This window comes from Delftia sp. CH05, assembly GCF_009827015.1.
In the GTDB taxonomy this organism is placed as follows: domain Bacteria; phylum Pseudomonadota; class Gammaproteobacteria; order Burkholderiales; family Burkholderiaceae_C; genus Comamonas; species Comamonas tsuruhatensis.
In genome coordinates this window covers 1-55270 of the sequence record NZ_WUMG01000026.1, presented here as the reverse complement: position 1 = coordinate 55270, position 55270 = coordinate 1, and the positions used below count along the sequence as shown (strand labels likewise).

The following is a 55270-nucleotide window of genomic DNA, read 5'->3' as shown; positions in this document are numbered from 1 at the left end:
CCGGGCGGCGAAGTGCGCGGCCACGCGCTCTTCGGTGATCTGCTCCACCAGCACGGGCCAGCAGGCGGCATTCCAGGCGATGAGGCTGATGTTGGAGCGGTTGCCCTTGTCCCCCGTGCGCCCGTGCGCCAGGCGGTACAGCGGCACGGTGACGGGCATCGTGGTTGGCAGTGTGTTCATGCGGCGTGCTCCCCGGCTTCTTTCTCGACCCCTTTGTCGACCCCTTTATCGATCTCTCCCTCGGCCCACTTCCACCCGGTGGCGATGCTCTGCTGCGCCAGCAGGCAGGACACCGTGCCCAGCCGCGCGCGCAGCGCCGTGCGCACGCCGCCGCCGCCGGCCGGCCCGCAGGTGTACAGCGCATTGACCTCGCGCGGCAGGCGCCGCGCCTGGGCCTGCGTGGGGCGCAGCCAGGCGGCGCGCAGGCGCACGTCCTGGGGGGCGGCTGCGCCGGCCGGCTGCGCGTCGCGCCAGCGGCCGGCGTCGTCGCCCAGCACGCTGGCCACGCCGATCCAGTCCAGTCGCAGGTCGCCGGCGGCCTCGCCGCCCAGGCGCTCGCGCAGCACCTCGCCAGCCAGCCGGGCGCGCTCCAGGGCGCGCGGGCCGGCATAGGAGATCTCGCCCTCGGCCAGCCAGCCCGAGGCATGGCAGACATTGACCTTGTAGTGGCCGTTGTGCGCATGGCCGCGCACGCCGCTCAGGCGCACGGCGTCAGGCCCCACCTGGTGCACCTCGGCCTCGGACAGGTCGGCCACCACGTCGGGCGTCAGGTAGGCGGCCGGGTCGTGCACCTCGTACAGCAGCTGTTCCTTGACCGTGCGTTCGCTGACCAGGCCGCCCGTGCCTTCGGGCTTGGTGATGGTGCAGTCGCCCGAGGGCTCGATGATGGCGATGGGATAGCCCAGCCGCGCCAGGCCCTGCACGTCCTTGAAGCCCGGGTCGGCAAAGTAGCCGCCCGTGACCTGGGCGCCGCATTCCAGCAGGTGGCCGGCCATGGTGGCGCGCGCCAGGCGGTCCCAGTCGTCCCAGGCCCAGCCGAAATGCGCCATGGCCGGCCCCAGGGTCAGCGAGGGGTCGGACACGCGGCCGGCCACCACGATCTCGGCGCCGGCCTGCAGGGCCTCGGCAATCGCGCGGGCACCGATGTAGGCGTTGGCACTGACCAGCGAATCCTCGGGGAACTCTGCGCCCAGCGCGGCCCGCAGCGCCCCGCGGTACGCCGGGCCGCTCACATCGTCGCCATGCACGACGGCGATGCGCGGCACGCGCAGGCCCAGGCGCTGCGCCAGCCGCTGGATGCAGCGCGCCGCGCCTTCGGGGTTGGCGGCACCGAAGTTGCTGACGATGCGTATGCCATGCGCCAGGCAGTCGGCCAGCACGGGCTCCAGCAGGTCCTCCAGCAGGGGTTCATAGCCCGCGTCGGGCTGCTCGCGCCGCGCGAGCTGGGCCAGCGCCAGCGTGCGCTCGGCCAGGGTCTCGAAGATCAGGCAGGCGCTCTGGCCGCTGGCCGCCAGGGCGCGCACCACGGGCGCGGCGGCATCGGTGCGGTCGCCCGAGAAGCCGGCTGCGCAGCCCACCCACAGCGGGGGCCTGTCCGGGGCAAGAGAGGGTTCCAGGTTGTCCATGAGAGCCAATGTAGGCAGCCGCTGCTAATCTGTGAAATCGATTGTTCGGATCGACTTATCCAAAAACCCGATGAATATCTCCTCCCGCCAGCTCGATGCCTTCATCGCCCTGGCCCAGCTCAGCAGCTTCACCCTGGCCGCGCAGCGCTGCCATCTGTCGCAGCCGGCCTTCAGTGCCCTGATCAAGGGGCTTGAAGACGGCGTGGGCGTGCGCCTGTTCGACCGCAGCACGCGCCACGTGGCGCTGACGCAGGAGGGGGCGCAGTTCCTCGATGCCGCGCAGCGCATACGCGCCGACCTGGGCGATGCCGTGCAGGGCCTGCGCGAGGCGGCGGCGCTGCAGCGCGGGCGCGTGTCCATCGCCCTGCTGCCTTCGCTGGCGGCGGCCTGGCTGCCGCCCGTGCTGGCGCTGTTCCATGCGCGCCATCCGGGCATACAGCTGCAGGTGTCGGACCTGCTGTCCGAATCGTGCATCGCCCAGGTGGCCTCGGGCCAGGCCGACCTGGCGCTGGCCGCCATCCGCGCCGACACCGAGGAGCTGCAGGCCGAATGGTTCTGCGCCGACAGGCTGCACCTGGTCTGCCGCGCCGACCATGCGCTGGCGGCCCTGCCCGCGCCGGCCATGGCCGACCTGCGTGACCAGCCCTTCATCCAGCTCGCCCGCCACAGCAGCGTGCGCCAGTACCTGGAATCGCAGGAGCAGGCCCCGCCCCTCAACACCTTGCTGGAAGTGGAGCACCTGGCCACCGTGATGGGCATGGTGCGCGCGGGCCTGGGCATCAGCGTGGTGCCGGCCCTGGCGCTGTTCCACTTCGTGCAGCCTGGCCTGGTGACGCGCCCGCTGGCCGATGCCGACCGCCGGCGCGACCTGTACCTGGTGCGCAGGCGCCAGCGCAGCCTGTCGCCGGCCGCCCAGGCCTTCCACGCGCTGGCGCTGGAGCATCGGCCCGGTGCGGGCGAGACCACCTGATACGGGGCAGCACGAACCTCGCAGCACAATAGCCCGATCGCCAACCGCCTCCGAAAGCCGCCACCGTGGGTGAATTCGACCTGATCCGCCGCTTCTTCCAGCGCCCCGTGCGCCGCGCCGCCCTGGGCGTGGGCGATGACTGCGCCCTGCTCGCCCCGGCGCCGGGCATGCAGCTGGCCGTCTCCAGCGACATGCTGGTCGAGGGCCGGCATTTCTTCGCCGACGTGGACCCGCGCCTGCTGGGCCACAAATCCCTGGCCGTGAACCTGTCCGACCTGGCGGCCTGCGGCGCGCGTCCGCTGGCCTTCACCCTGGCCCTGTCCCTGCCGCGCGCCGATGCGGCCTGGACCGAGGCGTTTGCGGCCGGCCTGCTGGCCCTGGCCGACGCCCACGGCTGCGAGCTGGTCGGCGGCGACACCACCCAGGGGCCCTTGAACATCTGCATCACCGTCTTCGGCGAAGTGCCGCCCGGCCAGGCCCTGCTGCGCAGCGGCGCGCGCGCAGGCGACGACATCTGGGTCAGCGGCAGCCTGGGCGATGCCCGCCTGGCGCTGGAAGCCCTGCTGGACCACACCACCCTGCCACCCGGCACGCTGGCCGCCGCGCGCCAGCGCCTGGAAGCGCCCACGCCGCGCGTGGCCCTGGGCCAGGCGCTGCGCGGCATTGCCAGCAGCGCGCTGGATGTGAGCGACGGCCTGCTGGGCGACCTGGGCCACATCCTCGAGCAATCCCGCGTGGGTGCCAGCCTGGACACGCGCCTGATCACGCCGCTGCTCGATGCCGGCCGGCACACGCCCCTGGCCATCGACCTGCTGCACCAGTGCACCCTGTCCGGCGGCGACGATTACGAGCTGTGCTTCACGGCCCCGGCCGACCGGCGCGATGCCGTGCAGGCCGCAGGCCGCGACAGCGCCACGCGCGTCACGCGCATCGGCTGCATCGAGGAGCAGCCCGGCCTGCGGCTGATCGGCCCGGACGGTGCGGCCATGGCGCCCCGATGGGCCTCATTCGACCACTTCGCTGCGGCCTGACGCCGCGCCAAACCACTTTCATCCGAGAAGGACTGCCCATGGTTCAACGCTCCGCCCTGCCCGTCCTCTCTGCCCTGGCAGCCGCCTGCTTCCTGCTGGCAGGCACCCCGGTCCAGGCCCAGGCACAAGCCCAGGAGGCCACCATCGCGCGCGTCACCCTGTATGCGGGCGTGGCCTCGGTGGAGCGCACGGCGCGCATCACGGCCGCCACGCGCCAGCTGGTGTTCGAGTGCCTGCCGGGCTCCATCGACCCGCAGAGCCTGCAGGTCAGCGCCGATGCCGGCGTGCGCCTGGGCGACTACAAGCTGCAGACGCAGCCGCGCGAACTGGCCTCCAAGGCCTGCGCCAGCCCGCTGGAGCAGCAGATCCGCACGCTGGAAGACCAGCTGGCCGCGCTGGAGGCCGACGAGTCCGCCGCCAAGCTCGTGGGTGACTACCTGCAGGGCCTGGCCAAGCCCGGCGATGACGCCAAATCCCCCGCCCTGCCCGCCGCCAGCCAGCTGGGCGCCGCCACCGAGGCGCTGCGCAGCACCAGCCGTGGCAACACGCTGCGCGCCCACCAGATCCTGCGGCAAAAGCAGGCGCTGCAGGAGCAGCTCAGGCCGCTGCAGCTCGAACGCGACCGTACGGGCGCAGGCAACGCCCAGGTGATGAAGGTCACCGTGCAACTGGCCAGCCCGGCCGATGCCAATGTGCAGCTGACCTACCAGGTGCGCGGCCCGAGCTGGCAGCCCACCTACCGCGCCCAGCTGGACCCGGCCAAGGGCACGGTGGCCATCGAACGCCTGGCCCTGGTGGCCCAGAACAGCGGCGAGGACTGGAGCCAGGTGCAGCTGCTGCTGTCCACCGGCCAGCCTTCGCGCAGCACGCAGGCGCGCCTGCCCAATCCCTGGACGCTGGATGTGGAACGGCCCCGCCCCGTGGCCGCCATGGCCCCTCCGCCAGCGCCGGCCCCGGCGGCCCCTGCGATGATGCTGGAGCGCGCCCGCAAGCCCGGGGCGGCCGGCGAGGCCGCCGAACTGCCGGTGCTCGATGTCGCCAGCCTCAACACCGCCTACGCCACGCAGTTCTCCGTGCCCTACCGCATCAGCGTGCCCTCCAGCAGCGAGCGCGTGACCCTGGCCCTGGGCTCGCAGAACCTGCCGGCCACCTTGCTCACGCGCACGGCGCCCGCCGTGGAAGAGGCCGCCTACCTGGTGGCCCAGCTGGCCGTGCCGGCCGGTGTCTGGCCCGCAGGCCCCGTGGCCCTGTTCCGCGACGGCGCCTTCGCCGGCCAGGGCCGGCTGGACTTCGGCAACGCCGCCGCGCTGGCCCAGGGCCTGTCCTTCGGCCGCGATGACAAGGTGGTGGTGCGCAACCTGCCCGTGGACTCGGCCACGGGCAGCGGCGGCCTGCTCAGCAGCAGCACCGAACGCCAGGTCACGCGGCGCTTCCAGGTGGACAACCGCCATGACCGCGCCATCGAGCTGCAGGTGGTGGACGCCGCACCCGTCTCGCGCAACGAGCAGATCCGCGTGCAGTCCCAATACAACCCGCAGCCGTCCACCACGCGCTGGAACGACCGCAACGGCATGATCGCCTGGCAGCAGCCGCTGGCCGCTGGCGCCAGCGCCAGCTTCGAGGCCCGCCACCAGATCCGCCATCCGCAGGATCTGGCGGTCGAAGAGCGTCAGTGAAGCACCAGGGCCGCGCTTATGATCTCGCCCCATGAGTGACGCGCCGCTGCGGCCGGAGGTTTCCGGCGATCCTGCTACCCCCACCTTTGCCTCTGCGGCGCGCCCACCGGAAGGCCCGCCGCAGGGCGGCATGGCACGCCCCACGCTGGAATTCATGATGTCCCACCCGGCCCACTTCATAGCCATGGGGCTGGGCTCGGGGCTGGGGCGCATCGCGCCCGGCACCGTGGGCACGCTGTGGGCCTGGCTGTCCTTCCTGCTGCTGCAGCACTGGTTCACGCCCCAGCAGATCGGCCTGCTGATCGCGGGCAGCATTCCCCTGGGCTGGTGGGCCTGCACGGTCACGGCGCGCCACATGCGTGTGGCCGATCCCGGCAACCTGGTCTGGGACGAGATCGTGGCCTTCTGGCTGGTGCTGTGGCTGGTCATGCCCACGGGCTTCTGGGGCCAGCTCATCGCCTTTGGGCTGTTTCGCTTCTTCGACGCCGCCAAGCCCCAGCCCGTCAAATGGGCGGACCGGTGCTTCAAGGGCTTCGGCTGGCGCGGCGGCTGGGGGATCATGTTCGATGACCTGGTGGCCGCCTTCTGCACGCTGCTGGTCATCGCCCTGTGGCGCCATTTCATCGGCTGAAGGAGCTGGCATGAGCGCATCCAACGAACTCGTCGAAACCCTGGCAGGCCTGCTGCTGCAGCGCGGCTGGATGCTGGCCACGGCCGAGAGCTGCACGGGCGGCATGATCGCTGCGGCCTGCACGGACCGCGCCGGCTCCAGCGAATGGTTCGAGCGCGGCCTTGTCAGCTACTCCAACGCGGCCAAGCACGACCTGCTGGGCGTGCCCGAGGCGCTGATCGCCGAACACGGCGCAGTGAGCGAGCCCGTGGCGCGCGCCATGGCCGAAGGCGCCATCGCCCACTCACGCGCGCAGTGCAGCGTGGCCGTGACAGGCGTGGCCGGGCCGGGCGGCGGCAGCGCCGCCAAGCCCGTGGGCACGGTCTGGTTCGGCTGGAACGTGTACGGCACCACGCACAGCGAATGCGTGCGCTTTGACGGCGACCGCGCCGCCGTGCGCCAGGCCACCGTGGCACACGCCTTGCAGCGCCTCAATGCGCTGATCAGCGCAAGGCTTTTATGAGCCTGTGCGCGATCTCCTGCAGCGGTGCAGGCAGGGCGCGGTAGCTTTCCAGCAGGCGCTGCTCGTCCACGGGCAGCGGCGCGTTGTCGTCTTCAAGCCCCGCCGTCAGCTCCAGCGCCGTGGTCTGCAGCGCCAGGGCCACGCGGGCCAGGGTGTCGTTCTTGAGGGTGCGGATGGCCCCCGATTCGATCTGCGACACGGCCGAGGCCGTGATGCCTGCGGCCTCGGCCAGCCGGCCCTGGGTCATGCCCAGTTCGGCGCGGCGGGCGCGTATGCGTTCACCGATATGTCTCATGGCCCGTGCATCCAAAGCCTGTGGCGCGGGCGCTCAGGCGCCGTGGCACTTCTTGAACTTCTTGCCGCTGCCGCAGGGGCAGGGGTCGTTGCGGCCCGGCTGCTCGCCCTTGACGATGGTTTCCTGGCGCGGACCCATGCTCTTCCAGATCTGGCGCAGGTCGTACAGCGCCCAGATGGCCTCGCCGAACTGCTCCACGCGCTCCTGGCTGGTGCTGGCGGGGCCGTCCTCGTCGTACATGCAGACTTCGGGCTTGCCGGTGTCGTCCTCGGTCAGGGCCACGACGGCGTTGAGCGCCTCGTTGAGCCAGCCGGCGGCTTCCTTGTCGCGCGGGGCGGCCCATTCCTCGGCCCAGTTCTCGACCACGAACATGAAGCCCAGCGCCCAGATCTGGCCGAACGAAGGAATCTCGCCGTCATCGGGACGCTCTTCCTCGGGCAGCGACAGGATGGCGCCGCGCATGTCCATGGCCTCGGGCTGGAAGGTGCGGTCGTCTTCCAGCGTCTTCACGTCGGCGTCCAGCTGGGTGCGGATCTCGTCCATGCGCAGGCCCACCAGCTCCAGAAAGCGCGCCTGCTGCGCCGCGTCCTTGAACACTTCCATCAGCGGCAGCGGCTGGCCCTCGGCCGCCTCCAGCGTGCCGCCGTCGCCCAGCAGCATGGGCAGCCACTCGGCGGCCGGCACCTCGCGGCGCGTGCAGATCAGCGCCGTCAGGAAACCGTCGCAGAACTCCCACTGCGGAATCTCCTCGCCGCGCGTGCGCAGCTCGTCGAGCAGATCGTCAAGCTCCTCCAGCGCCTCGGGCGTCAGGGCAGGCTCGTCGGGCAGGGCGGTGGCTTCGTGGGCGTCGTTGGACATGGCGGGAATCTCTAGGGAAAACAGGGAGAAGGAACCGGCCACGGCCAGCCCCTCGAATGAATGGCCCGCAGTGTAGCCGCGCCGCCATGTCCGTGGCGCCCGGTCGGAACTGGCGCCCACGGGGCCCTATCGCCCCACATGGCCCACATGGCCCACCCGCTACCCGGCTCCCTGCCAGGCCGGGAGCATGGAAAGCCCCACCCATTCCCCGACCCGGCTCATCGTCAAATTCTGCAAAGCGCCGCTGGCGCCGCCAAAGACTGCCACCAGTGCCCATGTCTGCTCGTCGAAACCGCGGGTCGTGCAGCAGGCCATCTGGGGCAGGCACAGCGCCTCGGACTGGGCCTGGGCCAGCAGGCTGACGAATTCCTGCGCGGTCACGGTCTCCGGATCCAGGCCCATGGGCCAGGACCCCTTCCAGCGCTGCGCATCCAGGGTCACGCTGTGCACGCCCCATGTCGGAGCGCCTAGCATGTCGCCCCAGGCCAGGCGTTGAAGGACCAGGCCCAGCCCCGTCTCCGCCCATGTCACCGGGTAAGGCGGGGCGTGATCAATCTTCAGCAGCTGCGCATCGCTCAATCCCGCCTGGTGCAGAGCCAGGCGCAGGTAATCCTGCCGGCTGTGCCGTCCCAGCGTGCGCAACACGGCATCCATCAACGGGGCGATGGGCTGTGGCTTCATGGTGCTTTCCATTCAGAACTCATCAAAACGACGCATATAGGCGTCGCATGCCAATTGCCACGCGTCTTCGTCGTTGGATCCGGAAGGCGGCGGTCCGATGAAGTTGTTGAGCCGGGATTTGGCACGAATCGGCTTGAGCAGGCGCGCCGCCTCGCCAAAGGCTGGCAGTGTCAGTCCCTTATCCATGTCCCCCAACCCCGGAAAATCTCCTGCCCGAATCCCCAGGCAGTTGCCCACATCCCCGGCGGAAAGGTATTGGCTGGCCTGCACCTGCTTGCGCACCGCTTCCCGCCCGCCCAGTTTCTCCAGCAAGGCATCGCTGACAAAACTGAGCCAGTTGATGCTGTACATGGCGTTGTTGAAGTCATGATCGAACAATGCAAGACTGCCCAGGGCATTCAATCCGGGGAACCGCTGCAGATAGGGATACAGCACCTGCTGACCCTTGCCATCGGGTCCAATATTGCGTTCTTCTACTGCGGGCAGGACGCCCCAGCCTGCAATAGCCCAGAAGGGCTGCATCAACTCCACCATCTGGGTGGTAAGCCGGCCCACATTGTGCTCAGGTGGCTGGTCTAGAATCCACCACGCAGGAAATGCCATGCGAATAAATGACATGGCAGGACCTATGCCAGGTGATATATGGCGATCATGCAGCCAAATAACCTCATCGTTCTCAATACAGCAATAAAGACGAAAATCTTGAGCGTTGTTCTCCCACGCTTCAGGAGGATTTGGCTTACCCGATGCCATATGAAAAATCAGTGCATAACCTTTAGGATTGTCTAGGCTCTTCTGCTTCTTCGCGGTCAACTTCTTTTGTGCCATTGCGCTGGTTAGCATGGCAGGCATTCCGTCATACCAATAAACCAATTTCTCCCTCCCTACGGCCTCACAAAAAAGATCAACCACTTTCCATGCACGTTCACGCACAGCCAAGGAATCCCCCTCATGAAACACCATTTCAATGGTCCAGCCGGCTCTTGCACAGACATCACCGAACTGATTGCACAGTACCAGCGCCTTGAGAATATCCATCGTCGCCACGGTTGAAGCATCCGCCTTCTCATTGCCCCAAGGCCAATCGAAATCATGTTCCGCAGCCATTGTGATCTTCCCCATTCCTTCGAAACACCAGAAATCAGAACAAATCAAACCGACTCATATAGGCATCGCATGCCAGCAGCCACGCATGTTCATCATTGGAGCCCGAAGGCGGTGGGCCGATGAAGTTGTTGAGCCGGGATCTGGCGCGAACAGGCTTGAGCAGGCGCGCCGCCTCGCCAAAGGCGGGCAGCGTCAGTCCTTGATCCATATCCCCCAGACCAGGAAAGTCTCCCGCACGGATTCCCAGGCAGTTGCCCACATCCCCGGCCGAAAGATACTGACTGGCCTCCACCTGCTTTCGCACGGCCTCTCGCCCGCCCAGTTTTTCCAGCAAGGCATCGCTGACAAAACTCAGCCAGTTGATGCTGTACATGGCTTTGTTGAAGTCATGATCGAACAATGCAAGACTTCCTATGGCATTCAATCCTGGGAACCGCTTCAGATAGGGATACAGCACCTGCTGGCCCTTGCCATCGGGTCCAATATTGCGTTCTTCCACTGCAGGAATGACACCCCACCCGGCAATAGCCCAGAAGGGTTGCATTAATTCCACCACCTGGGAGGTGATCCGGCCCACATTGCGCTCGGGCGGCTGACCCAGAATCCACCATGCGGGAAACGCCATGCGAATGAAAGACATGGCAGGACCTATGCCAGGCGAGATATGGCGGTCATGTAGCCAAATACCTTCATCGTTGTTTATACGGCAGTGAAGTCGAAAGTCTTGAGCATTTTCAACCCAGTCATCTGGTGGCTTTGGATTTCCCGAAGCTAGATCAAAAATCATCGCAAACCCTTCGGGATTGTTAAGCGTACTCGGCTTGTGTTTGGCAATTCTCGCTTGTGCTTGCTTGCTGGTCAGTGACATAGGCGCCAGACCCCACCATATTGCAAGCTTGTCTGCGCCAACAACCTCACAAAACAGATCAATCACTTTCCATGCACGCTCACGTACGGCCAGTGAATCCCCTTCATGGAACACCATTTCGATGGTCCACCCAGCTCTTGCGCAAATACGTCCAAATCTATTCTGTAATACCATCGCTTTCAGAATATCCATAGTCGCCACGGTAGCTTTTTGCAGTTCTTTGGTGCTTAAAGGTTTATTAAAGTCTTTAGCCATATCCATCTCCATATCTGACCGTACCGAAGCCATTGCTTCAAAATGTCACGCCGAGGACTCTTGCCAGTGCGGTTCCCACCGCACCTACACCTCGGAGTACACGCCCCAATGCGGACGCACCGGCCGCAGCCCCAATTGCTGCTGCCGTATCCGCATTTACCCGTTCTGCCAAATAAATTTCCTTTTCTCTGTTGGCCTGCCATCGCATTGCTTGGTTCAATACGCCTTCGTTCGTCGTTTCTCCATCGCCTTCGCAAGCACAACTTCCTGCGTCTAAGGCATCCTTGAAAAACTTTTCTTTAAAAATGTCGCTATATGCCTGAAACTGTATCTTGCCGTCTGGCCCAAATTCTGAAGAAAATTTATCCCCCGGGCATTTCATCTCATACACCCGCTGCACGTTGTCCAGCACAGGCGGCAGGCGCGGGTTCTTCACCACGACCACATCCGGAATGCGCGAGCCCGCAGGCCGGCTGCGCGTGGGGCGCACGGGCTCGTTGCGCGACATGACAGGTGCTCTGTTCAGGTAAGGCACTTCCTGCTTGTAGTAGCCCCGGTAGCCTTCAAACCCATCGGCCTGCATGACCACGCCGGCCACGCAGCGCTGGCCCAGGCCGCCGGTCATGCAGCAGCAAAACAGCTCGCACAGCGCCCTGCGGTCCAGTTCGTTGTCGAAGTCCCGGGTGCCGCATACCTTGTTGAAGCCAACAAGCACGACAGCCTTGCACAGGTCCCTGGACCGCTTCAGGCGATTGAGGGCAATGAAGGCGGGGACCAGTTGTTCGCAGCTCATGCGCCAGGCCCGCCGAGGGGCGAGGACGATTCGCCAGCAGGCGTGCGCCGCCGCACCACGTCCCAGATGCCCATCGGCAGTTCAAGCATCATCAACTGGATGCGTCCGTCAGGCGGCAGGTCGGTGCGCGAGAGAAACTTGCGCACGGCGGGAAATTCGTCGAAGCGCTCGCCAAACTGGTGGCGCAAGGCCAGGAAGCCGATGACATCGTCCGGCGTCGACAGGCCCCAGCCCACCGCGCGGTCAAGGCCTCGCCGGGTGTGGGCCAGCAGCCTGTCATGCGGCCAATCCTGCTCGCTGAGATGGCAGGTCTGCCGCACGATGGCGGCAATCCCTTCTTCGCTGGGCACAAGGTTGCGGCGCAGCGTGCGCTGCATTTCCAGGGTTGAAATTTCCATCATGGCGAAGACACCTCCCATTGCCTGTTGTCCAGGCGCGCCAGGCCTGTGACGTGGTCCAGAAACTTGCGTTGCGCCATGCCGACCCAGATCCCCTCGGGATGCGGTGCCAGGCAGACGAGGATGCTGTGGCCGCGGAACCAGTCCCCCAGATGCGCCGGGTCGAACTGCGCCAGCAGGCGAGGCAGCACGCGCGGGTCGTAAAAGCGCAGCCACAGCCGCTGGCCGCCGTCTCCCCTGGCCTGCAGAAACCGCTTGAGATGGCGCTTGAGCGCAGGGGCCGGCAACCGGCTGATCAGGAAAATGCCCCAGTGCGCCTGCCAGCCCTCCAGCGGCCAGCGCTGGAACAGGGGGCTGCCTGCATGCACCCGCATGAGATAGGGCGCGTAGCGCGCATAGCGGGCGGCAGGCATGCCGTCATACAGGCAGGTGATGCCGGACTGCGGCGGCTCGGCCAGGATGGCGTCATGCAGGTGCTCATCCGCCGCCGCGTCCACGATGGCGTAGAGCAGGCCGTCATAGGTCGCCGCCACCTTTTCGAGCACGGCTTGGCGTGCCATCTGGAGGTCGTCCGGCGTGCCGGGGCCTGGGGGGATCAAGGTGGACATGGCGATTCAGTCCTCCATGGCCGACACGAAGGCGGCCCCCGATTGCGCGGCTTCGGCCAGGCACCGGCCCGCATTCGCACCGATCCAGACGGTGGTGCAGCCCGAGACGACCACGCCGCCGTGCACGGTCCTGTCCCCCATGCGGGCTGCGGGCCTGCCGCCGATCAGTACCGTGGCTTCGCCTTCGGCAATGGCGTCGGGCGGCGAACGGGGGCACAGCGCCTGGTCCGTGACCCTGGCCGCCGGCATGCCGCCTATGAGCACATCGGCCTGGCCGGAGAGAATGGCCCCGCCCCCGTGGGCGGGACAGGCATGCATGTCGCCCACTCTTGCTGCAGGTTGTCCCATGCGAGTGTCCCGGGTTCAGCAGTTGATCTTCACCAGCGGCGACTTGATCTCGACCATGGCCGGAGAGATCTCGATGGAGCTCGCCCCCGATTGCAGCCGGATGCTTCGGGTGCCGGTGACGATGACCTGTTGCCCATCGACCGTCAGCGTGGTGCCCGCCGCCAGGGCCAGCTGTCCGCCCGCATCGACCAGGCTGTTGGCGCCCACCCGCAGCGCGTGGTCGTTGCCGACGTTGACCGCCTGGTCCTGCCCTACCTCGGTGCTGTCGTTGTTCTGGATGGTGCTGCTGCGGTTGTTGCCCACGATGAGGCCTTCATCGCTTCCAACCTGCGCGCTGCGGTTGCGCCCCACGGTCCGGCTCCAGTCCATCCCCACGCTGTCGCTTCGCAGGACACCCACGTTGCTCATCAGCACCGCGCCTACGTTGAGGTTGTAGGCACACCCCACGGTGACCATCTTGAACAGGCCCGTGCCCTGGGTGTAGCCGATGCCCACGGTTTCGGATTTCATGCGCCCCGTGGCCAGGGTCCAGTTGCGGCCGATGCTGTCGCGTCCATTGGCATCCACGGTTTTCGTGCGGTTCTTGCAGATGCGGATGCTTTCATCCAGGTCCACCGTGCGCGTGCGGTTCTGGTGGACGGTGAGGGTCTCGTCCAGGTCCACCACCTCCGTGCGCCAGCCGTGCACGTCGATCTTCTCGTTGCGGTCCACGGTCTCCGTGCGGTCGCGGTGGATGACATTGGTCTCGTCCCGGTCGATGGTCTTGCGCCGGTCGTTGCCCACCCATTTGTCCTCGTCGTTCTCGACCTCGGTGAGCTGGTCCTTTTGCGCATGCAGCCACAGCTGTTCGGCGCCCGCCTTGTCCTCGAAGCGGATGGCGTTGGCGTCGCCCGGGCCGTTCTTCATGCCCGCGCCTGCGGCACCGCCCTTGCTCGATCGGGTCTTGATGCCCGATTGCGTGGCATTGGCCGGCAGCGCCCAGGGCGGCATGTTGGCCGCGTTGTAGACGCAGCCCGTGACCAGCGGATAGTCGGGGTCGCCATTGAGGAAGTCCACCACCACCTCATGCCCTATGCGGGGGATCGAGATGGCGCCAAAGCCCGGGCCGGCCCAGTTGGTGGCCACGCGGATCCAGCAGCTGGAGTTCTGGTCCTTCTTGCCCAGCCGGTCCCAGTGGAACTGCACCTTGATGCGGCCGTATTCGTCGGTCCAGATTTCCTGCCCGGCCGGGCCCACGACAATGGCCGTCTGCGGCCCCGTGGTGCGCGGCTTGGGCGTGGTGCGCGGTGGCTTGAAGGCAAGATCCGTGGGCTGGGCCTGCAGCTCGTAGCGCTGGAAGGAGCCTTCTTCCTTGGCGCCGTCCCGGGTACTCGGTGCGGATGGGACGCCACGTACGCTGGAGATCGCGCTGACGCGAGGGTTTTCTTTCAGGTGGTAGCTCAGGCCGGTGATCAGGTACTGCCGGTTCTGGTCCCCGCGCGGGTAGTTGTAGAGGCTGAAGGTGTAGCCCGTGGCCAGCGCCCGGTGGCAGGACTGGCCCCGCACCCGGCTGTGGCCCGTGAGGCCTTGCTTCAGTCGCACGCGGATGTAGGCATCTCCGTCGCCGTACTCCGTGTAGCCGCCCGGCCATTCGTAGGTTTCATGGCCGTCGTGCGCATGGCCCGGTGGATCGCGGCGCATGTGGGACAGTTCGGCCCGGGGCTTTTTGAAGTCGTAGTCGTCGATGTAATGGCGGCCCGGCTTGATTTCCTGCTCCAACTGCCAGGCGTGGATGTTTTCCTGATCGCCTGCGGCGGCTTTTTCGGGGGGATAGAAGGGAATGGATTCGCCACCGGGCAATGCGCCGTGCGAGGCAATGATGTCGTCGCACAGCACCAGGGTGTGCTGGCCCGATGCGTGCGCGAAGAAATAGTAGATGCCTTCGTGCTCCATCAATCGCGAGACGAAGTCGCAATCGCTTTCGTTGTATTGCACGCAGTAATCCCAACTGCGATAGGCACGCGTGAGTTTCTTTTGCAGGGGATGGCCATAGACGCCCAATACCTGCTCGACGATGTCGGGCACGTTGAGGTTCTGGAAGATGCGAAAGTCGCTCTTGCGCGTGGCCAGCCACAGCCAGGGGCTCAGGCGCGCCTTGTAGGCGTAGTGGCGGTGGTCCTGGCCCTGCATGCCGAAGCGGGTGACGATGCCGTCGATGAAGCGCCTGCCGCCGCCCTGGGTTTCTATTTCTATGGTGGCGTTTTTGCCCAATAGGGCCTTGGGATCGATGCTTTCGTTTTCGCTGAGCATTTCCACATCAAGGCTGAAGAGCTGGCTGATGTTTTCCTGGCCGCGCAATTCACGGAAATGCAGTTCATCGCCCAATGGCGTATGGATGGTGACTCGGCGTGTCATTGGTGCTCTCGCCCTGTGGGGGCGCCCTCCCGATCTTTCGATACGGAAAGATCATGGAAGAATGAGCCGCTCTATGGAAATTCCAATTTCTGCCAAAAAATAGGATTGCCAAAAGGAAAATTGCCGCTTCTCCCACTCGGATCGGGCTTGGGAAAAGCCTAGGACAAGCGGCCGGAGCAAGGGCCTTCATGATGTGCAGCCGCCACACATCGCCCCGGCTGGCCGCCCCCGGATCAGGGCGCCGCACGCCCGCGCAGCCGCTCAGGGGTTCAAAGAGTCCTTGCGATGATCTCCTTCATGATCTCGTCGCTGCCCCCGTAGATGCGCCCTATGCGCGCATCGGTCCAGGCGCGGCCGATCTGGTATTCGGTCATGTAGCCGTAGCCGCCGTGCAGTTGCAGGAATTCGTCGAGCAGGCGGTTTTGCAGCGCCGTGGCATTGAGCTTGACCATGGCGGCCCGGTCGGGCGCGAGCGCGCGGCGCAGGTGCAGGGCGATGCAGTCGTCCACGAAGACGCGCAGCATGGTGGCCTGGGCCTTGGCCTCGGCCAGCTTGAAGCGCGTGTTCTGGAAGTCGAACACCGGCTGGCCGAAGGCCTTGCGCTCGCGCGTGTAGGCAATGGTCTTGTGCAAAAAGGCCTCGATGGAGGCGGCGGCGCGCACGGCCACCACCAGGCGCTCCTGGGCCAGTTCGTGCATCAGATACCTGAAGCCCGCGTTCTCCTCGCCCAGCAGGTGGTCGGCCGGCACGCGCACGTTGTCGAAGAACAGCTCCGAGGTGTCCTGCGCCATGAGGCCGATCTTCTCGAGCTTGCGGCCCTTGGAGAAGCCGGGCATGCCGTCCTCGACCACGATCAGGGACACGCCCTTGGCACCCATCTCGGGCGCGGTCTTGGCGACGACGATGACCAGCTCCGAATTGATGCCGTTGGTGATGAAGGTCTTCTGGCCGTTGAGCACGTAGTGGTCGCCCTCGCGCCGCGCCGTGGTGCGCACGGACTTGAGGTCGCTGCCCGCGCCGGGCTCGGTCATGGCGATGGCGCCGATCAGCTCGCCTGCGGCCATGCGCGGCAGCCAGCGGTCCTTCTGGGCCTTGCTGCCATAGGCATGGATGTAGGGCGCGACGATGTCCGAATGCAGCGGAAAGCCCAGCCCGCTGGCGCCCGTGCGCGCGATCTCCTCCAGCAGCACGGCCGCATGGCCGAAGTCGCCGCCGCCGCCATAGGGCTCGGGCAGCATGGGGTTGAGCAGGCCTTCGCGCCCGGCCTTGCGCCAGACCTCCTTGGGCACGATGCCCTGGCGCTCCCATTCGGCATGGTGGGGGACGATCTCGCGCTCGAAGAAGCGGCGGGCCTGCTCGCGGAACTGTTCATGGTCTTCGCGGTAGACGGAGCGCTCGGTCAGGTCTTGCATGGGTCGGTATCCGGTGGTTGTCGGTGAGGAAAGACGGTGAAGGGCCGTTCAGGCGCTGCGCAGGTTGAAGCCCGCGTGGGGCTGCTCGCGCAGCCTGTCCTTGAGCACGCGGCGCAGCAGCTTGCCCGTGGGCAGGCGCGGCAGCTCGTCCACGAACTGCAGGCGCTGCGGGCGCTTGAGGCGCGACAGCGTGGCGCCGGCCTCGGCGACGATGGCGTGCGCCATCTCTGCACTGGCCGCATGGCCCTGGCGCAGCACGACCACGGCCATGGGCTGCTCGCCGAAGTCGGGCTCGGGCACGCCGACCACGGCCACCTCCTGCACGGCCGGGTGCGTGGCCAGCGCGTTCTCTATTTCCTGCGGATAGAGGTTGACGCCGCCCGACAGGATGAGGTCGGCCCGCCGGTCGCTGAGAAAGAGGTAGCCCTCCTCGTCCACATGGCCCAGGTCGCCGTAGGTGGCCCAGCCACGCTCGTCGATGGCCTCGCGGGTCTTGGCGGGGTCGTTGAGGTAGGCGAAGGGCGCCACGTCCGAGAAGAACACGCGGCCGATCTGGCCCGCAGGCAGCTCCTGCCCGTCGTCGCCCACGATGCGCAGCCGACCGTAGCTGGCGCGGCCCACGGAGCCTGGACGCCGGCGCCATTCGGCGGAGTTGATCAGGGTGATGCCGCAGCCTTCGGAGCCTGCGTAGTACTCCAGCAGGATGTCGCCCCACCAGTCCAGCAGCGCCTGCTTGACGGCCACCGGGCAGGGCGCGGCCGCATGGATGGCGCAGCGGTGGCTGGACAGGTCATAGCCGTGCCGCACCTCCTCGGGCAGCTGCAGCAGGCGGCCCAGCATGGTCGGCACCCATTGGCTGTGGGTGATGCGGTAGCGCTCGATCATCGCCAGCGCCTGCTGTGCGTCGAAGCGCGCCGTGATCACCACCGCGCCGCCGCCGTCCAGCGTGCGCAGGCAGTAGCGCAGCGGCGCTGCGTGGTACAGCGGCGCGGGCGAGAGGTAGACCGTGTCGGCGTCAAAGCCCATGTTGCGCTGCCAGGCCAGGAATTCGGGGTCGGCCTGCGTGCGGTAGAGCGCCGCCGGCAGCGCCTTCTTGATCCCCTTGGGCCGGCCCGTGGTGCCCGAGGAGTACAGCAGGTCGCGCCCCAGCGGACGGCCTGACAGGTCGATGGGCGCGGGCGCCTGCGCACGCCAGGCGGCCAGGGCATCGGCCAGCGACGGCAGGCCGGTGGATGCGCAGTCTCCGTCCACCGAATGCACGGAGGGGGCCAGTTCGGCCGGCAGCTGCGCCGCCGTGGCGGCCGAGGCAAAGACATGGCGCGACCCGCTGTCGCCCAGGATGTAGGACACCTCGGGCGCCGTCAGGTGGGTGCTGATGACCACCGCGTACAGGCCCGCCAGGCGCGCGGCCAGCACCAGCTCCAGGATCTCCACGCGGTTTTCCATCAGCACGGCCACCGTGTCGCCGGCCGCCAGGCCCTGCCCGGCCATCCACTGCGCCACCTCGCGCGAGCGCTGCGCCAGCGCGCCCGCCGTGTGCTGCTGGCCGCTGTCGCCCATGGTCAGCGCAACGCGGTCGGGCCGGGCATCGGCCCAGCTGTGAAAGTCATGCACGCCTGTCTCCTTTGCTTTTTTTGAATCCGCCGTCTCGAATTCATCGGGTTTTCAGCAAGTATTTTTGTTTACGCCCGGTTTTTCATCCGGGAAAACGCTTTGTTCAATGCAAATTTCGAGACTTATCATTCATTTCATGAACCTCCAGTCTCATTAAATCCGCATGAACACACCCGTCATCGTCGATGCCATCCGCAGTCCCATGGCCCGGGCCAAGCCCGATGGCGCCCTGGCCCAGCTCCACCCCGTCGATCTGCTCAGCCAGGTGCTGGAGCAGCTCGTGCAGCGCAACCGCATCGACCCCGGCGCGGTGGACGATGTGATCACCGGCTGCGTGAGCCAGGCCGGCGAGCAGGCCGGCACGCCGGGCCGCCTGGCCTGGTTGGCCGCAGGCCTGCCGGCCCATGTGCCGTCCACCACCATCGACCGCAAGTGCGGCTCCAGCCAGCAGGCCGTGCACTTTGCCGTGCAGGCCATCATGTCGGGCACGCAGGACATGGTGATCGCCTGCGGCGTGGAGTCCATGAGCCGCGTGCCCATGGGCAGCTCGCGCATGGGGCAGAACACCACGGGCGCACGCTTTGATGCGCGCTTTGCGCCGGGGCTGGTGGGCCAGGGCGTGTCGGCCGACCTCGTGGCCGCGCGCTGGGGCCTGGGCCGCGAGGAACTGGATGCCTATGCCGCGCGATCGCACCAGCGCGCCCATGCGGCCCAGTCGGCCGGGCACTTCGAGCGCGAGATCGTGGGCATCACCACGCCTGCCGGCCTCTTCACGGCCGACGAGACCATCCGCCCGGCCACCACGGCGCAGAAGCTGGGCGCGCTCAAGGCCGTGTTCCAGAACGACGAGCTGTCGGCGCGCTTTCCGCAGATCCGCTGGCACACCACGGCGGGCAATGCCTCGCAGATGACCGACGGCGCCAGCGCCATGCTGCTGATGAGCGAAAAGCGCGCCCAGCAACTGGGCCTGCGCCCGCGTGCGCGCTTCGTGGCGCTGGACGTGGTGGGCGACGATCCGCTGTACATGCTCACGGCCCCCATTCCCGCCACGCGGCGCGTGCTGGCCAAGGCCGGCATGCGGCTGGAGCAGATGGACCACTGCGAGATCAACGAGGCCTTCGCCTCCGTGCCGCTGGCTTGGCAAAAGGAACTGGGCGCCGACCCCGAGCGGCTGAACCCGCGCGGTGGCGCCATCGCCCTGGGCCATCCGCTGGGCGCGTCGGGCATCCGCCTGATGACCACCATGCTGCACGCGCTGGAGGACAGCGGCGCGCGCTACGGCCTGCAATCCATGTGCGAGGCCGGCGGCATGGCCAACGCCACCATCATCGAACGCCTGTGAGCCAGGCACGGGAGACACATCCATGCAACTGCAAGAGAACATGACGGCCCTGGTGACGGGCGGCGTATCAGGCCTGGGCGAGGCATCGGCCCAGGCACTGCTGGAGCGCGGCCTGAACGTGGTGGTGGTGGACCTGAACGAGGACCGCGGCGCGGCCATGGTGGACGCCGCCCGCCAGCGCCACGGCAGCCGCCTGCGCTTCGTGAAGGCCGACGTGGCCGACGCCGACCAGATGGCCGCCGCCATTGCCGCCGCCGAGGACTTCGGCGAGTTCCGCGCCCTGGTGCACTGCGCGGGCGTGGGCGGGCCGCTGCGGCTGGTGGAAAAGGACGGCAGCCCCGGCTCGCTGGACAAGTACACGGGCATCGTGCGCGTGAACCTGATCGGCACCTTCAACACGCTGCGCCTGGCCGCCGCCAGCATGGCGCGCAACGAGCCTGTGCAAGGCGAGCGCGGCGCCTGCGTGCTCACGGCCTCGGTGGCGGGCTATGAGGGGCAGATCGGCCAGATTCCCTATGCCTCGGCCAAGGCCGGCATCATCGGCATGACCATCGTCGCCGCGCGCGACCTGGCCACGCGCATGATCCGCGTGTGCACCATTGCGCCGGGCCTGTTCGACACGCCCATCCTGGCCAAGCTGCCCGACAACATCCGCCAGTCGCTGGCCGCCTCCGTGCCCAACCCCGCACGCCTGGGCCACCCGTCCGAGTACGCGCTGACCGCGCTGCACATTCTTGAAAATCCCATGCTCAATGGCGAGACGATTCGCCTGGACGGTGCCCTTCGGATGAGTCCTCGCTGAGAAGCGCCCTGGCCCAGCACACGCGCGGAGAAGAAACACCATGTTCAAACGTCTCACGCTGGCGGCTGCCGCCTGGCTGTGCGCCACGGCCGCCATTGCAGCCGACGCCTGGCCCACCCGGCCCATCACCCTGGTCGTGCCGGGCGCGGCCGGGGGCTCCACCGACATTCCCGCGCGGCTGCTGGCGCTCAAGCTGGGCGAGCGGCTGGGCCAGCCCGTCATCGTGGACAACAGGCCCGGCGCGGGCGGCTCCATCGGTGCCAGCCAGGTGGCACGCGCGCAGCCGGACGGCTATACGGTGCTGGTGGGCAACACGGGCTCCAACGCCATCAACTACACGGCCTACAAGAAGCTGCCCTACAGGCCCGAGGACTTCGTGGCGCTGACGGACATGATCTCGTTCTCCAACGTGCTGGTCGTGCCCCAGGCATCGCCGGTGCGCTCGCTGGACGACCTGCTCAAGGCCGCGCGGCAGGCGCCGGGCAAGCTGTCGTTCTCCTCGGCCGGCGTGGGCCAGACCACGCACCTCATGGGCGAGCTGCTGCGCGAGCGCACGGGCGTGGACGTGGTGCATGTGCCCTACCGCGGCTCGGCACCGGCCACGGCGGCCATCGTCTCGGGAGAGACGCAGTTCATGTTCGACAACCTCACGGCCTCGCTGGTGCACATCAAGGCGGGCAAGCTGCATCCCATCGCCGTGACGGGCGCGCAGCGCGAGCCCGAGCTGCCCAACGTGCCCACCACCACCGAACTGGGCCTGCAGGACTTCGACAAGGTCGGCTGGATGGGTTTCTTCCTGCCCGCGCAGACGCCGCCCGCCGTGGTGCGCAAGCTCACCGACGGCCTTGTCGCCGTGCTCCGGGACCCCGAGGTGGCGCGCCGCTACCGCGAGCTCGGCGGCCGCCCGGGCGGCATGCCGCAGGCGCAGTTCACCCAGCTGGTGGACAACGACCGCAAGAGCTGGGGCGCGCTGATCACCAGCCGCCAACTGCAACTCGACTGAACCGATTTCGACGGAGACGCCATGAAGGTGCTGGACAGCGTGCGCGTGCTGGAGATTGGCGGCATCGGCCCGGGGCCGTTCTGCGCCATGCATCTGGCGGACCTGGGAGCCGATGTGGTGTCCATCGTGCGGCCCGAGGCGGAACCCGCCGCCACCTCAGCCGCCTCGGCGCTGTCGCGCGGCAAGCGCTCGGTGTTCGCCGATCTCAAGTCACCCGAAGGGCGTGACCTGGTGCTGGCCCTGGTGCGCGATGCCGATGCGCTGATCGAGGGCATGCGGCCCGGCGCCATGGAGCGCCTGGGCCTGGGACCCGAGGCCTGCCAGGCCCTCAACCCGCGCCTGGTCTATGGCCGCATGACGGGCTGGGGCCAGGACGGACCGCTGGCCCAGGCAGCCGGCCACGACAACAACTATGCGGCCGTCTCGGGCGCGCTGTGGGGGTGCGCGCCGGCCGATGCCCGGCCGGTCTCGCCGTTTGCCACGCTGGGCGACATCGGCGGCGGCGCCATGTACCTGATGACGGGGCTGCTGGCCGGCATCGTGCAGGCGCGCGCCACGGGGCGCGGCACGGTGGTGGACGCGGCCATCGTCGATGGTGCGGCGCACATGCTCAACCTCATGCTGCACGCGCGCCAGCGCGGGCTGGTGGCCGACGAGCGCGGCCACAGCATCCACGACAGTGCACCGTTCTACGAAACCTATGCCTGTGCCGATGGCGGCTTCATCACCGTGGGAGCCATCGAGCCGCAGTTCCACGCCCTGCTGCTGGCCAGGCTGGGCCTGGCCGGTGCCGCAGCGTTCCAGGGCCCCCAGTGGGACCGCGCCGCCTGGCCCGCGCGGCGCGCGCAGCTGCAGACGCTGTTCGCCTCCCGGCCCCGCGCGTACTGGCAGCAATTGATGGAGGGCACCGATGCCTGCTTCGGCGCCGTGCTCAGCCCTGTGGAAGCCGCCAGCCACCCGCACCTGCAGGCGCGTGGCGTCTATCTGCAGCCCGAAGGCGGCGCCCTGCAGGCCAGCCCCGCGCCGCGCTTTGACGGCCAGGCCTATGCGCCGGGTCCTGCAAATGCTGCAGGCTCAGACACCGCCAGCGTGCGGGAGAAGGTGAGCGCAGGGCGCGCGCAGGAAGTCTGGCGCAGCGCCCGCTGATTCACGAGAGGCTGGAGGCGCCCAGCATGCCTTCGACCAGGCGCACCAGCGTGATCAGGCGTGGCCCGGCATCGCTTTCCAGCGCGCGGCTTTGCGGGCTGTAGATGGGCAGGGAGACCGAGAACACCCAGTACTCGCCGTCCTTGGCCGTGGACATGGGCACGGCAATGGACTGGATCTCGCGGTGCAGGTCGCCGTGGCTGCGGCAAAAGCCGTGCTCGGCCAGGTCGCGCCGCGCATCGTCGAGCCGCTCGCGCAGTTGCTGGGCGCGTGCGGGATCGTCGGCCTGCAGTTCGGCGATGAAGGCCTCACGCTCGGCCTCGGGAAGGCTCAGCAGGTAGGCGCGGCCCGTGGCGGTGCGCGACAGCGAGATGTGCACCCCGATCTCGGGCAGGAAGACCTTGTTGGTCAGGCCGTTGGCCAGCTCCACCAGGCACAGCTGGCGGCCGTGGCCCACGGCCAGCTGGATCTGGCCCTCCAGGTGATTGGCCAGCTCCTGCATGTGCGGCCGCGCGAACTGGCGCATGTGCATGCGCGCCAGCACGGGTGAGGACAGGTTCAGCAGCCCCACGCCCGGCACGTACTTGGACAGGCGGTCCGAGTAGCGCATCAGGTTCAGTTCGCACAGGGTGTCGATCAGGCGGAACAGCGTGGGCTTGGGCAGGCCCGTCATGTCCATCAGTTCACGGGCGCTGAGTTCCTGGTGCTTGTTGGAAAAGCACTGGAGCACGGAGATGCCGCGCACCAGGGCGGCCACCAGCTTGCCACTGTCTTCTGTGTTCATGAATGGTTTTCGGCACTGCTAAAGATGAAACGATTGTCTCAATTTTCCGGCTGCCAAGCGGCAAATCCACCGGCCTTGCCGCAGTGCAAACCCTGGCGCCCCTGCCGGCCGGCGCAAGCGGCAAGTCCTGGCACGGCACAATTGCCGCATCCGGCTGGCGTTGCGCGCCAGCCACTCACTTTCCAGAGCCTGCCGTGTCCGAACCGTCCTCCGCCGTCCCGCCTCCCGAGCCGCCAGACTACGACGCCTTTTTGCGCGCCCATGTGCTGAGCCAGCCCCTGAGCATCCAGCGCTATGACCGGGAAGACGAAACCATCTGGGTCAAGCGCGCGGGCGCCAGCAACCCGGCATGGCGCTATCGCGCGCTGGCCCTGCTCGCCTTGTGCCTGCGCCTGCCCGTGCTGCGGCCCGTGCCCAATCCCGGCGGCCACGAAGCCATCCGCACCGAGGTACGCCGCCTGCGCCAGCTGGCGCAGCGCGGCCTGCGCGTGCCTGCCGTGCTGGCCGAGTGCGAGGACGGCTTTGCCATGCGCCACCTGGGCAGCCCCGGCGTGGAGGCGCCCTCGCTGGGCAATGCCATGGAAGCCGCCCTGCCCCGGGGGGATGGCAGCACGCTGGCGCTATGGCTGCAGGGCCTGCAGACCCTGCAGCAGGTGCATGGCAGCGGCGACTGCCTGAGCCAGGCCTTTGCGCGCAACATGGTCTGCTGCGCCGATGGCGTGATCGGCTTCATCGACTTCGAGGACGACCCCGCCGCCCACCTGCCCCTGGCGCTGTGCCGCGTGCGCGATGCCCTGTGCTACGCCCACTCCACGGCCTGGATACTGGAGCAGGCCGGCGCCATGCCGGCCGCGCGCACGGCCTGGCAGGATTTCGTGCAGTCCATGGAACCCGAGACCCGCGCCCTGATGGCGCGCACCGTGAAACAGCTGGCCTGGGTGCGCCGCCTGCCTGAGAGCCGCCGCCTGGGCCGCGACATGCAGCGCGTGCGCATGGCCTACACGCTGGTGACGCCGTAGCGGCAGCGGGCTGCAGGCCTCAACCGGGCTTCAGCCGGGCAGATGGCCCAGCGAGGCGCTGACGCGCGCCGCTTCGGCGCGCAGGGCCCGGGCCACCGCGCCCTGCGGGTCCGGGTCGAAGCCGCCGCTGGCGCCCAGCGCGCACAGCACGCCCACCACATGGCCTGTGTAGTCGTGCAGCGGCGCCGCCACGGCGCTGATGCCCGGCAGGTTGACGTCGCGCACCGAGGCGCAGCCCGCAGCGCGGATCTCGCGGCGCAGCGTGCCCAGCGGGTCCGCGCCATCGAGCAGCGCGCGCCGCGCGGCCGGCGCCTCGGCCAGCTCCCGGGCCAGCAGCGCATCCACGCGGGCATCGTCGTCCATGAAGGCGAAGAAGGCGCGCCCCGTGGCCGACCACAGCAGCGACATCACCGAGCCCACGCGCACATTGACGGTGACCGGCAGGCCCGGCTCCTCGAAGCGCACGATGGTCGGCCCCAGGTTGCCCATCACGGCCACGAAGCTGGTGACCTGCAAGGCCTCGCGCAGGTGCAGCAGGGCAGGCTCGGCCAGGCGGATGGGGTCGGACTGCCGCATGGCGGCCAGGCCCACGCGCATGGCCTCGGCCGCCAGCGCGTACTGCGTGCCGCCACGGTCCTGCTCCACCAGCCCCTCGGCCATCAGGCTGGCCAGGTAGCGGTGGACCTTGGCCGGGCTTTCCTCCACCGCGCCCGCGATGGCCGTGAGGCTGGCGCGTCCGCCCAGCGTGGCCAGGGCCTTGAGCACGGCCAGGCAGGTCTCGGCGGCCTGCACGCGCTGGCGCCTTTCGCGCGGCGGCGCGGGCTCGTCAATCTCGGAGACAACAGTGGAAGTCATGGCGGCAGGGCGGGTCTGGATAGGCCTGTTTTAAGCGCTGGCGGGGCATTGTGCCGCAGCTTGCGGGTAATCCCGGGCGGTATTTTTACGCAATGCGTAGAAAAATTACGCAAAACAAGATTCCATGGATTCCACCCAGGCCTCACCGGAGACAAGCCCCATGCACAAGCGCCTTTTCCTCACCACACTGGCCGCAGGCCTGCTATCGGCCACCGCCCTGCCCGGCGCGCTGGCCCAGGACGGATTCCCCAGCAGGAACGTGCGCTGGATCGTTCCCTACGCGGCCGGCGGCGGCTCGGACTTCCTGGCCCGCACCATAGGCCAGGCCTGGGGCGGCCAGGTGCACCAGCCCATCGTGGTGGACAACCGCCCGGGCGGCAACACGGCCATAGGCGCCTCGGAAACCGCGCGTGCTGCCGCCGATGGCTACACCGTGCTGTCGGCCGACAACGGCACCCTGGTCTTCAATCCCGTGCTCTACAAGAGCCTCAGCTACAACCCCGCCAGGGACCTCGCGCCGGTCACGCTGATGGGCCGCTTCCCGATGATCCTGGTGGCCGGCCCCGGCATGGCAGCGGCCACGGCCAAAGACTTCCTGGCCCAGGCGCGCACCAGCAAGGACGGCGTGAACTACGCCTCGGCCGGCGCCGGCAGCCCGCACCACCTGGCCATGGAACTGCTCAGGGTGGAGGCCGGCCTGAAGCTGGTGCACGCGCCCTACAAGGGCGCGGCGCCGGCCCTGGGCGACGTGGCTGGCGGCCAGGTGCCCGTGATGATGGTGGACCTGGCCGCGGGCGCAGGCTTCATCAAGGGCGGCAAGGTCCGCCCGCTGGCCGTGGCCAACGCCACGCGCCTGCCCCAGTTGCCCGACGTGCCCACCTTCGCCGAGCTGGGCCTGCCCAAGGTGCAGGCCGCCGCCCTGGTGGGACTGGTGGCGCCCGCCAGGACGCCGGCCCCGGTCATCGCGGCCCTGCACCGGCAGGTCGTGGCCGCGATCAACGAGCCCGCCGTGCGCCAGAAGCTCGTGGATTTCGGCGTGGAGCCCGTGGGCAACACGCCCGAGCAGTTCGCCGCGCTGCTGGCCAGCGAAAGCACGCGCTGGCACCAGCTGATCCGCGACCAGAACATCACTTTGGATTGACCCTCCGCGCCTGCCTGCGAACCTGCCATGACTGCCTCCGCCGCCCCCGACACCGCCCCGTCCGCCTCTGCGCCAGCATTTGCGCCCGGCTCTGCGCCCGCCTCCGCGCGCTGCCCCTTCGACCACCGCCAGCCCAGCGGCCAGACCGGCCCCACGGGCTGCCCCGTCAGCGCAGGTGCCGCGGCCTTCGACCCGTTCAGCGACGGCTACCAGCAGGACCCGCCCGAATATGTGCGCTGGGCGCGCGAGCAGGAGCCGGTGTTCTACAGCCCGCAACTGGGCTACTGGGTGGTCACGCGCTTCGACGACATCAAGGCGGTGTTCCGCGACAACATCGCCTTCAGTCCCTCGATCGCGCTGGAGAAGATCACGCCCACGGGCGAGGAGGCCAATGCCGTGCTGGCCTCCTACGGCTTCGCGCTCAACCGCACCCTGGTCAACGAGGACGAGCCCGCCCACATGCCGCGCCGCCGCGCGCTGATGGACCCGTTCACGCCCGAGGAGCTGCGCCACCACGAGCCCATGGTGCGCGAGCTGGCGCGCGCCTATGTGGACCGCTTCATCGACGACGGCCGCGCCGACCTTGTGGACCAGATGCTGTGGGAGGTGCCGCTGACCGTGGCCCTGCACTTCCTCGGCGTGCCCGAGGAGGACATGGACCGGCTGCGCGAGTACTCCATCGCCCACACCGTCAACACCTGGGGCCGGCCCCGGCCCGAGCAGCAGGTGGCCGTGGCCCATGCGGTGGGCAACTTCTGGCAGTTGGCCGGCAAGGTGCTGGCCAAGATGCGCGAGAACCCCGATGCGCCGGGCTGGATGCAATACGGCATACGCAAGCAAAAGGAGCTTCCCGAGGTCGTCACCGACTCCTACCTGCACTCCATGATGATGGCCGGCATCGTGGCCGCGCACGAGACCACGGCCAATGCCACGGCCAACGCCGTCAAGCTGCTGCTGCAGCATCCCGGCGCCTGGAAGCAGATCTGCGAGAACCCCGCGCTGATCCCCAATGCCGTGGAGGAATGCCTGCGCCACAACGGCTCGGTGGCCGCCTGGCGGCGCCTGGCCACGCGCGACGTGGTGATCGGCGGCGTGGCCGTGCCGGCGGGCTCGAAGCTGCTCATCGTGACCTCGTCGGCCAACCACGACGAGCGGCATTTCGCCGATGCCGACTTCTTCGACATCCACCGCGACAACGCCGGCGACCACCTGACCTTCGGCTATGGCTCGCACCAGTGCATGGGCAAGAACCTGGCGCGCATGGAGATGCAGATCTTCCTGGAGGAGTTCACGCGCCGCCTGCCCCACATGCGGCTAGCCGAGCAGCGGTTCACCTACGTGCCCAACACCTCGTTCCGGGGCCCCGAACACCTGTGGGTGGAGTGGGACCCGGCCCTGAACCCCGAGCGCGCCCGTCCCGCCCTGCTGCAGGCGCGCCAGCCCGTGCGCATCGGCGAAGCCCTGCAGGGCGGCGCCAGCCGGCCCATGGTCGTGGCCGAGGCCGAGGCTGCCGCCGAAGGCGTGCTGCGCCTGCGCCTGAAGGCCGCCGATGGACACGCCCTGCCGCGCTGGACGCCGGGCTCGCACATCGACCTGCAATGCGGCGACACGGGCCTGTCGCGCCAGTATTCGCTGTGCGGCGACCCGCAGGACACCGGCAGCTACGAGATTGCCGTGCTGCGCGAGGCCAACGGCCGTGGCGGCTCGGCCTGGGTGCATGCGCATCTGCACCGCGGCGCCACCGTACAGGTGCGGGGCCCGCGCAACCATTTCCCGCTGGACGAAGGCGCCAGCCACCTGATCCTGGTGGCCGGCGGCATCGGCATCACGCCCATCTCGGCCATGGCACGGCGCGCCAGGGCGCTGGGCCTGTCCTATGAAATCCACTACAGCGGCCGGCGCCGCGCGGGCATGGCGCTGCTGGCGCCGCTGCAGGCCGAGCATGGCGCCCGGCTGCACCTGTACGTGGCGGAGGAAGGCCGGCGCGCCGACTACGCCGCCCTGCTGGCCACGCCGCGCGCCGGAGCCCGCATCCATGCCTGCGGACCGGCGCGCCTGCTGCACGGCCTGGAGGCCGCCAGCCGCCACTGGCCCGAGGACAGCCTGCGCGTGGAGCATTTCGTCTCCACCGTGGGGGCGCTGGACCCTGCCAGGGAGCAGGGCTTCGAGGTGGAACTGCGCGCCTCGGGTCTTGTGCTGCAGGTGCGCAACGACCAGACGCTGCTGGACGCCCTGCGCAGCGCGAAGATCGAAGTGCAAAGCGACTGCCGGGAAGGGCTGTGCGGGTCCTGCGAAGTGCCCGTGCTCGACGGCGAGGTGGACCACCGCGACATGGTGCTCACGCGCGGCGAGCGCGCGGCCTGCACCAAGATGATGAGCTGCTGCTCGCGCGCCAGGAGCGGCAGGCTGGTGCTGGGACTGTAGCCAGGGCTACAGGGCAGCCCGGCGCCCAGAAACACAAAAGCCCCAAGGCCATCATCGGCAATGGGGCGATCGCATCGGTGGGCGCGCTTCGGGGCGCACCTGCCTCCAACCGGATTACTGGTTGGCGATTTCGAGCTCGGCGTTGCGGGCTTGCTGGATGAAATCGATCAGGGAATAGATTGCTTGGCGCATGGTGAACTTCCTTACTGAGACGCTCAACAATCACTGGCGGCATGCATCTCAAGTGCCGCGAATGCCGGGAAAACCCTCTAAGCGTTTACCCTATGAATAAGTATAAACCACTAGATCCCGGCGTGCAAACGCACAGTTGTAAGCGCACGTCAAGATTCCGCAGAGGCGCCCAACTGCGTCCCAATGTCAGGCATGGGATGATTCAGGCTTATGACCGCGCCTTCCGTTTCCCTCGCACCCTGGCACATAGAGCCGCTGAACCCGGCCGAGGCGCCGTGGCCGCTGCTGCTGTCGGCGGACCCGTCGCGGGAAAAGGTGCGCGGCTATCTGGCGGGCTCCACCTGTTTTGCCGCGCGCGAGTCCTTCCAGCGCGAAGGCCAGCCGCCGCGTCCCGGCGGGCGCGGCGAGGTATTGGGCATGTGCGTGCTGGTGCCGCTGCGCGCCAGCGGCGACGAGGCCTCAGGCCCACCCGCCTGGGAGCTGATGAACATCGCGGTCGCAGAATCGCTGCACCACCGGGGCCTGGGCACCGCCCTGCTGCGCCAGGCCATCGCCTGGGCGCGCTCGCAAGGTGCTCCCCGCATCGAGGTCGGCACCGGCAGCTTCGGCGACCAGCTGGTCTTCTACCAGCGCGCGGGTTTTCGCGTGACGGGCATCGTGCGTGACTTCTTTCTGAAGCACTACACCACCCAGCTGTGGGAGCGCGGCGTGCAGCACCGCGACATGCTGCGCCTGACGCTGGAGCTGGGCACGGGCCGCTGAACGGCCACCCGCTCAGTCCGAAGACATCTTCATCAGCACCAGGCCCGAGACGATGAGCACGGCCGCGCCGATACGCATGGCGCTGACCTGCTCGCCCAGGACCGTGATGCCGACCAGGAAGGCGCCCACGGCGCCGATGCCGGTCCAGATCGTGTAGGCCGTGCCCAGCGGCAGGCTGCGCATGGCCACGGCCAGCAGGCCGAAGCTGGCGATCATGGTGACGATGGTGATGGCGCTGGGCACCAGCCGCGTGAAGCCGTGCGATTGCTTCATCGAGAACGCCCAGACCACTTCGAGCAGCCCCGCCACCAACAGATAGACCCATGCCATGGAAAACTCCTTGTGAAGCCGGGTCGTCCCGGCGCATGCATGTCCCAATGTGGGGGAGGCCGTCCTCCTGGCAGAAGGGCTTGCGCCTCCTGCATGGCCGCCAGTTTAGGAGAAAGCCTTCAAGCCGGCCGCACCCAGCCTGTTGCCCCATTGCCGCCTGGGTGGTTGCTGCACAACAGCATCCAGGGCGTCAGGCGGCCAGTGCCTCTTCCTGTTCAGCCAGCAGGATGTTGCCCACGGTGGCGCCCAGGCCGGCCACGCGCTTGCGCAGCTTGAGCACGGCCTTGTCCTTGCTGATCAGCAGCGCCTGGTGCTGGCTGGCCAGGTCCAGGAAATGCTGGTCGTCGGGGTCGGTGCAGGCAAAGCGGATGCGCGGCGCATCGGCCACGTACTCGACCGCTCCGTCAAAGGCCGAGAGCACGCCCTCGACCGTCTTGCCGTAGAAGGCCACGCGCGGCGCGATCTGGCTGTAGTGCAGCACGCGTTCGAGCTCGATGCGCTGGGCCTGGTCGGCGATCCAGCGCATCTGCCCCTGCTCCACCAGCTCGCGGATCGGCGGAACATGCGGATCGTCGAAGATCAGCATGTCAAGGACCACATTGGTATCGAGCACCACGGGCCGGGGCAGGGGACCTTCGTAGCCGTCGTTGCACTGCGGCCAGCGCAGCACGATCTTCATGGCGCGGTGCCCTCTGCCGGGCCTTCGGCGGCCTTTCTGGGCTTGACAGCGCCACGGACCATGTCGAAGCGGAACAGCCGGCACTCGATGGGGCCGTTCCACATGGGCGTGCGCCGCGCTTCCTTCAGGCGCATCTTGCCGGGCAGCTTGAGGTCGGGCGTGAGCATCCAGGCGCTCCAGCCGCTGTAGTTCTTCTTCCAGTGGGTGGCCAGCTGGCTGAAGAATTCCACACCGTCCTCGGTCTGGGCCGTCTCGCGGCCCGCGCGCTCGACCACGGCCATGCGCTCGCCGGCGCTGCGGCCGGCCGAGCCGGCTGCGGCAATGCGCTCGCCATAGGGCGGATTCAGCAGCATCAGGCCGGGCTGCTCGCAAGGCGGCATGCGCTGCAGGGCGTCGCCGCCGCGCAGCTGCACGGTCTGGCCCACGCCCGCGCGCTCGGCGTTGCGCTGGGCGAAGTCCACCATGCGGTGGGACACGTCGGAGCCATAGATGCCCACGGGGCTGTCGGGCAGGATGGCGGCCTCTGCCTCGTCCAGCATGGCTTCCCACACATGCCTCTGGAAGGGCACGAGCTTTTCGAACGCGAAGCGCCGCAGGATGCCGGCCGGAATGCGCCGGGCGATCTGCGCGGCCTCGATCAGCACCGTGCCGCTGCCGCAGCAGGGGTCGTACAGCGGCTGGGGATCGTCGCCGTGCGGGTCCCAGCCCGTGGCGGCGATCATGGCCGCGGCCAGGGTTTCCTTGAGCGGCGCATCGCCCTTGTCCTCGCGCCAGCCGCGCTTGAACAGCGCCTCGCCCGAGGTGTCGATGTAGATGGTGGCCTCGTCGGTCGTCAGGTGCAGGTGCACGCGCACGTCGGGGTGGCGCGTTTCCACGTCGGGGCGCACGCCCTTCCTGTCGCGGAAGCGGTCGGCAATGGCGTCCTTGACGCGCAGCGCCGCAAAGTTGAGGCTGGTCAGCGGGCTGTGCTGGGCCGTGACTTCGATCTTGAAGCTCTCGCGCGGGGAGAACCAGATCTCCCAGGCCACTTCGCTGGCGGCGCGGTACAGGTCGTTTTCGTTGCGGTACAGGGTCTGCGACAGCTGCACCAGCACGCGCTGGGCCAGACGGCTGTGCAGGTTCAGCAGCAGGGCGTCGCGCCACAGGCCGCGCACCATCACGCCGCCACGGCCGACCAGGAGGTCGTGGCCGCTCAGGCCGGTGATCGCGTGGACCTCGTCGGCCAGAAATCCCTCGACGCCGGCGGCGCAGGGCAAAAACAGATGCAGTTGGTTCATAGCTTGGGTGCCGAGCATACGCGCACCGCGATTCCCCGCGCAGGCGCCAGCCGAAACCCGCTTGCCTGCGCTTCGGCCCGGGCCTACAGTGGAAGCAACCGCGAGGGAGAGCACCATGAAGACTCGAACCACGCCCGTCCACACGGATTTCCTCGGCGCCACGCAGGCCGCACGCCTGGTGGCGCAGGTCGGCGTCGCCGCCTGCCTGGCCGGCCTGGCCGATGCCATCGAGCAAGACTTCGCGCGCTGGCCCGATTTCGAGAAATCGGCCCGCCTCGCCCACCATTCGCCCGGCGGCGTGATCGAGCTCATGCCCGTGTCCGATGCGCTGGACTACGCCTTCAAGTACGTCAATGGCCATCCAGACAACGCCGACCGGGACCTGCCCACGGTGATGGCATTCGGCGCCCTGGCCGACGTGGCCACGGGCCTGCCGGTCTTCCTGTCCGACCTGACGCTGGCCACGGCGCTGCGCACCGCGGCCACCTCGGCGCTGGCCGCGCGCCGGCTGGTGCGGCCGGGCTGCCGCAGCATGGCGCTGATCGGCGCAGGATCGCAGTCCGAATTCCAAGCCCTGGCCTTCACCCACCTGCTGGGCGTGGAGCGGCTGCGCATCTTCGACATCGACGTCCAGGCCATGCGCAAGCTGGTGGACAACCTGGGCCATGCAGGCATTGCCGCCCAGCGCATCACCTGCTGCACCAGCAGCGCCCAGGCGCTGGAAGGCGCCGACATCGTCACCACGGTCACGGCCGCCAAGCGCCGCGCCTGCGTGATCGCCGATGCCGATGTGCGCCCCGGCACCCACATCAATGCCGTCGGCGGCGATTGCCCCGGCAAGACCGAACTGCCCGTGGAGTTGCTGCGGCGCGCGCGCATCTTCGTGGAGTTCACGCCCCAGACGCGCGTGGAAGGCGAGATACAGCAGCTGCCCGCCGACGCGCCCGTGACCGAGCTGTGGCAGGTCATCAATGGCCTGGCGCCGGGACGCGGGCACGACACCGAGATCACGCTGTTCGACTCCGTGGGCTTTGCGCTGGAAGACTATTCGGCCCTGCGCTGGTTGCGCGCGCTGGCCCACGACACCGGGCTGATGCAGTCGATCGACCTGGTGCCTGCGCTGGCCGACCCCCGCGACCTGTACCGGCTGGTGCGCGAGGCCGGGCAGGCAGAACGCGGCTTTGGCTGACACGGGGACTGCATACCATGGGTCCCATGAGCATGAACACCCATACGACCCCGCAGACCGCACGCGCCCTGAGACTCATAGGCGTGCCCACCGACATCGGCGCCAGCCGCCTGGGCAGCGCCATGGGCCCCGACGCGCTGCGCGTGGCCGGCCTGGCCCCGGCGCTGCGCCAGCTGGGCTGCCAGGTGCGCGACATCGGCAACCTGGCCGGTCCGCCCAATCCCCAGACACCGCCCGAGCAGGGGCTGCGCCACCTCGCACCGGCCCGCGCCTGGATGGACGCCGTGCACCAGGCCGTGGGCCAGGCGCTGGACGATGGCGAGCTGCCGCTGATGCTGGGCGGCGACCACAGCCTGGCCATGGGCTCGATCAGTGCCGTGGCCGCCCACTGCCGCCGCCTGGGCCGCGCGCTGCGCGTGATCTGGCTGGACGCCCACGCCGACTGCAACACGCCCGATATCTCGCCCAGCGGCAACCTGCACGGCATGCCCGTGGCCAGCCTGTGCGGCCTGGGGCCCGAGCCGCTGACCGCGCTGTCCCAGGGTGGCGATCCGGCGCTGGATGCCGCCTCGCTGTGCCAGATCGGCCTGCGCAGCGTGGATGACCAGGAAAAGCGCCTGCTGCATTCGCTGGACATCGAGGTGTACGACATGCGCGCCATCGACGAACTGGGCATGCGCGAGGTCATGCGCCGCGCGCTCGACGGCCTCGCCGGCAGCGACACCCACCTGCACCTGAGCTTCGACGTGGACTACCTCGATCCCGACATCGCGCCCGGCACGGGCACGCCCGTGCGCGGCGGCCCCAGCTACCGCGAGGCCCAGCTGTGCATGGAGATGCTGGCCGATACCGGACGCCTGGGCTCGATGGACCTGGTGGAACTGAACCCGGCGCTGGACCTGCGCAACCAGACGGCCGAGCTGGTGGTGGACCTGCTGGAGAGCCTGTTCGGCAAGAGCACGCTGGTGCGGGCCGATCGCTGAGGCCGCTCAGGCTGGCGAGAGCGAAACACGCCAGCCGTCGCCCCCTGCATCTGTGGCGAAGCGCACAGGCACAAAGCGCTCGATCACCTCGAAATTGCTGCGCGCATGCGGCGTCAGTTCCGTGCAGGTGTAGCTGGCACCGCGCCCGCTGCGCCAGACGGCCAGCGCCAGCGGCAGGGCCCATTGGTCGGCCAGGTACGGGCCCAGGGCGGCCTGGCTGCCCTGGTGGCGGCGCACCTCGCGCGCCAGGTCGTGCGCCACCTTTTCGGCGCTGACGCCCTTCATGCCGAACTGCGTGAACACTTCGCTCAGGTGCTCATAGGCCAGCGTGGCCAGCAGCGCGTTGCCCGGCCCCTCGTTCTGGCGCACGGCAGCCACCTGCAACTGCTCGCCAGACCAGCCCAGGGCCTGGCCCAGATGGTCCAGTTCGCGCTGGGCCACCGCGCGTGGCAGCGCGGGCGCAAAGCATTCGGCATGGCTGGCCACGGGTGCGCCGCGTTCGGTGATATCGAAAGGCACCAGCCCATTGGTTGCCGGCGTGATCGTCACGTCCATCTCGCCGCCACCGGCCGGATAAAAGCCCAGCCGGCGCAGCCGCAGTTCGCAGCGCGCGCCCAGCCTGTGCAGCAGCGGCGCATAGCTGCGCTCCAGGAAATGGAAGGGCGGCGCGGCCGGGTTGTGGGTGCCGCCGCCCAGGGTCAGGCGGCTTTCGCCATTGGCCAACATCAGCGCGGGCCACAGCGTCTGCAGCAGCAGGGTGCAACTGCCGGCCGAGGCGATCACGAAGCGGTACTCGCCCGCACGCACCGGCCCCGGTGTGAATTGCAGCGTCTGCGAATTCATCTCGGCGCCCTGCATCTGCGCGCCGCAGATTTCGGCGGCGGCATTGACGCAGGCCAGGTGCTGGCGCATCAGGCCCGGCTTGGCGCGCCCGGCACGGATGCGCTGCATGGCAAAGGGCTGACCCGTGCACATGGACAGCGCCAGCGCGCTGCGCAGCATCTGGCCTCCGCCCTCCCCGGCGGAGCCGTCGATCTCGATCACTTTCATTTTTCTCTTTCATTCATTGCCGCCAATTGCCGCCAAAGCGCGCCACGGCATCCCGCAGATAGCGGTCCAGCGGCGCCGCATCGGCCTGGCCCCCCGGATCGGGCGCATGGGCCATGGCATGGGCCAGCTCGCGCTCCAGGAAATCATGGACCCGCACCCGGCGCGGCCCCTTGGCGGCCTCGCCCAGGCGCATCTTGAGCTCCAGCAGCTCGTTGAGCTCGGCCAGCAGGCCTGCATCCTCCAGCGTGCCCGCCGCCAGCTGCGCAAAGCGCATGGGCGGCGCACCACGCCCCTCGCGTATCCAGCGCGCGGCCAGCAAGGGGCGCAGCACATAGAAGTATTTCTTGTAGCGCACCACATCACCCTGCAGGTGGGCGCGCAGGTTCTTGCGCGCCATGGCCACGTAGTGGTGGTAGCCGCGCACCGGCGAAAAGCCCTGCTCGGCCAGCAGATGCAGGCGCTCGGCCCAGGGCTGCTCCTGCCGGTAGACCACGGGCGAGCGCAGCCATTCGAGCAGCGTGGGGTTGGAGGCGCGTAGCAGCCCCAGCGCCTTGCGCAGCTCCCAGCCGCTGACATCGAGCTCGCCGCTGAGCGGCTGCTCTATGACATCGCGGCCCGGCGCCACCGTCAGATACCAGGGCAGGCGGTGGACGTAGATGAAGCGCACGTCATAGTCGCTGTCGGGCGAGGCAAAGCCCCAGCCGCGGTTGCCCGACTCGCAGGCAAACAGCACCGTGACCTCGTGCCTGCGCTCCACCTCGGCCAGATTGGCCAGCACCGTGGCGCGCATGGCATCGGAGACCGGATGCGCGCTCAATACCTTCTCTTCCCTCATGCTCTCATCCTGCTTTCTGTTCCGGAGGATGAGAGCCCGGGGCCCTCATCCACTCACCCTTTCACGCACACCACTTGCTTCAGGGTGTGCACCACCTCCACCAGATCCTGCTGCGCGGCCATGACCGCATCGATGTCCTTGTAGGCCATGGGAATCTCGTCCACCACATTGGCATCCTTGCGGCATTCCACGCCCTCGGTGGCCTTGATGTGGTCCGCCACGCTGAACATCTTCTTGGCCTTGGTCCGGCTCATCACGCGGCCCGCACCGTGGCTGCAGCTCTCGAAGCTCTCCGGGTTGCCCAGGCCGCGCACGATATAGCTGCGCGCGCCCATGCTGCCCGGGATGATGCCCAGCTCGCCGCGCCGCGCGCTCACCGCGCCCTTGCGGGTGATGAACACATCCTGGCCGAAATGGCGCTCCTGCTGCACGTAGTTGTGGTGGCAGTTCACCGCCTCCACATGCGACTCGAAGGGCTTGGCGATCACCTTGCGCACCGTGGCGATGAGGTTGGCCATCATCACCTCGCGGTTGCGCATGGCGAACTTCTGCGCCCAGGACACGCCGCGCACATAGTCGCCAAAGTAGCGGGCCCCTTCCTCGAAATAGGCCAGGTCCTTGTCGGGCAGGTTGCGCTGATGCAGTTCTGCGTCCTTCTTGGCCAGCTCGATGAAATGGGTGCCGATGGCATTGCCCACGCCGCGCGAGCCCGAGTGCAGCATGAACCACACGAAGCCCGCCTCGTCCAGGCAGATCTCGATGAAGTGGTTGCCGCTGCCCAGCGTTCCCAGGTGCTTGCGGTTGTTGGTGTTGGCCAGGCGCGGATGCAGCTCGCACAGCAGGTCGAACTCATCGGCCAGCGTGGCCCAGACCTGGTCCACCGACACGGGCGGGTTCTCCCAGCTGCCTGGATCACGGCCCCGGTGGCGCGGCACCGAGCCATGCGGCACGGCCTGCTCTATCGCCGAGCGCAGCGGGCCCAGGTTGTCGGGCAGGTCCTCGGCGCGCAGCGTGGTCTTGGCAGCCATCATTCCGCAGCCGATGTCCACGCCCACGGCCGCCGGGATGATGGCCTTGATGGTCGGGATCACCGAGCCCACGGTGGCGCCTATGCCCAGGTGCACGTCGGGCATGGCTGCGACATGCTTGAACACCACGGGCAGGCGCGCGGCGTTCTCCAGCTGCTTGCGCGCCTCGTCCTCGACGGGCACGCCCTTGGTCCACATCTTGATGGGAACGCCGCCCTCGACATCATGCTGTTGGTAGTTGTTCATGGTGCTGTTCTCTTTCATGTCTTTGTTCTTGGTTGAATCGTGTTTCCGCCTCAAGTGGCCATGGCGTCGAATACCGCGCCTATGCGCTCATCCAGCGGGTAGCACTGGTGGTCGCGCTTGCCTGAAGGCAGCCAGGTGCTGGCCGGGCCGCGCTCGGCCAGTTGCAGCAGCTTCTCTGCCCAATGCTTCTTGGTGCCTGCCTGCGAGAGCCACTGCTCCATCGTTGCACGGTAGCCATTGCGATCGGATGCGAAGGCATTGCTGATGCAGTTCCCACCCCAGATGAATTCGTAGAAGCATGCATCGACAAAATGCAGCGTGGCGCTCTCGCTGTCACAGGTCAGCCAGTGGTCCAGCAGGGGCTGGAGCGGCACACCGGCGTAGTCCCACATGAGCAAAAAGGAGAAGGCCTCTTCGCCCTGGAAAACGCTGGTGTCCGGCTCAGCCCACTGCTCCAGCCCCAAGGCAAAGAAGGCACGAGCAAAGGCTTGCAACGCCGCGCTTTCCTGCGATGAAAAGGAGCCGGGCTCGCAACGACCAAGGCGGTCCAGATACAACTCGGTGGAGTGGTGCAGCCTTGCGCCCTGCGCCAGCAGTTCCAACATTCTTGGCGCCAGGTACTTGATCTCATCCGCAGGCTGGACCACGCTTTTGGCAGCGTCGTTGTATTGGTAGAAATGGTGCTCGGTCAGGCTGCGCAGGGGCAGTCGACGCATCTCGCGCTCCAGGTCTGCATCCATGCAGCATGTGACGCAAGCGTCCAGCGCTACCGACGGCGACCTGTATCCAGCAAAGCTCTGGTAGAGCGCCTGTGATGCAGCAGCCAGGGCGTCTGTACGCTCCTGTATTTGCGCTGCAGGCGATTGCATCCTTTTCGATGTCATCTTCTTGTCCATGGTGTCTCTCCTTCAAGGGCAGGCATGAAGCAACCGGCACCGCCGGCGACTCCACGCCCGCCTCATCGCGTGATCAACGCATCTTCACCAGCCCGTTGAGCACCTGGTCCAGCCCGCCGAACACGGAGATCTTGTCGATGCGCTCGGCCACGCGTTCCAGCGTCTCCAGCTCCTTCATGCGCAGGGCCACGGGGTTGTCCTCCATGACCTTGGCGGTGTTGAGCAGCGAGCGCGTGGCCGCCGTTTCCTCGCGGCGGCGGATCACGTTGGCCTGGGCCTGCTTTTCGGCCTGCACCACCTGGGTCAGGATGCCCTTCATCTCGCCGGGCAGCACGATGTCCTTCACGCCCACGCTCTCCACCACCATGCCGAAGGGCTGCAGCTTGGCCGCCATGTGCGCGGTCACCACGTCGTCGATCACCGTCTTGTTCTCCAGCAGCTCATCGAGCGTGCGGGTGCCCACGGCGGCGCGCAGCGCGAACTGCAGCTCCCGGTACAGGTGCTCGGCAGGCTTTTGCAGCTGGGCAAAGGCGCGCAGAACGTCGGTGTGGCGATAGGTGGCGCTCAGGTTCAGGCGCAGGCTGACCTTGTCGCGGGTCATGATGTCCTGGCCCGAGACCTTGACGGCCTGCAGGCGCAGGTCCACCAGCTCCACGGCAATGCTGCGGCCGAACTTCCAGAACGCATGGCTGCCGGCCTGCAGCAGGCGGTCCACCTTGCCGTCGATGGTCAGCAGCGCGCACTGGCCTGCGGGCACCTGCACCTGCAGCACGCCGTTGAGGCCGGACACGCTGCGCTGGCGCAGCTGCGTCTGGGTCAGGCGCGCCGCCAGGGCGGCGGGCAGCTCGGCGCCGGCCTGCAGGTCGACCACCTGCACGCTCACATCCACCAGTCCCTTCCAGTACAGGCGGCGCGTGCCGGGCGGCAGGATCTCGACCAGCACGCCGTTTTCGCTGCGCAGGCCCGCCTCGGTCTCGGACAGTTCCACGCGCAGGAATTCGGCGGCCACCACGGCGGGCTCCTGGGCCATCAGGTAGTCGGCCAGGCCGTGCGTGAAGGCGGGCTGCTCCAGGGCAAAGGTTTCCACGCGCAGCTGGTCGGTGCCGGCAAACAGCCAGTGCCGGCCGCTGTGCAGCACGCGCTCGAAATCGCCGTTGCGCAGCAGCAGGGCGCGTTCGTTCTTCTTGACGGTGATGCGTTGGATCTTCAGCATTTCTTCTTCTCCTCGTTCGGCGTCTTCGCCGCAATCCATAGGGGTGCCGTTACAGCAGCGGCAGGGTTCCAGGGGGCACGGCCCGGGCCTTGCAGTGCGCCGTGGCGGCAACCCTGGAAACAGGTTGCAGCGTGGCTGGCTGCGGGCGCGGACCGTGCCGGGACCTGGCACAGCCGCCGCTGCTGACGGGGGGGCGGCCTGGGGCTGCATCGCAACCCGGCGGCCACCTCCCGCGTTCGGCGGGTGGTCTTTCGACCGTTTCAATAGCCCGGCCTTGCGGCCGGAAGAGTGGACAGGAATCGAACCTGCGACAGTCCTCTTGCGAGGGTGCTCTACCAGACTGAGCTACCAGTGGCTGGCAAGCCTGGAGTCGAACCAGGCGTCCCTTGCGGGACGGTTTCCACAACCTTGCCGTCACCCAGCGCCTGCGGCGTGCGGCATGCGGGAAATCGACAAGCCCCTGGGGGCCCGGACTTCCGGCACCGGCGGGGCGGGCCTTTGCCCCAACCCCGGCCTGTGAGCGGTCACCGCCTGCACTGGATGCCTTGCTTATTGCGAGATGCGTGCCAGCCTGGCATCAGGCGCCAAACAATTCTTCAACCCCTTGATTTATTTGGATAAATCTCAAATCACACTTTTCTTGATTTCTTCTTCAATCCAAAGAAACTAGAATTTCAGCTATCCAACTAGACAAAAACATGGAAAAGAAAAAGGTCGTCATCGGCTTTCTGGGTACGCAGCTGGACTCCGGCAGGGGCGCGGGGCGCTGGGAAAAATGGCGGCCGACCCTCTCCCTCATGCAGCACGAGGATCTGGTGGTGGAGCGGCTGGAGCTGCTCTACACGCCGCCCCATCTGGCCCTGGCGCAGCTGCTGCAGGGCGACATCGCCACGGCATCGCCCGAGACCCAGGTGAACCTCGTGCCCATGGACATTGCCGATCCCTGGGATTTCGGCGAGGTCTATGCGCGGCTGTTCGACTGGACGCAGGCCTATCGCTTCGACCCCGAGCGCGAGGAGTACTGGACCCACATCACCACGGGCACGCACGTGGCACAGATCTGCCTGTTCCTGCTGGTGGAGTCGCGCCGCATTCCCGGCGTGCTGGCCCAGACTTCGCCGCCCCGGCGCCAGCGCATGGGCGACCCGGGCAGCTATGCGCTGATCGACCTGGACCTGTCGCGCTACGACGTGATCGCCCAGCGCTTCGGCGCCGAGCAGAGCGAGGCCGTGCAATTTCTCAAGAGCGGCATCGCCACGCGCAATGCAGGCTTCAACGCGCTGATCGACGAGATCGAGCGTGTGGCCGTGCGCTCGCGCGCGCCCATCCTGCTCACGGGTCCCACGGGTGCGGGCAAATCGCACCTGGCGCGGCGCATGTACGAGTTGAAGAAGGCCAGGCACCAGGTGCAGGGCGAGTTCGTCGAGGTCAATTGCGCCACGCTGCGCGGCGATGGCGCGGCCTCGGTGCTGTTCGGCCACAAGAAGGGCGCGTTCACGGGCGCTGCGGCCGACCGCGCCGGCCTGCTGCGCAGCGCGCACCAGGGCGTGCTGTTCCTGGACGAAATCGGCGAGCTGGGCCTGGACGAACAGGCCATGCTGCTCAAGGCCGTGGAGGAAAAGCGCTTCTATCCCATGGGCAGCGACCGCGAGGTCAGCAGCGACTTCCAACTGGTCGCCGGCACGCACCGCGACCTACGCATCGACGTGGCGCAGGGGCGCTTTCGCGAGGATCTGTTCGCGCGCATCAACCTGTGGTCCTACGCGCTGCCGGGCCTGGCCGGGCGCCCCGAGGACATAGAACCCAACATGGACCACCTGCTCGCGCGCTCGGCCGACGAGACCGGCCAGATGGTGCGCTTCAACGTGGAGGCCCGCGAGCGCTATCTGCGCTTTGCGCGCTCGCCCGAGGCGCTGTGGATCGGCAACTTCCGCGACCTGTCGGCCAGCATGACGCGCCTGGCCACGCTGGCTGACGGAGGGCGCATCTCCACGGCCCTGGTCGATGCCGAGATCCAGCGCATGCAGTGGCTGTGGCAACGGGGCGAGGCAGCGCAGCCCGCCCCCGCCGGCGCCGGCTGCGGCCTTGATGCGCTGTTGCCCGCCGAGAGGCTGGAGCAGATGGATCTGTTCGACCGCATGCAGCTCGAAGCGGTGCTGCGCGTGTGCAGGCAATCGCCCTCGCTGTCCGATGCGGGGCGCCGCCTGTTCGACCAGTCACGCACCCAGCGCAGCGTGGTCAACGATGCCGACCGCCTGCGCAAGTACCTGCTGAAATTCGGCCTCAAATGGGATGACGTGGCCGGCCGCGCGCCTGCGGCCTGAGAGCGTGCGCGCCCTGCGCGGCTACAGGGCCTTGCGCAGCGTGGTCGGGGGGATCTTGAGCAGTTCGCGGTACTTGGCCACGGTGCGCCGTGCGCATTCGATGCCCTGCTCCTTGAGCATGTCGGCGAGCTGGTTGTCCGACAGCGGCTTCCTGGGGTCCTCGGCTGCGACGAACTGCTTGATGAGCGCGCGCACGGCCGTGCTCGACGCGTTGCCGCCCGCCTCGGTGCCCAGCCCCGAGCCGAAGAAATACTTGAGTTCGTAGGTGCCCTGCGGCGTGGCCATGTACTTGGCCGTGGTCACGCGGCTGATGGTGGACTCATGCAGGCCCAGCGCATCGGCAATGTCGCGCAGCACCAGCGGGCGCATGGCCAGCTCGCCATGCACGAAGAAGTTCTTCTGGCGCTCCACGATGGCCTGCGACACGCGCAGGATGGTGTCGAAGCGCTGCTGGATGTTCTTGATGAACCAGCGCGCCTCCTGCAGCCGCTGCTGCAGCGCCGCATGGCCTTCGCTGCCCCGGTGGCTGCGCAGCGCGCTGGCATAGATGTCGTGCACGCGCAGCTTGGGCATGACATCGGGGTTGAGTTGCACGCTGAACTCCATGCGTCCCGCACCCATGCGCACGGGGCGCACGATGACATCAGGCACGACGATCTGGCGCTGCACGTCGGCGAAGCGCCGGCCCGGGCGCGGCTCCAGCCGGGCGATCAGGACCATCGCCTCGCGCAGCCGCTCCTCGCGCGCGCCGCACAGGCTGGCGAGCTTGCGCAGGTCACGCCGCGCCAGCAGGTCCATGGGCTGGGCGCAGATGTCCAGCGCGGTGCGCAGCACGGCCTGCCGATCTTCGTCCTCGGCACTGCCGTCGCCTTCGCGCTCGGCATCGGCCAGTTGGTCGCGCAGCTGCAGCGTCAGGCATTCGGCCAGGTCGCGCGCGCCCACGCCCACCGGCTCCAGGCTTTGCAACAGGCGCAGCGCCACGGTGAAGCGGTGCACCAGTTCCTCGCACTCCTCCAGGTCGTCGCCCGCCAGGCCCTGTGCCAGCTCGTCGAGCGGGTCTTCCAGGTAGCCGTCGTCGTTGAGGTTCTCGATCAGAAAGCGCAGCGCGGCGCGATCCACCTCGCCCAGGCGCAGGCTCAGGGCCTGGCGGTGCAGATGGTCGGTCAGGCTTTCTGCGCTGCGTGCCAGCTCGGTGGCATCGGTCTCGTCATCGTCACCCTGGCCGCGCGTGCGGCTGGAAGGCGCATCGCTGCCCCAGTCGCGGTCGTCGTTGCCCGAGTTGGTCTGGCCATCGCCTTCCCAGCTCAGGGACTCGGCCGTGCCGGAGGTCTCGACGGCATCGCCGGAGGATGTGTCCGACGGCGCCTCCCATTCCACCGCAGCCGATGGCTGGTCCGCACGGCTTTCCTGGAAGGAGTCCGCGGCGTCGGCGCCGGGCGCCGCAGGCTCCGGGGCGCTGCTTGCCGCTTCGTGGTCGCCGTCGTCGTTCGCCAGCTCCAGGAAGGGGTTGTCGCCCAGCATCTGCTCCACTTCCTGCGCCAGCTCCAGCGTGGACAGCTGCAGCAGCTGTATCGACTGCTGCAGTTGCGGGGTGAGCGAAAGATGCTGGGAGACGCGCAGCGACAGTCCGGGCTTCAAGCGGCAGCTCCTTCGCGCAGGCAATCTCGCAGACGGGCCAGGCAGGGCATGGCGCTACATCCGGAAGTGTTCGCCGAGGTAGACGCGCCGCACTTCGGCGTTGTCCACGATCTCCTCGGGTGTGCCTTGGGCCAGCACATGGCCGTCGCTGATGATGAAGGCATGGTCGCAGATGCCCAGCGTCTCGCGCACGTTGTGGTCGGTGATGAGCACGCCGATGCCGCGCGCCTTGAGAAAGCCGATGATGCGCTGGATCTCGATCACGGCGATGGGGTCGATGCCGGCGAAGGGCTCGTCCAGCAGGATGAAACGCGGCTGCGTGGCCAGCGCACGTGCAATCTCGACGCGGCGGCGTTCGCCGCCCGACAGCGCCAGCGCGGGCGATGCGCGCAGATGGTCCACGCGCAGTTCCTGCAGCAGCGCCGTCAGGCGCTCCTCGATGACGCTGCGCGCCAGCGGCCGGCCCTGCTCATCCCTTTGCAGCTCCAGCACGGCGCGCACGTTGTCCTCGACGCTGAGCTTGCGAAAGATCGATGCCTCTTGCGGCAGGTAGGACAGGCCCAGGCGCGAGCGCTGGTGGATGGGCATGTTGCCCACGGCCTGTCCGTCGATGAAGATGTCGCCGCCGTCGCTGCGCACCAGGCCCACGATCATGTAGAACGAGGTGGTCTTGCCCGCGCCATTGGGGCCCAGCAGGCCCACGACCTCGCCCTTCTTCACGGACAGCGACACATCCTTGACCACCTTGCGGCTGCCGTAGGACTTGGCCAGATGGCGCGCCTGCAGGCTGCTGCCCTGTTCGGCGCGTGGGGAGGAAGCGTGGGCAGCGGGGGCTGAGGCCTCGGTACTCATCGCTTGGTACCACCAAGGCTGTCCAGGGTGTTGCTGGGCTGCAGGGATGTGCCCGGCGCGCCTGCGGCGGGAGCGCGCGGCTGCGAGCCCGGTGTGCCCTCCTTGGGCGCCAGCACGGCGCGCACGCGCCCGCCCTGGCCGGCGGTGGAGCTGGGCTGGCCGCCGCTGGTCTTTTGCCCATCGACGGTGAACACGTCGGTGAGGTTGTTGTAGACGATGATGGAGCCCGTGATCTCGTCGCTGAGCTGGCCGCCGCGATAGCGCCGCAGTTCGCCGCGGCGGATGAACTTCACGAGATCGGCCTTGCCGTCGTATTCGATGACCTCGCCCTCGCCTTCCACGAATTCCTCGGGCTGGCCGGGAACGGTGTCGCGCTTTTGGCGGAAGAAGGCGCGCTTGCCCGCTTCGGCCGTGACCACGCCGTACTGAAAGCCTTCGGGGTCCTGGCGCACGTCGAGCTGGGCACCGCGCAGCACGATGGTGCCCTTGGTCATCACCACGTTGCCGGTGAAGACGCTGGTCTGCTTGAGTTCGTCATGGCGCAGCGCGTCAGCCTCGATGTTCATGGGCTTGGTGCTGTCGGCCTTTTCGGCCTGGGCCAAACCGGCGAAAGCCGCCAGGGCGGCTGCGAGCAGGAGGGGGGAAAGTCGTTGTTTCATGGAGGGCACGCTTCTTGCATCCATTGTAGGGGGTGTCGCGCGCAACCGTTCCTGGCGTCTTTCAAGCCGGGGGCAAAGCACTGACACGAAGGCACAAAAAGAGGTTTCCAAAAGCGACAGGCCCGCTCAATGGCGGGCCTGTCACGGGTGGTCTGGGCCGAGGCCCCTACCTCAGCCCTTGCGGCTGGTGGCGATCAGCTGATCGACCACGCGCAGCACATTGGTCATGTTCCCGGCCTTGGTGCCATCGGTGTAGTAGCGGCCCGCCACGCCCATGGCCGGCACGCCTTCCACGTCATAGTCCTGCTGCAGCTGGGTGGCCTTGCGCACCTGGTTGGAGACCGTGAAGGAGTTGTAGACCTCCTTGAACTTGGCCACGTCCACGCCCTGCTTGCCCACCCAGGCGAAGATCTCGTCGTCCTTGGCCAGGCGGTTGCGTTCCACATGGATGGCGTGGAAGGCGCGCGCATGCATGGTGTCCAGCAGGTTCATGCCTTCAAAGGCGTAGTACAGCTTTTGCTGGGGCACGAAGCTGGCGTTGAAGGCCACGGGCACGCGGTGCACGACCACGTCGGCCGGCGCCTGGTTCTTCCAGGCGGCAAAGGTGGGCTCGAATGCATTGCAGTGCGGGCAGCTGTACCAGAAGAACTCGACCACCTCGACCTTGCCGGCGCCGGCGCTGGTGGGTGCGGGCTTGGCCAGCTTGATGTAGTCCTTGCCCTCCTTGGGCGCTGCCGCCTGGGCCTGGGCGGCGGAGGTGCCCAGCGTCAGCGCGCTGGCAGCGGCTGCCGAGGCAGCCAGGGAAAAGTCGCGGCGATTCATCAAAACAAACTCCTCGTTCAATGCTGCAGATTAGGAGGCTGGGGTTTGCCAAAAAGTTCAGCGCTCTTGCTCAACGCTGTTTCAGCGAGCGGCGCGCACCAGCGTGGACTCGACCCCGGCGCCATCGAGTTTTTGCTTGAGTTGCTCGGCATCGTCGCGCTTGGTGAACGGACCCACGCGCACGCGGAAGATGGTGATGCCGTTTTGCTCTCGCTCGCTCACGCGCGCCTCCCATCCCAGCATGGCCAGCTTGGCCCGCTGCGCATCGGCATCGCCCTGGCTGCGGAAGGCGCCGGCCTGCACGAAGTAGTTGAAGGCAGCCTCGGCCTTTTCCGTCTTCTCGGCAGCGGCGGAACGCGCCTTCACCAGATCACCCAGCGGGTCGGCGGAGGTCTTGCCATCGGCCTTGGTGTCGGGCTTGGCGGGCGGCTTGGCCGGGTCCACGGGCGCGGGCGGCGGCGTCACGCCGCCGGCCACGGCGGGCGGGGTGGGCGCTGCTGGCGTGGTGCTGCCGGGGAGGCTGGGCGTGACGGCAGCCGGTGGTGGCGGCGCCGGGTTCTTGCCCTGCAGCGGTGCGTTGGGGTCCCAGTTCTTGTTGCGCTGGGCCTCTGCCGCGTCCTGGTCGGCCGTCTTGCCGCCCTTGGAGAGAAAGGGCACGGGCACCTTGGTCACATAGACGGCGACGGCCAGGGCTGCTGCCAGCCCGACGATCATGCCGATGATGAGACCGATGACGGTGCCCCCACGTTGCTGTGTCTTCATAGATGGCTTGTCGCTCGAAGTTACATGCGTTGCGGGGCCGAGACGCCCAGCACTGCCAGGCCATTGTGCAATACCTGGCGCGTGGCCGAGATCAGCGCCAGGCGGGCGAGCTTGACCTTTTCATCGTCCACCAGGATGCGTTCCGCGTCGTAGTAGCTGTGGTACAGCGAGGCCAGTTCGCGCAGGTAGAAGGTCACGTCGTGGGGCGCATTGCCTTCTGCGGCCGAAGTCAGCATGGCCGGGTACTTGGCCAGCTGCAGCATCAGCGCCTGGGCCTGCGGGCCTTCCAGCGCCGACAGGTCCACGTCCTTGAGCGTGTCCGCATCGCCGCCCCAGGCTGCCAGCACCGAGCAGATGCGCGCATGGGCGTACTGCACGTAGTACACGGGGTTGTCATTGTTCTGGGCCACGGCCAGGTCCACGTCGAAGGTGTACTCGGTGTCGGGCTTGCGGGACAGCAGGAAGAAGCGCACCGCATCCTTGCTGGTCCACTCGATCAGGTCGCGCAGCGTGACGTAGGAGCCGGCGCGCTTGCTGATCTTGACTTCCTCGCCGCCGCGCACCACGCGCACCATGGTGTGCAGCACGTAGTCGGGATAGCCGGCCGGAATGCCCACGTCGGCGGCCTGCAGGCCGGCGCGCACGCGTGCGATGGTGCCGTGGTGGTCCGTGCCCTGGATGTTGACGACCTTGGAGTAGCCGCGCTTGAACTTCTGGATGTGGTAGGCGACATCGGGCACGAAGTACGTGTAGTTGCCGTCCTGCTTGCGCATCACGCGGTCCTTGTCGTCACCGTAGTCGGTGGACTTGAGCCAGAGCGCGCCGTCGAGTTCGTAGGTGTGCCCGCCCGCGATCAGGCGCTGCACCGCGTCCTCGACATGGCCGTTGGTGTAGAGGCTGGATTCGAGGTAGTACTCGTCAAAGTGCAGGTTGAAGGCCTGCAGGTCCTTGTCCTGCTCGTTGCGCAGATAGGCGACGGCGAACTGGCGGATGTTGTCGTAGTCCTCGACATCGCCGTTGGCCGTGAATTCGCGGTCATCGGCCTTGACGGTCTTGCAGGCCTTGAAATCGTCTGCGATGTCCTGGATGTAGGAGCCGTTGTAGAAGGCCTTGCTTTCCGGATTCTCGGGATCGATGGGCCAGCATTCGTCGCCGGGCTTGAAGCCCTTGGCGCGCAGCTGCGTGCTCTTGGTCAGCGTGTCGATCTGCACGCCCGCATCGTTGTAGTAGAACTCGCGGTGCACGCCCCAGCCCTGGGTGGCATAGAGGTTGCAGATGGCATCGCCCAGCGCGGCCTGGCGGCCATGGCCCACGTGCAGCGGGCCGGTGGGGTTGGCGGAGACGAACTCGACCAGCATCTTGGCGCCACGGTCAGCCTGCCAGCCGAATTTCTCGGCCTGTCCCAGCACTTCGCGGATGATCTGCTGCTTGGCGGCGGGCTTGAGACGGATGTTCAGAAAGCCGGGGCCGGCGATCTCGATGGCATCGACCCAGCGCTGGAAAGCCGGCGTGGCCTCCAGCGCAGCCTTGAGCTGTTCACCGAGCGCGCGCGGATTGAGCTTGAGTGGCTTGGCCAGCTGCATGGCGGCCGTGCAGGCGAAATCGCCATGGGCAGCCACCTTGGGGGATTCGAAAGCGGCACGGGCACCGGCGCCGGGCGACAAAGTTTCAAGCTCGCCGGCCAGAGCCGCGAGCAGTTCCTGTTTGACGGAGAGCATCGGCGGATTCTACGTGGCAGGCCCGCCCCATGCCGCCAGACAGGAAAACCGGGCCTACATGCCCCGCGCCCAGAACACCGCCACCACCGCGATCACAGGCACCACATGCGCCTGCCACATCACCCAGCGGCGCGTGCTGGCCACCTCGGCAGGCTGGGGCAGGCCCTGGCCGGCATCCAGCGCGCGGCGCCAGCGGCGGAAGGCCAGCGTGGGCTTGATCGACAACACGGCGCCGACCACGAACAAAGTCATCTTCAGATGAAACAGTGGCTGCGAGACGTACCAGGACATGCCCTTGACGCCCCACACCAGGCGCGCAATGCCGGTGAGCACCAGGAACACCACCGCCAGCCCGTAGATCATGTCCAGCCGCGCCAGGCGCTGGACCACGGCGGCACTCATCCACTCGCTGCGGCACAGCGCTGCCTGGCTGGACAGGAACACCACGAAGGTGAGGATGGCCAGCAGGTGAAGGCTGGCCAGAATGGCTTCTATCGTCATGGGGAATCCGTATAGAAATTGAGCCTCTTGGGCCATGCTGCATTACGCCAGAAACGGCGACCGCCATCGGGATGCCCGAGGCAATCGGTAGACCACTGCGGTCCTCCCGTCGCGCCGGCTCTTGCGTCGCTACTTCGGCAGTTCCGCGCGCAACCAGTCATCCAGCAGCGTCTTCTCATAGCGCAGGGGATCGTTGGGATACAGGTCGGGGCGCATCATGAAGGTCGCATCGCGCAGTTGGCGGCTGCCCTCGCGCAGCAGCTTTCCGTCGGCATCCAGCAGCTTGAAACGCAGGTCGATGCGCGGTGGGTAGATATCGCGGACGATGCGCACATCGGCGGCCTGGGGTCCGCGCCAGGGCTCGAAACTGCCGGCACGCTGCACATCGGTGAGGTGGACTTCAAGCCGCTGGCCCTGGGGCAGCCTGGGCGCGGCCCGTTCGGCCAGGAACTGGGCCAGTGCGTCAACCCAGGCACGGCGCGCCTTGTCGGTCTCCCCGGGACCGCTGCGCAAGGCGTCGAAGCGCGAAGGGTCGTCAAAGGTGACGCTCACGATGCCCGCAGGCACCGCCCCCTGGCGGGCCCCTGCGGCCCTGCCCTGCTCCGGCCCCTGGACGGCACAGCCCGCCACCATCCCCAGGCAGGCGGCGCCCAGCGCCATGCACATCCAGCGCCGCCTTGCGGGGGGCGCGGCCTGCGTTGCGGATATCGCTTTCTTCGCGATCGACACTGCCATGCTCATTCCTCCTTGCTGGGCGGCCCGATCAGGCCGCGTGGGTTCGACGCCAGAATTCCGGCTGCTCGTAATGGTGCTTGAGATAGTCGATCCACAGCCGCACGCGCAGCGGCATGTGCTTGCGCTGGGGAAAGACCACGAAGATGCCGTTCGGTGGGGCCGCAAATTCCTCCAGCACCGCCACCAGGCGCCCGGCGGCGATCTCGGCCTCCACCTCCCAGGTGCTGCGCCAGGCAATGCCCCAGCCGCCCAGGCACCAGTCGTGCAGCACCTGGCCGTCGGAGCAGTCCAGCGGACCGCCCGGCTTGAAATGCACGACTTCGCTGGTACCGCTGTCCGGGTGCGGAATGCGGAAGGCCCAGCCGCGCGTCTGCGAGGCATCGCTGGACAGCGTCAGGCAGTCATGCTGGGTCAGCTCGCTGGGGTGGCGCGGCGTGCCGCGGCGCTCCAGATAGGAGGGCGTGGCCACGCACTGGCGCCGGTTGTCGGCGATGCGCACGCTGACCAGGGCCGAGTCGGGCAAGTCGCCTACCCGCACCGCGCAGTCAAAGCCCTCACCGGCCAGATCGACCACGCGGTCGCTCAGATTCAGGGAAATCGTCACATCGGGGTGCAGGTCCCGAAAACGCGGCACCAGAGGCGCCACATGCCGCCGACCAAAGCCTGCCGGCGCCGTGATGCGCAGATGTCCTGTGGCCTTGACCCCGCCCGCACTGACGCTGGCCTCGGCGTTGGACACATCGGACAAGAGGCGCTGGCAATCCTCGAGAAAAGCGCTGCCCTCGTGCGTGAGCGAGATGCGGCGTGTGGTCCGCACCATGAGCTTGACGCCCAGGTGCTCTTCCAAGGCATCCAGTCGCCGCCCCATGATGGCTGGCGCCACGCCTTCCGCCTTGGCCGCTGCCGTGAGGCTGCCGCGCGTGGCCACCGATACGAATGACTCGAATGCCTTGAGCTTGTCCATGACTGCTGTCCGTTTCTTTTCCGTGTTCTTGTGGGGCATGCGCATGCATGCCTGTCTCCTGGGGTCCGCCTTTTTGCGCAGTAGGCACTGGCTGTCTGCCATTTGCCCTTCGCACCGGGCTGCATGCCAATTTCCGATGGTTTTGGCAGGCGCATAACCTTCCCACATTTTTGCGTAAAAGTCACGAGTTTTAAGATTTATGGTCTATTTATGTACGCAAATAAATCTAATAAAGTATTCCTTATAGTCAGGCCCGTAAAGGGTCTAGGCCAGTCTTTCCATCCATCCAACCGGGGTTCCCACCATGACCGATCGCACCCAAGCCCACAGCCTGCAGGTGGCCACAGAGCTGCACCGCTTCATCAATGAACAAGTGCTCCCGGGCACGGGTGTCGCGCCCGAGGCATTCTGGAAAGGCTTCGACGAGATCGTCAACGACCTCGCCCCCCGCAATGCCGCCCTGCTGGCCGAACGCGACCGCCTGCAGGCCGAGCTGGACACCTGGCACAAGGCCCATCCCGGCCCCATCACCGACATGGCCGGCTACCAGCAGTTCCTGACGCAGATCGGCTATCTGGTCGAGCAGCCCAAGGATGCCAAGGCGACCACCACCAACGTGGATGCGGAACTGGCCATCCAGGCCGGCCCCCAGCTGGTCGTGCCCATTCTCAATGCCCGCTATGCGCTCAACGCCGCCAACGCGCGCTGGGGCTCGCTGTATGACGCCCTGTATGGCACGGATGCCATCGGCGAGGACGGCGGCGCGGAAAAGGGCAAGGGCTACAACCCCGTTCGCGGCGCCAAGGTCATCGCCTTCGCACGTGATTTCCTGGACCAGGCCGCCCCGCTGGCCTCGGGCTCGCACAAGGATGCCGCCGGCTACCGCGTGGAAGGCGGCCAGCTGGTCGTCGCGCTCAAGAACGGCGGCACCACGGGCCTGAAGAACACCGCCCAGTTTGTGGGCTACCAGGGTGATGCCGCAGCGCCCTCTTCCGTGCTGCTGCTCAACAACGGCCTGCATATCGACATCCGCATCGACAAGACCACGGCCATCGGCCAGACCGATGCCGCCGGCGTGGCCGACGTGGTGGTCGAGGCGGCCCTGTCCACCATCCTGGACCTGGAAGACTCCGTGGCCGCCGTGGATGCCGAAGACAAGGTGGTGGGCTATGCCAACTGGCTGGGCATCCTCAAGGGCACGCTGACCGAAACCTTCGACAAGGGCGGCAAGAGCATGACGCGCGGCCTGAATGCAGACCGCGAGTACACCGGCGCCGACGGCAAGCCCGTCAGGCTGCATGGCCGTTCGCTGATGTTCGTTCGCAACGTCGGCCACCTGATGACCAACCCGGCCATCCTCTGGGGCAACGGCAAGGAAATCCCCGAAGGTATCCTGGACGCCATGGTCACCACGGCCATCGCCGTCCATGACATCAAGGGTCTGGGCGCCAACGGCATCCGCAACTCGCGCACGGGCAGCGTCTACATCGTCAAGCCCAAGATGCACGGCCCTGCGGAAGCCGCCTTCGCCAGCGAGCTGTTCGGCCGCGTGGAAAAGGTGCTCGGCCTGCCCGAGAACACCGTCAAGCTGGGCATCATGGACGAGGAGCGCCGCACCAGCGTCAACCTCAAGGCCTGCATCGCCGCCGCCGCATCGCGCGTGGCCTTCATCAACACCGGCTTCCTGGACCGCACGGGCGACGAAATGCACACCGCCATGTATGCCGGCCCCATGGTTCGCAAGGCCGACATGAAGGGAAGCGCCTGGCTGGCCGCCTATGAGCGCAGCAACGTGCTCGTGGGCCTGGGCCTGGGCCTGCGCGGCAAGGCGCAGATCGGCAAGGGCATGTGGGCCATGCCCGACCTGATGAAGGCCATGCTGGAGCAAAAGATCGGCCACCCCAAGGCCGGCGCCAATACCGCCTGGGTGCCCTCGCCCACGGCCGCCACGCTGCACGCCCTGCACTACCACCAGGTCAACGTGGCCGAAGTGCAAAAGCAGCTGGAGCAGACCAATGCCGACGCCGAGCGCGCCAACATCCTGGCCGACCTGCTGCAGGTGCCCGTGGTCAAGGAAGACAAGTGGAGCGCCGCCGAAAAGCAGCAGGAGCTGGACAACAACGTCCAGGGCATCCTCGGCTATGTGGTGCGCTGGGTGGACCAGGGCGTGGGCTGCTCCAAGGTGCCCGACATCCACAACGTGGGCCTGATGGAAGACCGCGCCACGCTGCGCATCTCCAGCCAGCACATCGCCAACTGGCTGCAGCACGGCATCGTGACCGAGGCGCAGGTGCGCGAGACCTTCGAGCGCATGGCCGCCGTGGTCGACCAGCAGAACGCGGGCGATGCGCTGTACAAGCCCATGGCCGGCCACTTCGACACCTCGATGGCCTACCAGGCTGCCTGTGACCTGGTCTTCAAGGGCAAGGAGCAACCCAGCGGCTACACCGAGCCCCTGCTGCATGCCTGGCGCCTGAAGGTCAAGGCCGCCGCCTGACGCGGGCGGCGCCCGGCGCTTGAAAAGGCACCCAGGCTTGCCTGAGGTGCTTTTTTCATGGATCTACACTCAGAACCACGATGAGTGCCCCTCCCCCCGATGCCAGCCTGTGTCCGCTGTGCGGCCGCAGCAATCAGTGCGCCATTCTTGCGGGCGCTGATCCGCTGAACTGCTGGTGCATGGACACGCCGGTGGCACCCGATGCATTGGCCCGCATTCCGGAGCCCCTGCGCAACAAGGCCTGTCTGTGCCCCGCCTGCGCCCTTGGCACCGACAAGCCTCGACCGCCCGCGTCGGCCGATATGATGTCGCCGATCCAACCCCTAGAACTTGATCCCTGAGGAGATTGACATGCCCACGTACCACGTCGAAATGATGGAAGGCCGCACCGTCGAACAAAAGCGCAAGCTGGTCGAAGAGATCACGCGCGTCTCGGTAGAAGTCCTCGGTGGCTCGCCCGAATCGGTGGACATCCTGATCACCGACATCAAGCGCGAAAACTGGGCCACGGGCGGCAAGCTCTGGTCCGAACGCAGCTGAGGACTTTTCCTCCAACGCATGCAAAAGGCAGCTTCGGCTGCCTTTTTCCATGAAGCTGCAGCTTTATTTGCGCATTTCTCCAAGTGCCTGCAGCGCACTGGCAGCCACGGTCCACGGCACAGGATGGGAGTCTCTGGCCTGCCAGTACCTGGCAACCCCATCCATGGAAACCTGGGTCAAAACCACCTGGGCGGTGCCGGCCGCATAGGCTTGAAAAGCGGCATCGGTCATCCGTGCCTGGTAGCCAGAGAGATCGCCTCTACGGAAAAGCGCCCATGCGCCTTCGACACACTGCAGCTGCAGGCGCAGATGTGCATCGCCAGACAGCAACGCTTGCATGAACAGATCGCGCGTGGCTTCATACGTTGTGGGAGCAGCACACAGCAGTGCAATGCGTGACTGGGGATCTCTCTGCAAGGCAGCAGCCACCTTGCGGGCCAGCATGCCATCGGCACGCCAGACCTTGTCACTGAGGCAATCCGCCACGGCCGGACCCAGGGTCGAACAGGTCAGCAGCACGGCATCGATATCGGCAGGGTCTGCCAGCGCATCAAGCTGCCCTGCTGTTTTCCGCCGAAGCGCCGCATCCATGCCGCCAGCAGCCTCCGCCTCCAACAACAGTTCCTCATGCACCTGATGAACGATTGAGTGGGCCGGCCAGCCCAGTTCGGCAGCAGCCTGCTCGAAGATCACGGCGTTGCTGTGCGCCGTATGCAGACAGAGGATGGGCATGGGTTTCTTCCGTTTTTTTGCCGTTGCACCGCATTGTGCTTGCAGCTGCTGCGCCAGGCGTTAGGCTATGGCTTGAACTACGCAAACAACGATACCGCCATGTGCCAGCTGCTTGGAATGAACTGCAACACGCCCACCGACGTGCGCTTCAGCTTTTCGGGGTTCACCCAGCGCGCGGGCAATACCGGCGACCATACGGACGGCTGGGGCATCGCCTTCTTCGAGGACAAAGGGCTGCGCCACTTCGTGGGCTATGAGCGCGCCATCGACTCACCCATCGCCAAGCTGATACGCGAGTACCCGATCAAGAGCCGCAACGTCATCGCCCACATCCGCAAGGCCACGCAGGGCGCGGTAAGCCTGCAGAACTGCCACCCCTTCGTGCGTGAACTGTGGGGCCGCAACTGGGTCTTCGCTCACAACGGAGATCTCAAGGGCTTCGCTCCCAAACTGCATGCCCACTTCCATCCAGTAGGCAACACCGACAGCGAGCAGGCCTTCTGCTGGATTCTCCAGGAGCTGTGGAAGTCGCATGCCGGCCTGCCCAGCGTGCAGGAACTCACCCACACGCTGCGCGAGCTGGCCAGGCGCATCTCGCCGCATGGAACCTTCAATTTCCTGCTGTCCAACGGCGAAGCGCTGTGGGCCCATGCCACCACGCACCTGTGCTATATCGAACGACGCCACCCCTTTGCCCAGGCCCATCTGTCGGATGAAGACCTGGCCGTGGACTTCGCCCGGGAAACCACACCCCAGGACCGCGTGGCCATCATCGTCACGGCGCCATTGACCAAGAATGAGACCTGGACCTCAATCCAGTCGGGCGAACTCAAGGTCTTTGTACAGGGCGAATGCCTGCCGCTTTGAACCATTGCGCATTCAGGAATAAAAAGAGAGCGCGTCAGCGCTCTCTTTTTTTGGGTTGTCCGTTTTGGCGGTTCAGCCTGTTTCCCCGTTTCCTGCAGCCCAATGCAAAAAACCCCGTAGCTTTGGGCTACGGGGTTTCTTGGGCTGTAAGAGCCTGACGATGACCTACTTTCACACGGGAACCCGCACTATCATCGGCGCAAAGTCGTTTCACTGTCCTGTTCGGGATGGGAAGGAGTGGTACCAACTTGCTATGGTCATCAGGCATAACTTGTTGTCATGCTGCTCTTGCGAGCAACACAACGAATTCATAGAGTCTGTAATCAGCTTTGTATTTTGACTGCGCCTTACTTGGCATAACCACCTTGATGATCAACGTCATCAAAGTTATAGGGTC

The 55270-nt window shown here is 67.3% G+C and carries 54 protein-coding genes and 1 rRNA gene (1 of these 55 cut by a window edge); 20 read left to right on the top strand and 35 right to left on the bottom strand.

Annotated features, from left to right (window positions below):
• Together GRX31_RS19230 and GRX31_RS19225 are read right to left on the bottom strand one after the other, a co-directional pair.
• Positions 1-180 carry the 5' end (the start) of an AtuA-related protein gene (locus tag GRX31_RS19230; RefSeq protein ID WP_013804720.1) on the bottom strand. 192 nt of this gene lie to the left of the window's left edge, so 180 of the gene's 372 nt are visible here — the first part of the coding sequence; it begins with the start codon at positions 178-180; its stop codon lies beyond the left edge, outside the window.
• Positions 177-1625 (bottom strand): acyclic terpene utilization AtuA family protein, encoded by a 1449-nt coding sequence (locus GRX31_RS19225; RefSeq protein ID WP_154836263.1) that lies wholly within the window; start codon positions 1623-1625, stop codon positions 177-179. Before GRX31_RS19225 ends, GRX31_RS19230 begins: the two co-directional genes overlap by 4 nt.
• Before the next feature lie 70 nt (positions 1626-1695).
• Here GRX31_RS19225 and GRX31_RS19220 point away from each other — a divergent pair, with 70 nt between their 5' ends.
• The 5 genes from GRX31_RS19220 to GRX31_RS19200 all read left to right on the top strand — a co-directional run bounded on the left by GRX31_RS19220 (position 1696) and on the right by GRX31_RS19200 (position 6435).
• A complete protein-coding gene (locus GRX31_RS19220; protein ID WP_016453950.1) occupies positions 1696-2595 on the top strand; it encodes a LysR family transcriptional regulator in 900 nt (299 codons plus the stop codon).
• Between the two features lie 65 nt (positions 2596-2660).
• The gene (gene thiL, locus GRX31_RS19215) at positions 2661-3626 is read left to right on the top strand and encodes a thiamine-phosphate kinase (RefSeq protein ID WP_160854250.1); all 966 of its coding nucleotides are present in this window, start codon (positions 2661-2663) and stop codon (positions 3624-3626) included.
• 38 nt (positions 3627-3664) lie between these two features.
• Positions 3665-5302, top strand: coding sequence for a DUF4139 domain-containing protein (locus GRX31_RS19210; RefSeq protein WP_160854248.1), 1638 nt, complete (start codon positions 3665-3667; stop codon positions 5300-5302).
• Between the two features lie 130 nt (positions 5303-5432).
• Positions 5433-5933 carry a phosphatidylglycerophosphatase A family protein gene (locus GRX31_RS19205; RefSeq protein WP_026062211.1) on the top strand — a complete coding sequence of 167 codons (501 nt, stop codon included), beginning with the start codon at positions 5433-5435 and terminating at the stop codon, positions 5931-5933.
• Positions 5934-5943: 10 nt separating this feature from the next.
• A complete protein-coding gene (locus tag GRX31_RS19200; RefSeq protein ID WP_013804726.1) occupies positions 5944-6435 on the top strand; it encodes a CinA family protein in 492 nt (163 codons plus the stop codon).
• Here GRX31_RS19200 and GRX31_RS19195 read toward each other — a convergent pair.
• The 12 genes from GRX31_RS19195 to GRX31_RS19140 form a co-directional block, all read right to left on the bottom strand.
• Positions 6416-6730, bottom strand: a complete 315-nt coding sequence (locus GRX31_RS19195) for a helix-turn-helix domain-containing protein (protein WP_012202639.1) — start codon at positions 6728-6730, stop codon at positions 6416-6418. The genes GRX31_RS19200 and GRX31_RS19195 overlap by 20 nt on opposite strands.
• Positions 6731-6763: 33 nt before the next feature.
• Positions 6764-7588, bottom strand: coding sequence for a YecA/YgfB family protein (locus tag GRX31_RS19190; RefSeq protein ID WP_016450524.1), 825 nt, complete (start codon positions 7586-7588; stop codon positions 6764-6766).
• A 159-nt stretch (positions 7589-7747) separates the two neighbouring features.
• Positions 7748-8281, bottom strand: coding sequence for a hypothetical protein (locus tag GRX31_RS19185; RefSeq protein WP_160854246.1), 534 nt, complete (start codon positions 8279-8281; stop codon positions 7748-7750).
• Entirely contained in the window at positions 8282-9391 is a 1110-nt protein-coding gene (locus GRX31_RS19180; RefSeq protein ID WP_237426726.1) for a type VI immunity family protein, read from the bottom strand.
• Between the two features lie 19 nt (positions 9392-9410).
• Positions 9411-10499 (bottom strand): type VI immunity family protein, encoded by a 1089-nt coding sequence (locus GRX31_RS19175; protein WP_227469547.1) that lies wholly within the window; start codon positions 10497-10499, stop codon positions 9411-9413.
• A 37-nt stretch (positions 10500-10536) separates the two neighbouring features.
• On the bottom strand, positions 10537-11292 hold the full coding sequence (locus GRX31_RS19170) for a hypothetical protein (protein WP_160854244.1): 756 nt from the start codon (positions 11290-11292) through the stop codon (positions 10537-10539).
• Entirely contained in the window at positions 11289-11669 is a 381-nt protein-coding gene (locus GRX31_RS19165; protein WP_227469546.1) for a hypothetical protein, read from the bottom strand. The genes GRX31_RS19170 and GRX31_RS19165 overlap by 4 nt, the downstream gene beginning before the upstream one ends.
• A gap of 20 nt (positions 11670-11689) precedes the next feature.
• Positions 11690-12298: a DUF4123 domain-containing protein gene (locus GRX31_RS19160; protein WP_160854242.1), complete on the bottom strand. Its 609-nt coding sequence runs from the start codon at positions 12296-12298 to the stop codon at positions 11690-11692.
• Positions 12299-12304: 6 nt separating this feature from the next.
• The gene (locus GRX31_RS19155) at positions 12305-12616 is read right to left on the bottom strand and encodes a PAAR domain-containing protein (protein WP_016453939.1); all 312 of its coding nucleotides are present in this window, start codon (positions 12614-12616) and stop codon (positions 12305-12307) included.
• A gap of 45 nt (positions 12617-12661) precedes the next feature.
• A complete protein-coding gene (locus GRX31_RS19150) occupies positions 12662-15040 on the bottom strand; it encodes a type VI secretion system Vgr family protein (RefSeq protein WP_160854240.1) in 2379 nt (792 codons plus the stop codon).
• A gap of 269 nt (positions 15041-15309) precedes the next feature.
• Entirely contained in the window at positions 15310-16452 is a 1143-nt protein-coding gene (locus GRX31_RS19145; protein WP_012202629.1) for an acyl-CoA dehydrogenase family protein, read from the bottom strand.
• A gap of 48 nt (positions 16453-16500) precedes the next feature.
• Positions 16501-18066: an AMP-binding protein gene (locus tag GRX31_RS19140; protein ID WP_160854238.1), complete on the bottom strand. Its 1566-nt coding sequence runs from the start codon at positions 18064-18066 to the stop codon at positions 16501-16503.
• 163 nt (positions 18067-18229) lie between these two features.
• Between GRX31_RS19140 and GRX31_RS19135 the strand changes: the two genes are divergently transcribed.
• The 4 genes from GRX31_RS19135 to GRX31_RS19120 are packed head-to-tail and all read left to right on the top strand — an operon-like array spanning position 18230 to position 22359.
• On the top strand, positions 18230-19408 hold the full coding sequence (locus GRX31_RS19135; RefSeq protein WP_160854236.1) for a thiolase family protein: 1179 nt from the start codon (positions 18230-18232) through the stop codon (positions 19406-19408).
• A gap of 22 nt (positions 19409-19430) precedes the next feature.
• The gene (locus tag GRX31_RS19130) at positions 19431-20210 is read left to right on the top strand and encodes an SDR family NAD(P)-dependent oxidoreductase (RefSeq protein WP_160854234.1); all 780 of its coding nucleotides are present in this window, start codon (positions 19431-19433) and stop codon (positions 20208-20210) included.
• Positions 20211-20250: 40 nt separating this feature from the next.
• Positions 20251-21213 (top strand): Bug family tripartite tricarboxylate transporter substrate binding protein, encoded by a 963-nt coding sequence (locus tag GRX31_RS19125; protein ID WP_012202625.1) that lies wholly within the window; start codon positions 20251-20253, stop codon positions 21211-21213.
• A gap of 21 nt (positions 21214-21234) precedes the next feature.
• The gene (locus GRX31_RS19120) at positions 21235-22359 is read left to right on the top strand and encodes a CaiB/BaiF CoA transferase family protein (RefSeq protein ID WP_160854232.1); all 1125 of its coding nucleotides are present in this window, start codon (positions 21235-21237) and stop codon (positions 22357-22359) included.
• 1 nt (position 22360) lies between these two features.
• Here the strand turns inward: GRX31_RS19120 and GRX31_RS19115 are convergent, their stop codons facing one another.
• On the bottom strand, positions 22361-23143 hold the full coding sequence (locus GRX31_RS19115; RefSeq protein ID WP_063327609.1) for an IclR family transcriptional regulator: 783 nt from the start codon (positions 23141-23143) through the stop codon (positions 22361-22363).
• Positions 23144-23337: 194 nt separating this feature from the next.
• On the opposite strand from GRX31_RS19115, the gene GRX31_RS19110 reads away from it, so the two are divergent.
• Complete coding sequence (locus GRX31_RS19110) at positions 23338-24162, top strand: hypothetical protein (protein ID WP_013804734.1); 825 nt, start codon at positions 23338-23340, stop codon at positions 24160-24162.
• Positions 24163-24192: 30 nt separating this feature from the next.
• On the opposite strand, the gene GRX31_RS19105 is transcribed toward GRX31_RS19110, so the two are convergent.
• Positions 24193-25017, bottom strand: a complete 825-nt coding sequence (locus tag GRX31_RS19105) for an IclR family transcriptional regulator (RefSeq protein ID WP_160854230.1) — start codon at positions 25015-25017, stop codon at positions 24193-24195.
• Between the two features lie 160 nt (positions 25018-25177).
• Between GRX31_RS19105 and GRX31_RS19100 the strand changes: the two genes are divergently transcribed.
• From GRX31_RS19100 to GRX31_RS19090, 3 genes are all read left to right on the top strand, one after another.
• On the top strand, positions 25178-26158 hold the full coding sequence (locus GRX31_RS19100; protein ID WP_034389537.1) for a Bug family tripartite tricarboxylate transporter substrate binding protein: 981 nt from the start codon (positions 25178-25180) through the stop codon (positions 26156-26158).
• Positions 26159-26185: 27 nt separating this feature from the next.
• Entirely contained in the window at positions 26186-28582 is a 2397-nt protein-coding gene (locus tag GRX31_RS19095; RefSeq protein WP_160854228.1) for a cytochrome P450/oxidoreductase, read from the top strand.
• Positions 28583-28984: 402 nt separating this feature from the next.
• Positions 28985-29536 carry a GNAT family N-acetyltransferase gene (locus GRX31_RS19090; RefSeq protein WP_017406990.1) on the top strand — a complete coding sequence of 184 codons (552 nt, stop codon included), beginning with the start codon at positions 28985-28987 and terminating at the stop codon, positions 29534-29536.
• Positions 29537-29548: 12 nt separating this feature from the next.
• On the opposite strand, the gene sugE is transcribed toward GRX31_RS19090, so the two are convergent.
• The 3 genes from sugE to GRX31_RS19075 all read right to left on the bottom strand — a co-directional run bounded on the left by sugE (position 29549) and on the right by GRX31_RS19075 (position 31822).
• Positions 29549-29866, bottom strand: a complete 318-nt coding sequence (gene sugE / locus GRX31_RS19085) for a quaternary ammonium compound efflux SMR transporter SugE (protein WP_013804742.1) — start codon at positions 29864-29866, stop codon at positions 29549-29551.
• Between the two features lie 190 nt (positions 29867-30056).
• Positions 30057-30545, bottom strand: coding sequence for a putative toxin-antitoxin system toxin component, PIN family (locus GRX31_RS19080; RefSeq protein ID WP_016450511.1), 489 nt, complete (start codon positions 30543-30545; stop codon positions 30057-30059).
• On the bottom strand, positions 30542-31822 hold the full coding sequence (locus GRX31_RS19075) for a THUMP domain-containing class I SAM-dependent RNA methyltransferase (protein ID WP_047327975.1): 1281 nt from the start codon (positions 31820-31822) through the stop codon (positions 30542-30544). Before GRX31_RS19075 ends, GRX31_RS19080 begins: the two co-directional genes overlap by 4 nt.
• Positions 31823-31937: 115 nt before the next feature.
• On the opposite strand from GRX31_RS19075, the gene GRX31_RS19070 reads away from it, so the two are divergent.
• Together GRX31_RS19070 and rocF are read left to right on the top strand one after the other, a co-directional pair.
• Entirely contained in the window at positions 31938-33011 is a 1074-nt protein-coding gene (locus GRX31_RS19070; RefSeq protein WP_070080758.1) for an ornithine cyclodeaminase, read from the top strand.
• 17 nt (positions 33012-33028) lie between these two features.
• Entirely contained in the window at positions 33029-33994 is a 966-nt protein-coding gene (gene rocF / locus GRX31_RS19065) for an arginase (protein WP_026062796.1), read from the top strand.
• Between the two features lie 6 nt (positions 33995-34000).
• On the opposite strand, the gene rtcA is transcribed toward rocF, so the two are convergent.
• From rtcA to GRX31_RS19040, 5 genes are all read right to left on the bottom strand, one after another.
• Positions 34001-35044 (bottom strand): RNA 3'-terminal phosphate cyclase, encoded by a 1044-nt coding sequence (gene rtcA, locus GRX31_RS19060; protein WP_160854226.1) that lies wholly within the window; start codon positions 35042-35044, stop codon positions 34001-34003.
• 13 nt (positions 35045-35057) lie between these two features.
• A complete protein-coding gene (locus GRX31_RS19055) occupies positions 35058-35879 on the bottom strand; it encodes a nucleotidyltransferase domain-containing protein (protein ID WP_160854224.1) in 822 nt (273 codons plus the stop codon).
• Positions 35880-35932: 53 nt separating this feature from the next.
• Positions 35933-37171: an RtcB family protein gene (locus GRX31_RS19050; protein ID WP_047219509.1), complete on the bottom strand. Its 1239-nt coding sequence runs from the start codon at positions 37169-37171 to the stop codon at positions 35933-35935.
• Positions 37172-37203: 32 nt separating this feature from the next.
• Entirely contained in the window at positions 37204-37869 is a 666-nt protein-coding gene (locus GRX31_RS19045; protein WP_237426725.1) for a hypothetical protein, read from the bottom strand.
• Positions 37870-38122: 253 nt separating this feature from the next.
• Positions 38123-39262, bottom strand: coding sequence for a slipin family protein (locus tag GRX31_RS19040; RefSeq protein ID WP_160854220.1), 1140 nt, complete (start codon positions 39260-39262; stop codon positions 38123-38125).
• A 698-nt stretch (positions 39263-39960) separates the two neighbouring features.
• On the opposite strand from GRX31_RS19040, the gene rtcR reads away from it, so the two are divergent.
• A complete protein-coding gene (rtcR, locus tag GRX31_RS19035) occupies positions 39961-41586 on the top strand; it encodes an RNA repair transcriptional activator RtcR (protein ID WP_160854218.1) in 1626 nt (541 codons plus the stop codon).
• 21 nt (positions 41587-41607) lie between these two features.
• Here the strand turns inward: rtcR and GRX31_RS19030 are convergent, their stop codons facing one another.
• The 9 genes from GRX31_RS19030 to GRX31_RS18990 form a co-directional block, all read right to left on the bottom strand.
• On the bottom strand, positions 41608-43224 hold the full coding sequence (locus tag GRX31_RS19030; RefSeq protein ID WP_016454603.1) for an RNA polymerase factor sigma-54: 1617 nt from the start codon (positions 43222-43224) through the stop codon (positions 41608-41610).
• Between the two features lie 54 nt (positions 43225-43278).
• The gene (lptB, locus tag GRX31_RS19025) at positions 43279-44076 is read right to left on the bottom strand and encodes an LPS export ABC transporter ATP-binding protein (protein ID WP_016450697.1); all 798 of its coding nucleotides are present in this window, start codon (positions 44074-44076) and stop codon (positions 43279-43281) included.
• Positions 44073-44735 (bottom strand): lipopolysaccharide transport periplasmic protein LptA, encoded by a 663-nt coding sequence (lptA, locus tag GRX31_RS19020; RefSeq protein WP_016454602.1) that lies wholly within the window; start codon positions 44733-44735, stop codon positions 44073-44075. Before lptA ends, lptB begins: the two co-directional genes overlap by 4 nt.
• A 171-nt stretch (positions 44736-44906) precedes the next feature.
• A complete protein-coding gene (locus tag GRX31_RS19015; protein ID WP_016450695.1) occupies positions 44907-45557 on the bottom strand; it encodes a thiol:disulfide interchange protein DsbA/DsbL in 651 nt (216 codons plus the stop codon).
• Between the two features lie 81 nt (positions 45558-45638).
• Entirely contained in the window at positions 45639-46319 is a 681-nt protein-coding gene (locus GRX31_RS19010) for an SPOR domain-containing protein (RefSeq protein WP_070080759.1), read from the bottom strand.
• Positions 46320-46339: 20 nt separating this feature from the next.
• On the bottom strand, positions 46340-48037 hold the full coding sequence (gene argS / locus GRX31_RS19005; protein WP_016450693.1) for an arginine--tRNA ligase: 1698 nt from the start codon (positions 48035-48037) through the stop codon (positions 46340-46342).
• Positions 48038-48091: 54 nt separating this feature from the next.
• Positions 48092-48538, bottom strand: coding sequence for a DUF2214 family protein (locus GRX31_RS19000; RefSeq protein ID WP_016450692.1), 447 nt, complete (start codon positions 48536-48538; stop codon positions 48092-48094).
• A gap of 129 nt (positions 48539-48667) precedes the next feature.
• Positions 48668-49273 carry a DUF3016 domain-containing protein gene (locus GRX31_RS18995; protein ID WP_160854216.1) on the bottom strand — a complete coding sequence of 202 codons (606 nt, stop codon included), beginning with the start codon at positions 49271-49273 and terminating at the stop codon, positions 48668-48670.
• Positions 49274-49301: 28 nt separating this feature from the next.
• Complete coding sequence (locus GRX31_RS18990) at positions 49302-50237, bottom strand: LysR family transcriptional regulator (protein ID WP_026062476.1); 936 nt, start codon at positions 50235-50237, stop codon at positions 49302-49304.
• A 304-nt stretch (positions 50238-50541) separates the two neighbouring features.
• Here GRX31_RS18990 and GRX31_RS18985 point away from each other — a divergent pair, with 304 nt between their 5' ends.
• The 3 genes from GRX31_RS18985 (at position 50542) to GRX31_RS18975 (ending at position 53274) form a co-directional block, all read left to right on the top strand.
• Positions 50542-52734 carry a malate synthase G gene (locus GRX31_RS18985; RefSeq protein ID WP_160854214.1) on the top strand — a complete coding sequence of 731 codons (2193 nt, stop codon included), beginning with the start codon at positions 50542-50544 and terminating at the stop codon, positions 52732-52734.
• Between the two features lie 80 nt (positions 52735-52814).
• The gene (locus tag GRX31_RS18980) at positions 52815-53075 is read left to right on the top strand and encodes a cysteine-rich CWC family protein (protein ID WP_160854212.1); all 261 of its coding nucleotides are present in this window, start codon (positions 52815-52817) and stop codon (positions 53073-53075) included.
• A gap of 10 nt (positions 53076-53085) precedes the next feature.
• Positions 53086-53274, top strand: a complete 189-nt coding sequence (locus GRX31_RS18975) for a 4-oxalocrotonate tautomerase (RefSeq protein WP_012202595.1) — start codon at positions 53086-53088, stop codon at positions 53272-53274.
• A gap of 63 nt (positions 53275-53337) precedes the next feature.
• On the opposite strand, the gene GRX31_RS18970 is transcribed toward GRX31_RS18975, so the two are convergent.
• Positions 53338-54006, bottom strand: a complete 669-nt coding sequence (locus tag GRX31_RS18970; protein WP_160854210.1) for a hypothetical protein — start codon at positions 54004-54006, stop codon at positions 53338-53340.
• Positions 54007-54105: 99 nt separating this feature from the next.
• Between GRX31_RS18970 and GRX31_RS18965 the strand changes: the two genes are divergently transcribed.
• Entirely contained in the window at positions 54106-54873 is a 768-nt protein-coding gene (locus GRX31_RS18965) for a class II glutamine amidotransferase (protein WP_026062477.1), read from the top strand.
• A 152-nt stretch (positions 54874-55025) separates the two neighbouring features.
• Here GRX31_RS18965 and rrf read toward each other — a convergent pair.
• Positions 55026-55138: ribosomal RNA gene (rrf, locus tag GRX31_RS18960) — 5S ribosomal RNA — on the bottom strand.
• Positions 55139-55270 lie beyond the last annotated feature (132 nt).

What these genes read in the sequence shown, in the direction of transcription:
- GRX31_RS19225 (WP_154836263.1), bottom strand. Translation starts at nt 1,625, where the DNA reads ATGGACAACCTGGAACCCTCTCTTGCCCCGGACAGGCCCCCGCTGTGG.
- GRX31_RS19220 (WP_016453950.1), top strand. Translation starts at nt 1,696, where the DNA reads ATGAATATCTCCTCCCGCCAGCTCGATGCCTTCATCGCCCTGGCCCAG.
- GRX31_RS19210 (WP_160854248.1), top strand. Translation starts at nt 3,665, where the DNA reads ATGGTTCAACGCTCCGCCCTGCCCGTCCTCTCTGCCCTGGCAGCCGCC.
- GRX31_RS19205 (WP_026062211.1), top strand. Translation starts at nt 5,433, where the DNA reads ATGGCACGCCCCACGCTGGAATTCATGATGTCCCACCCGGCCCACTTC.
- GRX31_RS19200 (WP_013804726.1), top strand. Translation starts at nt 5,944, where the DNA reads ATGAGCGCATCCAACGAACTCGTCGAAACCCTGGCAGGCCTGCTGCTG.
- GRX31_RS19195 (WP_012202639.1), bottom strand. Translation starts at nt 6,730, where the DNA reads ATGAGACATATCGGTGAACGCATACGCGCCCGCCGCGCCGAACTGGGC.
- GRX31_RS19190 (WP_016450524.1), bottom strand. Translation starts at nt 7,588, where the DNA reads ATGTCCAACGACGCCCACGAAGCCACCGCCCTGCCCGACGAGCCTGCC.
- GRX31_RS19185 (WP_160854246.1), bottom strand. Translation starts at nt 8,281, where the DNA reads ATGGAAAGCACCATGAAGCCACAGCCCATCGCCCCGTTGATGGATGCC.
- GRX31_RS19180 (WP_237426726.1), bottom strand. Translation starts at nt 9,391, where the DNA reads ATGGGGAAGATCACAATGGCTGCGGAACATGATTTCGATTGGCCTTGG.
- GRX31_RS19175 (WP_227469547.1), bottom strand. Translation starts at nt 10,499, where the DNA reads ATGGCTAAAGACTTTAATAAACCTTTAAGCACCAAAGAACTGCAAAAA.
- GRX31_RS19170 (WP_160854244.1), bottom strand. Translation starts at nt 11,292, where the DNA reads ATGAGCTGCGAACAACTGGTCCCCGCCTTCATTGCCCTCAATCGCCTG.
- GRX31_RS19165 (WP_227469546.1), bottom strand. Translation starts at nt 11,669, where the DNA reads ATGCAGCGCACGCTGCGCCGCAACCTTGTGCCCAGCGAAGAAGGGATT.
- GRX31_RS19160 (WP_160854242.1), bottom strand. Translation starts at nt 12,298, where the DNA reads ATGTCCACCTTGATCCCCCCAGGCCCCGGCACGCCGGACGACCTCCAG.
- GRX31_RS19155 (WP_016453939.1), bottom strand. Translation starts at nt 12,616, where the DNA reads ATGCATGCCTGTCCCGCCCACGGGGGCGGGGCCATTCTCTCCGGCCAG.
- GRX31_RS19150 (WP_160854240.1), bottom strand. Translation starts at nt 15,040, where the DNA reads ATGACACGCCGAGTCACCATCCATACGCCATTGGGCGATGAACTGCAT.
- GRX31_RS19145 (WP_012202629.1), bottom strand. Translation starts at nt 16,452, where the DNA reads ATGCAAGACCTGACCGAGCGCTCCGTCTACCGCGAAGACCATGAACAG.
- GRX31_RS19135 (WP_160854236.1), top strand. Translation starts at nt 18,230, where the DNA reads ATGAACACACCCGTCATCGTCGATGCCATCCGCAGTCCCATGGCCCGG.
- GRX31_RS19130 (WP_160854234.1), top strand. Translation starts at nt 19,431, where the DNA reads ATGCAACTGCAAGAGAACATGACGGCCCTGGTGACGGGCGGCGTATCA.
- GRX31_RS19125 (WP_012202625.1), top strand. Translation starts at nt 20,251, where the DNA reads ATGTTCAAACGTCTCACGCTGGCGGCTGCCGCCTGGCTGTGCGCCACG.
- GRX31_RS19120 (WP_160854232.1), top strand. Translation starts at nt 21,235, where the DNA reads ATGAAGGTGCTGGACAGCGTGCGCGTGCTGGAGATTGGCGGCATCGGC.
- GRX31_RS19115 (WP_063327609.1), bottom strand. Translation starts at nt 23,143, where the DNA reads ATGAACACAGAAGACAGTGGCAAGCTGGTGGCCGCCCTGGTGCGCGGC.
- GRX31_RS19105 (WP_160854230.1), bottom strand. Translation starts at nt 25,017, where the DNA reads ATGACTTCCACTGTTGTCTCCGAGATTGACGAGCCCGCGCCGCCGCGC.
- GRX31_RS19100 (WP_034389537.1), top strand. Translation starts at nt 25,178, where the DNA reads ATGCACAAGCGCCTTTTCCTCACCACACTGGCCGCAGGCCTGCTATCG.
- GRX31_RS19095 (WP_160854228.1), top strand. Translation starts at nt 26,186, where the DNA reads ATGACTGCCTCCGCCGCCCCCGACACCGCCCCGTCCGCCTCTGCGCCA.
- GRX31_RS19090 (WP_017406990.1), top strand. Translation starts at nt 28,985, where the DNA reads ATGACCGCGCCTTCCGTTTCCCTCGCACCCTGGCACATAGAGCCGCTG.
- sugE (WP_013804742.1), bottom strand. Translation starts at nt 29,866, where the DNA reads ATGGCATGGGTCTATCTGTTGGTGGCGGGGCTGCTCGAAGTGGTCTGG.
- GRX31_RS19080 (WP_016450511.1), bottom strand. Translation starts at nt 30,545, where the DNA reads ATGAAGATCGTGCTGCGCTGGCCGCAGTGCAACGACGGCTACGAAGGT.
- GRX31_RS19075 (WP_047327975.1), bottom strand. Translation starts at nt 31,822, where the DNA reads ATGAACCAACTGCATCTGTTTTTGCCCTGCGCCGCCGGCGTCGAGGGA.
- GRX31_RS19070 (WP_070080758.1), top strand. Translation starts at nt 31,938, where the DNA reads ATGAAGACTCGAACCACGCCCGTCCACACGGATTTCCTCGGCGCCACG.
- rocF (WP_026062796.1), top strand. Translation starts at nt 33,029, where the DNA reads ATGGGTCCCATGAGCATGAACACCCATACGACCCCGCAGACCGCACGC.
- rtcA (WP_160854226.1), bottom strand. Translation starts at nt 35,044, where the DNA reads ATGAAAGTGATCGAGATCGACGGCTCCGCCGGGGAGGGCGGAGGCCAG.
- GRX31_RS19055 (WP_160854224.1), bottom strand. Translation starts at nt 35,879, where the DNA reads ATGAGGGAAGAGAAGGTATTGAGCGCGCATCCGGTCTCCGATGCCATG.
- GRX31_RS19050 (WP_047219509.1), bottom strand. Translation starts at nt 37,171, where the DNA reads ATGAAAGAGAACAGCACCATGAACAACTACCAACAGCATGATGTCGAG.
- GRX31_RS19045 (WP_237426725.1), bottom strand. Translation starts at nt 37,869, where the DNA reads ATGCGTCGACTGCCCCTGCGCAGCCTGACCGAGCACCATTTCTACCAA.
- GRX31_RS19040 (WP_160854220.1), bottom strand. Translation starts at nt 39,262, where the DNA reads ATGCTGAAGATCCAACGCATCACCGTCAAGAAGAACGAACGCGCCCTG.
- rtcR (WP_160854218.1), top strand. Translation starts at nt 39,961, where the DNA reads ATGGAAAAGAAAAAGGTCGTCATCGGCTTTCTGGGTACGCAGCTGGAC.
- lptB (WP_016450697.1), bottom strand. Translation starts at nt 44,076, where the DNA reads ATGAGTACCGAGGCCTCAGCCCCCGCTGCCCACGCTTCCTCCCCACGC.
- lptA (WP_016454602.1), bottom strand. Translation starts at nt 44,735, where the DNA reads ATGAAACAACGACTTTCCCCCCTCCTGCTCGCAGCCGCCCTGGCGGCT.
- GRX31_RS19015 (WP_016450695.1), bottom strand. Translation starts at nt 45,557, where the DNA reads ATGAATCGCCGCGACTTTTCCCTGGCTGCCTCGGCAGCCGCTGCCAGC.
- GRX31_RS19010 (WP_070080759.1), bottom strand. Translation starts at nt 46,319, where the DNA reads ATGAAGACACAGCAACGTGGGGGCACCGTCATCGGTCTCATCATCGGC.
- argS (WP_016450693.1), bottom strand. Translation starts at nt 48,037, where the DNA reads ATGCTCTCCGTCAAACAGGAACTGCTCGCGGCTCTGGCCGGCGAGCTT.
- GRX31_RS19000 (WP_016450692.1), bottom strand. Translation starts at nt 48,538, where the DNA reads ATGACGATAGAAGCCATTCTGGCCAGCCTTCACCTGCTGGCCATCCTC.
- GRX31_RS18995 (WP_160854216.1), bottom strand. Translation starts at nt 49,273, where the DNA reads ATGGCAGTGTCGATCGCGAAGAAAGCGATATCCGCAACGCAGGCCGCG.
- GRX31_RS18990 (WP_026062476.1), bottom strand. Translation starts at nt 50,237, where the DNA reads ATGGACAAGCTCAAGGCATTCGAGTCATTCGTATCGGTGGCCACGCGC.
- GRX31_RS18985 (WP_160854214.1), top strand. Translation starts at nt 50,542, where the DNA reads ATGACCGATCGCACCCAAGCCCACAGCCTGCAGGTGGCCACAGAGCTG.
- GRX31_RS18980 (WP_160854212.1), top strand. Translation starts at nt 52,815, where the DNA reads ATGAGTGCCCCTCCCCCCGATGCCAGCCTGTGTCCGCTGTGCGGCCGC.
- GRX31_RS18975 (WP_012202595.1), top strand. Translation starts at nt 53,086, where the DNA reads ATGCCCACGTACCACGTCGAAATGATGGAAGGCCGCACCGTCGAACAA.
- GRX31_RS18970 (WP_160854210.1), bottom strand. Translation starts at nt 54,006, where the DNA reads ATGCCCATCCTCTGTCTGCATACGGCGCACAGCAACGCCGTGATCTTC.
- GRX31_RS18965 (WP_026062477.1), top strand. Translation starts at nt 54,106, where the DNA reads ATGTGCCAGCTGCTTGGAATGAACTGCAACACGCCCACCGACGTGCGC.